The sequence below is a fragment of the Ottowia massiliensis genome (assembly GCF_900240305.1).
Classification (GTDB): domain Bacteria; phylum Pseudomonadota; class Gammaproteobacteria; order Burkholderiales; family Burkholderiaceae_C; genus Ottowia; species Ottowia massiliensis.
The window spans coordinates 1150690-1205569 of sequence record NZ_LT964854.1; the positions used below are offsets into that span (position 1 = coordinate 1150690).

The window sequence follows — 54880 nt, forward strand, 5'->3', positions numbered from 1 at the left end:
CGCCGGCCATGACGCGGCCTTGCCCGTCCAGAAATTTGGTGCCCGAATGCACCACCAAGTCAGCCCCCAGCGCCAGCGGGCGTTGCAGCACGGGCGTGGCAAAGCAGTTGTCCACCACCAGCAAGGCGCCGGCCTGATGGGCGATGGCCGCCAGCGCGGCGATGTCGCACACCTCGGTGAGCGGATTGGTCGGCGTTTCGGCAAACAGCAGGCGCGTGTCCGGGCGCACGGCGGCTTGCCAGGCGGCGGGGTCGGTTTGCGAGACAAAGCTCGTTTGCACGCCAAAGCGCGCGAAGTCCGTGCCGAACAGCCGCATGGTGGAGCCGAACATGGAGCGCGAGCAAATCACGTGATCGCCCTGTTTGAGCAGCGCCAGGCCCAGCAGCAAGATGGCCGACATGCCGCTGGCCGTGGCCAGCGCCCGTTGCGCGCCTTCCAGCGCGGCCAGGCGCTGCTCGAAGGCGGTGACGCTGGGGTTGCCCGTGCGGCTGTAGGTGTAGCCCTCGTCCGGGCTGGCGAAGTTGCGCGCCGATGTTTCGCTGTCCGGCTGCACAAAGCAGCTGGTGAGATACAGCGCCTCGGAGTGCTCGCCGTAGCCGCTGCGCGGGATGGTGGTGCGCACGGCCAGGGTGTCCGGGTGCAGGCCGGGGGGCAGAGGCAGGGTGTCGGTGGGTTGGGTCATGGCAGGCCTTCAGGGCGGATTAAAGAAAAGAGGAGCAAATTCAAGGCCCAAAAAATAGGCCTTGCGCTTATTCCACTAGGACATCATGCTATGAATCAAGGAGCGAAATAAGCCGCTTGCTCAGGCATCCGCGTCTTCCTGTTTGGCGGCCTGGGCGGCCTCGGCGGCGCGGCGCTCCTGCTGCATGCGCGCCAGCGTCTCTTCGGTGATGTCGCCCGTGACGTAGATGCCGTCAAAGCACGAAGCGTCAAAGCCCGGCAGCGCCGCATTGAGCTGGCCGATGGCCTGCTTCATCGCCTCCACGTCCTGGTAGATGAGCGCGTCGCAGCCGATGAGCTGGCAAATTTCTTCCGTGCTGCGGCCATGCGCCACCAGCTCCTCGCGCGTGGGCATGTCGATGCCATACACGTTGGGAAAGCGCACGGGCGGCGCGGCGCTGGCCAGGAAAACCTTGCTGGCCCCGGCGTCGCGCACCATCTGCACGATTTCGCGGCTGGTGGTGCCGCGAACGATGGAGTCATCGACCAGCAGCACGTTCTTGCCCGCGAACTCGCTGGCGATGGGGCTGAGCTTTTGCCGCACCGATTTTTTGCGCACGGCCTGCCCCGGCATGATGAACGTGCGGCCCACGTAGCGGTTTTTCACAAAGCCTTCCCGGCACGGCAGCCCCAGCAGCTGCGCCAGCCGCGCGGCGCTGGGGCGGCTGGTTTCGGGCACGGGAATGACCACGTCAATTTGCGTGGGCGGCACGGTGGAAACCACGCGCCTGGCCAGCGCCTCGCCCAGCGCAATGCGGGCCTGATAGACGGAGATGCCATTCATCACCGAATCGGGCCGGGCCAGATACACGTATTCAAAGATGCAGGGCGTGCAGCGCGGCTGCTGAGCGCACTGCATGGCGCTGCGCTCGCCGCTGGCGCCAATGAACACGGCCTCGCCCGGCTCCAGATCGCGCTCCAGCGTGCAGCCCAGCCCTTCCAGCACCACGGATTCGCTGGCCACCATCGTCAGCCCGTCGGCGCTGCGGCCCATGCACAAAGGGCGGATGCCGTGCGGATCGCGGAAGGCCAGCAGGCCATGCCCCGCAATCATGGCAATCACGGCATACGAGCCGCGCACGCGCTGGTGCACGCCGCGCACGGCGGCGAACACATCCTCTTGCGTGAGCGTGTGCCCGCGCGAAACGCGCTCCAGCTCATGCGCCAGCACGCCCAGCAGCACCTCGGAATCGCTGCTGGTGTTGGTGTGGCGGTGATCGGTGGAAAACAGCTCGGCCTTGAGCGCCGGCGCGTTGGTGAGATTGCCGTTGTGCACCAGCACGATGCCAAAAGGCGCGCTCGTGTAGAAAGGCTGCGCCTCTTCTTCGCTGTAGGCGTTGCCCGCCGTGGGGTAGCGCACCTGGCCCAGCCCCATGTTGCCGGGCAGCGCGCGCATGTTGCGGGTGCGGAACACATCGCGCACCATGCCGCGCGCCTTGTGCATGAAAAAGCGGCGCTCGTGCTGGGTGGCGATGCCCGCCGCGTCCTGACCCCGGTGTTGCAGCAGCAAAAGCGCGTCATAAAGAATCTGATTGACAGGGGCGCTATGGACTGCGCCAGCAATGCCGCACATGGTGGTTGGCTCCGGGTTGAGGTGGGAAAAAGCAGTTTTTCAGTAATGCACGCCCTGCCGCAGGGTAATGCTGCGGCGCTCGGCGGGCTGGGGTTCAGCGGCAGCGGGCTGCGCCTGGGCGGGCGGCGGCGCCACGGCGGGCGTGGACGCAGGCACGGGGGCGGGCGCAACCGCAGGAGCCGGGACGGAAACAGGGGCAGGGGTTGCATGGCGGCGGCCGTGCGCGCCATGCTCCGTGCCATGCGCGCGATGCGGTCTTGCGCCATGCCCGGCAGGCTCAGCTGGCGCGATAGGCGCGGCAGGGGCCACCGGCGCAGCTTGGGCGGGCGGCGGCGCCACGTCAGGCGGCGGCGCGGAGGCCGGATGGGCGGGAACAGAAGCTGGCGCGCCGCCGCCCAGCAGGGACGGGTCATGCAGCAGGGCGGCCCACGCATCGGCAGGCGGCAGCGAAGGCGGCTCCTTGGGCAGCAGAGGCACGAAACCGGAAGCCACCCGCAAGCTCCAGGAATGCGGCCACCACGGCTTGCGGGCCAGCGGGGTAGCGCCGCACAGCCACACCATGAGCACCACGATGAGCAGCGCGCGGCAGACGCCGAACACCGCGCCCAGGCCCCGGTCCACGGCGCGCAGGCCCACGGCCTCGGCGCCGCGCGACACCATCCAGGCCACGAAGCCTCCCGCGAAAACCGCCAGCACGTAAATCAGCGCGAAGCCTGCGGCCAGCCGCACGCCAGGCAGGGAGTTCTCCATGGGCAGCCAGGCCGCCACATCGGCTGCGAAGGCGCGGGCCAGAAAAAAGCCGCCCACCCAGCCGCACAGCGCAATGGCCTCGATCAGAAAACCGCGCATGAACCCCGCCAGCAGCGACACCAGCAGCACTGCCAGGGCCACCCAGTCCAGGGGAGTTGGAAAGATTTCGGCAGACATGTCGTTCACGCTCCTTGAAGGTGAGTGAAAAAACCAAAACAGGCGTCAGCGCCCTGGAGCCTGCGCCACAGCATGCGCGCCCTCACTGCGCCTGCACGGCGAAGGGCAGGCCCGCGCGTTTGAGCGCGGCGGCGGCCTTGTCGGCCTCTTCGCGGGAGCTGAAAGGGCCGGCCCGCACGCGGGTGCGCTGGCCAGAGGCCGTACTGACCGCCTGCGTGTAGGTGTGCACGCCCGCGCGCTCGGCTTTCTGGCGGGCGCTGGCCGCGCCTGCCGCATCGGCAAACGCGCCAATCTGGATGAAAAAGCGGCTGCCGCCAGCGGCGGGCTTGCTGGCGGGTTTGTCTGCGGCCTTGTCGGCAGCCTTGTCTGCCGGCTTGGCGCTGCGGCCTTCCAGCAGCGCGCGCGCGCGGTCGCCGTCGCTGGCTTCGGCCGCGCGCGAAGGCTTGCCGCCCTGGCCGTGCAGCAGGGCCAGGGCGCGCTGCGCGTCGCCGCTGCTTTCGCGCGCAGCGGCGCGAGGCTTGTCGGCAGCCTTGTCTGCCGGTTTTTCCGCAGGTTTCTCCGCCGGCTTGTCCGCAGGCTTGACGGGTTTGCGGTCAGCTGGCTTTTCCGCCGGCCTGGCCGGTTTCTCGGCGGGCTTGGCTGGTTTCTCGACGGTTTTTTCAGGTTTGGCGGGCTTGGCTGCGGGTTTTTCAGCCGGTTTTTCAGCCGGTTTTTCCGCTGGCTTGTCCGCCGCAGGCCGGGGCTGGGGCGGTTGTGGTTGATAGGGCGTGAGCGGCTGCGGGCGCGCAGACGCGGCGGGCGGTTCAGGCGCGGCTCCAGTGGCGGCAATGAGTTCTTCGCGCTCATTCAGGCTGTCTGCCGTGTCAATCTGGCTGCTGCGTGCGGAGGCGGCGGATGAAGGCGGCGGCAGTGGAGCGACCTGATCGCGGTCTGGAATGACCACGGGCGCTTGCACGGCCACGGGCCTGGGCTGCGAAGAAAACAGCATGGGCAGCCCGATGATGGCGGCAGCCACCAGCACCAGCGCGCCCAGCAGGCGCACGCGCGCCTGGCGGCGCAGCTCATCGACCGACAGGGCGGGCGCCGCCGGCTCTGACCGCTTGCGGCCCGCACGAGCAGGCGAGGGTTTGTCCTGGCCGGGGGGGCGAAAAGGAGGAAAGGCCATGAGCGGTAAGGCGGACGAAAGTGTGAAGGCGAAGGCGTGAAGGCGTGCTGGAGGCGGGCGGGGCCGGTCAGGCGGATAGGCGCGCCGCCCAAGGCAAGCCGTGCGGCGGCTCGTCAGTCTGGCGTGGCCCTGGGCGGCGGCACGGGCTGGCCCGGCTCCAGATGCGGCACGCCATGCCGCAGCACGCCGCCGACGGTGAAAAACGAGCCAAAGACGACGATTCTATCGGTCGCCTCAGTGGCCAGCGCTGCGGCGTTCAGGGCCTGGGCGGGGCTGGCAAAGCACTCGGCGGGCACGTTCTTGCGCCGGGTTTGCGCCTGCCACAAAGCCTGCAATTGGGCGGCGGGCAGGGCGCGGGGCGTGGGCAAATCGGTGAAATACCAGTGGTCGATGATCGGGTCAATGCGCGCAAGGATGCCCGGCAGGTCTTTGTCGCGCATGGCGCCGAACACGGCGCGGGTGGTGGGGTAAAAGCCCATCGCGTCCAGATTGGCCGCCAGCGTGGCCACGGCGTGGGGGTTGTGCGCCACATCCAGCACCAGGGCGGGCTTGCCCGGCACGATCTGGAAGCGCCCTGGCAGCGTGACGTGCGCCATGCCGTTGCGCACGGCCTGCGCCGTCACGGGCAGGCGGCTGCGCAGGGCCTCCAGCGCGGCCAGCGCGCCAGCGGCGTTCACCAGCTGGTTGGCGCCGCGCAGGGCCGGGTAGGCCAGGCCGCTGTAGCGCCGCCCGCGCCCGGCCCAGGCCCATTGCTGCTTGTCGCCGCTGACGTTGAAGTCGCGCCCTGACAGCCACAAATCCGCCCCGATGGCCGTGGCGCGCTCGATCACGCTTTGCGGCGGCACGGGGTCGCTGACGATGGCGGGGCGGCCCGCGCGCAAGATGCCCGCCTTCTCGCGGCCGATTTCCTCGCGCGTGGCGCCCAGAAATTCGGCGTGGTCGATGTCCACGCTGGTGATGATGGCGCAGTCGGCGTCGATGATGTTCACGGCATCCAGCCGCCCGCCCATGCCCACTTCCAGCACCACGGCATCCAGCCCGGCCCCTGCGAGCACATGCAAGATGGCCAGCGTGGTGAACTCAAAGTAGGTCAGCGCCACGCCGCCGCGCGCCTGCTCCACGGCGGCGCAGGCCGCCGCCAGCGTTTGGGCGTCGCAAGGCTGGCCGCGCACGCGGCAGCGCTCTTCAAAATCCACCAGATGCGGCGAGGTATAGACGCCCACGCGGTAGCCCGCATGCGTGAGCACGGCCTCCAGCATGGCGCAAGTGGAGCCTTTGCCGTTGGTGCCCGCCACGGTGAAAACAGGGCAGGCAAACGCCAGCCCCATGCGCGAGGCCACCTCGCGCACGCGCTCCAGCCCCAGCGCGATGTTTTCAGGATGCAGGCGCTCGGCATGCGCGAGCCATTCGGCCAGAGTCTTCGGGGTGCTCATGATGCAAGGAGATCGCTGTATTGACTATGCTTTTGATAGCTGCCTGCGCTGATTTCACTAGGACAAACGGCCGGTTTGATGCCTGAACCTGATGCCTGGCCCTTGATCGAAGCCCGCGCCTTGGCGCCCCGCTCACGCAGCCGACTTGGCGGCCTCGCGCGGCACGCGCAGCGGCGGCTGGTTTCCGGTGATGACGGCTTCCTCGATGACGACTTTGGCCACGTCTGGCGTATTGGGCAGGTCAAACATGGTGTCGATCAGCGCCTGCTCCATGATGGAGCGCAGGCCGCGCGCGCCCGTTTTGCGCGCCAGCGCCTTGCGGGCAATGGCGCGCAGCGCGGCGGGGGTGATTTCCAGCTCCACGCCTTCCATCGCGAACAGGCGCTCGTATTGCTTGACGAGGGCGTTTTTCGGCTCGGTGAGGATTTGAACGAGCGCGTCTTCCGTCAGCTCCGCCAGCGTGGTCACCACGGGCATGCGGCCCACCAGCTCGGGAATCATTCCGTATTTGATGAGGTCTTCCGGCTCCACGTCGGCGAACACCTGCGTGAGCGAGCGCTCCTGCTTGCTGCGCACGGTGGCGCCAAAGCCGATGCCGCCCGACTCCATGCGCGCCTCGATCACCTTTTCCAGCCCGGCGAACGCGCCGCCGCAGATGAACAGAATGTTGGTCGTGTCCACTTGCAGGTATTCCGAGTTGGGCACTTTGCGCCCGCCTTGCGGCGGCACGCTGGCCACGGTGCCTTCAATGAGCTTGAGCAGCGCCTGCTGCACGCCTTCACCCGAAACGTCGCGCGTGATGCTGGGGTTGTCGGCCTTGCGGGTGATCTTGTCGATTTCGTCGATATAGACAATGCCGCGCTGCGCGCGCTCCACGTTGTATTCGCAGTTTTGCAGCAGCTTGGCGATGATGTTTTCCACGTCTTCGCCCACGTAGCCGGCTTCGGTGAGCGTGGTGGCGTCGGCCATCGCGAAGGGCACATTGAGCTGGCGCGCCAGGGTTTGCGCCAGCAGCGTTTTGCCGGAGCCGGTCGGGCCGATGAGCAGGATGTTGCTTTTGGCCAGCTCCACATCGCCGCCCAGGCTGTCGTCCTTGTGGCGCAGGCGCTTGTAGTGGTTGTACACGGCCACGGCCAGCGTGCGCTTGGCCTTTTCCTGCCCGATCACGTAGTTGTCCAGGTGCGCCTTCAGCTCCGCCGGCGTGGGCAGGCTGTCGCTGGCGCAAGCCGCCGCGTCATTTTTCAGCTCTTCTTGCAGGATGCTGGAGCTTTGCTTGACGCACTCGTCACAGATGAAGGCGAAATGGCTGCCCACCTTGCCTTCAATGAGTCGGTGCACCTCATGCTGGCTTTTGCCGCAAAAGGAGCAGTGAAGGGGCTTGTCGCCCGAAAAGTTTTGCTTGTCGGCCATGAGAGCGAAGGGTGGGGGTTGCCCGCGAAAAATGCAACTGCGCATGATAGCAACGGGGTGCTTGCAGCAGGCGCGGGCGGAGCAAGTCTCCGGGCAGGGCCGATTGCCAGGAAACATCAAAAATAGGAGCGAATTAAATGGCCAAAATATCAGGATTGAGCACGTTTAACCAGGACATTACGCTATTGTTAGAGGAGCAATCTAGAAGAAAGTGGCGCGCACCTGAAAGAGCTTGTCTGCTTCCCGGATGGCGCGTTTGTGGGGCAGAAAGAGGATGACGTGGTCATCGGCTTCGATGACGGTGTCATGGTGGGGCATGAGCACTTGCGTGCCCAGGGTGGAAGGGCGCACGATGGCGCCAACGCGCGCGCCTTGCGGCAGTTCGATTTCGTCGATGCGGCGGCCCACAAGGCGTGAAGTCTTGGCGCTGCCCCGGGCCACGCCTTCCAGCGCTTCGGCGGCGCCCCGGCGCAGGCTGTGAACGGCAACCACTGCGCCGCGCCGCACGTGGGTGAGCAGCTCGCCGATGACGGCGTGCGCGGGCGAGATGGCAATGTCGATGGCGCTGCCTTCAAGCATGTCGGCATAGGCGCGGCGATTGACCAGGGCCATGACGCGCCGCGCGCCCATGCGCTTGGCGAGCATGGCCGAGAGGATGTTGTCTTCGTCGTCGCTGGTGACGGCCACGAACAAATCCATTTCGCCCACGTTTTCGTTGCGCAGCAGGTCTTCGTCGGCGGCGTCGCCCAGCAGCACGAGCGAATCGGGCAGCTCGCCAGCCAGGTATTTGCAGCGCAGACGGTCGTGCTCGATGACCTTGACGGCGCATTGCCCCGCCAGGCTGCGCGCCAGGCTCAGGCCCACGCGGCCGCCGCCCACAATCATCACGCGGCGCACGGGCTGGTTGGCGTTGCCGATGGCGCGCAACACTTGGTACGCCTGCTCGCGGGCGACCAGCACGAATACTTCATCTCCCGCACACACGCGCGAGGCCGAGTCGCAGGCTATTTCTTCGCCCAGGTGGTAGATGGCGACGATGCGGAAATTCATCTCCCCGTGTTCCTGGCTGAATTCGCCCACGGTACGCCCGGCCAGGTCACTGTGGCCTGACACGCGCACGGCCACCAGGCAGACGCGGCCTTGCGAGAATTGCAGCGCTTGCAGCGCTTCCGGGTATTCCACCAGCTGGCGGATGTAGCGCGTGACGGAGTCTTCAGGGCAGATGACGCGGTCTACCGCAAAGCCGTCTGGCCCCAGCAGCGCCTCACTGTCCTTGATTTCGGGGGAGCGCACGCGGGCGATGCGGGTGGGCACGTTGAACACGTCGTGCGCGATCTTGCAGGCCACCAGGTTGGTTTCGTCCTGCGGGGTGCAGGCAACGAACATGTCGGCATCTTGCGCGCCCGCATTGCGCAGCACCGAGGGCTGGATGCCATTGCCGATGACGCCGCGCAGCTCCAGGCGGTCTTCCAGGCGGCGCAGGCGCTCGGGGTCGGGGTCGATGACGGTGATGTCGTTTTGCTCGCTGGCCAGGTTTTCGGCCACGCTTTCGCCAACGCGGCCTGCGCCAAGGATGATGATTCGCATGGGTCTGCTTCAGAAATAAGGGCAGCCAATCCTCGCGGCCCCGGAACCTGTTCAAAGAAAAGCGGGCCGGGCGGCCCGCTTGCGCGTTGTCTGCTCAGGCTCAACCTGCTCTGCGGCCTGTGGCGCTCACAAGGCTTGCAACAAGTTGGCCAGATCGACGGCGGATTTGACGCGCATCTTGTCAAACACGCGGGCGCGATGCACTTCCACCGTGCGCACGCTGATGCCCAGCTCGTCTGCCGTGGCCTTGTTGGCCAGGCCCCGGGCAATGCAGTACATCACTTCCTGCTCGCGGTCGGTCAGCTCGTTGATGCGGGCGACAACGTCATGGCGGTCATGCAGCACTTCCATGCGCTCGGCGGAGACTTGCAGGGCCTGTTCGATGCGGTCCACCAGCGCGTTGTCGGAGAAGGGTTTTTCGCAGAAGTCGAAAGCGCCGCGCTTGATGGAGGCCACGGCCATGGGCACATCGGCATGGCCCGTGAGGAAGATGACGGGCCACACCCAGGCGATGCCGCGCGCCAGCAGTTTTTCAAACAGCTCCAGACCGCTCATGCCGCCTTCCAGGCGCACGTCCAGCACGATGCAGGCCGGATGCGGCGGCACGGGGGGCGGCTCATCGCCGTCAAGCTCCGGGGCCGGGCCGAGCATGGCCTCAAAGGCTTCGGCGCTGGAAAAAGCCTCAGGCACCAGGCGGCGCGAGCGCAACAGCCAGGCAAGGGCTTCGCGCACGCTGGCATCGTCGTCGATCAGGAAAACAAGGGCGTCTTTGGAGTTGGACATTTCAATACTTCTAAAAAATCCTGCGGCGAATCAGCCGCGAAAAAACATCAAACAACGATGCGGAGCTATCTAGCATGACACGCTTTTCGGGTTTTTCATAGCATTTTTCGTGCCATATTCATGTAATAGGCGCGCTTGTCTCTTTCTTTGCATTCATTAATGGCGCGCGGCGGCCGCGCCCAGTGCGCGCCGGTATTGCACGGCTTCGGCCACGTGGGCGGCGGCCACGGTGGCGCTGCCGGCCAGGTCGGCAATGGTGCGGGCCACTTTCAAGGCGCGGTGCGTGGCGCGGGCGCTCCAGCCCAGGCGCTCGGCGGCGGTTTGCGCAAAGCGGGCGGCTTCGGGCTGCAAATGCAGATATTCATCCAGCGCCTGCCCGGCCAGATATTGATTGGGCGTGCCTTGCCGCGCCAGCGCGCGCTGCCAGGCGGCGGTGCAGCGCGCACGTATGGCGGCGCTGCTTTCGCCAGGCGGGGCGGCCAGCAGCTCGGCGGCGGGCAGGGCGGGCACTTCCACGTGCAGGTCGATGCGGTCCAGCAGCGGGCCGGAGAGCTTGCCCTGGTAGCGGGCGATTTGGTCTGGCGTGCAGCGGCAGGCGTGGCGCGCATCGCCTAGGTGGCCGCAAGGGCAGAGGTTCATGGCGGCAATGAGCTGAAAGCGCGCCGGAAATTCGGCCCGCTGCGCGGCGCGCGAGATGGTGATGTGGCCCGATTCCAGCGGCTCGCGCAAGGCTTCCAGCGCGGCGCGGGGGAATTCGGGCAGCTCATCCAGAAACAGCACGCCGTTGTGCGCCAGCGAAATTTCGCCCGGCTTGGGCGGCGAGCCGCCGCCAACCAGCGCCACGGCGCTGGCCGAGTGGTGCGGCGCGCAAGTAGGGCGCAAACCCCATTGGGCCAGCGAAAAGCGCCCGGCCAGGCTGGCGATGGCGGCGCTTTGCAGCGCGTCTGGCGCGCTCATGGGCGGCAGCAGGCCCGCAAAGCGCTGCGCGAGCATGGATTTGCCCGTGCCCGGCGGCCCGGACATGAGCAGGCTGTGGCCGCCAGCGGCGGCGATTTCCAGCGCGCGCTTGGCGGCGGCCTGGCCTTTCACATCGGCCAGATCGGGGTATTGGGGCGCAGCGGCGGGCGTGGCGCCGGCCAGCTTGGCCCAGCCGCTGGCCGCGTCTGAAGCGGGCGGCGGCGCGCCGTCAGGCAGAAACTGCGCCACCACGTCCAGCAAATGGCGGGCGCGGTACACGTCAATGCCTGGCGCCAGCGCCGCTTCTTCCGCGCTGCCGGGCGGCAGCACGAGACGAACGCGGGCGGCGTCTTCCGTCTGCGCCGCGTGCAGGGCCGCCGCCGTGGCCAGCGCGCCGCGCACGGGGCGCAGCTCGCCTGAAAGCGACAGCTCGCCCGCAAATTCCCAGCCCGCGAGCTTGCGCCCGTCAATCTGGCCGCTGGCCGCCAGAATGCCCAGCGCAATGGGCAGATCAAAGCGGCCCGAATCCTTGGGCAAATCAGCCGGGGCCAGATTGACGGTGATGCGCTGGTTGTGCGGAAATTGCAGGCCGCTGTTGAGCAAGGCGCTGCGCACACGCTCGCGCGCTTCTTTCACCTCCACATCGGCCAGGCCCACCAGCGTGAAGGCGGGCAGGCCATTGGCCAGGTGCGCTTCCACCGCCACGGCGGGCGCGGCCAGCCCCATCAGGGCGCGGCCCTGCACCAGACTCAATCCCATGCTCGGCTCCCTTCCATTTTTCGCTGGCCTGTTTGACTATGAAAATAATAGCTGCCCGGGCTTGTTTCACGGGCGCAAGCGGCTCAAAAGGCCCCCGGAAACTCAACATTGAAAGGCGCGGGACACCTGTGCTGAACGCATGGGACTGGCCATTTCACGAGCGGGCGTTTTCAGCGTCCGCTTGAGAGTTTCATCACGGCCACGCCGCTGATGATCAGCGCCGCGCCGAGCCAGCGGCCAAAGGTGGCTGCGTCGTTGAAAAAGAGAACGCCCACGAGAAATGTGCCTGCCGCGCCAATGCCCGTCCACACCGCATAGGCGGTGCCCATCGGAATTTCCTTCTGGGCGAGAAAAAGCAGGAAACCGCTGCCTGCCATGAAGAGAACGGCGGCGGCGATGCCCGCGAGGCGGCAGCCGTCTTGCTGCGCGTATTTGAGGCCCAGCGGCCAGCCGATTTCCAGCAGCCCGGCAGTGATGAGAAAAAGCCAGCTCATGTCGTGGTTTCTGTAATGAAAAGAGGGCGCGCTGCATCTGCCCGATAAGGATTCACAAGGGTTCGCCAGGCGGCGCACGCCGCCATGATGCATGAAAAAAAGGAGCAAATTTAAGCGGCAAGAATACCGTCTTGCGCAGATTCCACTAGGACCCTTTGCTCTGATTCAAGGAGCAAAAGAATGCTGCGCATCCGCCCTTCACATTCGGCCCCGCGCAGCCAGCCGCGAGCGGGCGCTCACAGCATGACCCAGTCCGCCACATAGGCGCTGGGCCGCTGGAAGTTGTCGTTGAGCAGCCTGCCGGGGGCCAAGTCCAGGCTGTAGCCCAGTTCGGGCAGCGGGCTGCGGAACCAGCGCTGGTACATCTCCTGCATGGCGCCGCTGCGGTACAGGCGCTTCATTTCGTCATCCACCAGGCTGCCCAGCTCCCGGTCGGCCTTGCTGAATGCCAGGGACAGCGGCTCAATGGACAAGGCAGGCCCCACCAATTCCAGATGCCGGGACGACTGGCGCGCGCGCACCAGCAGCTGAACGTCGTCTGTCAGGATGCCGTCGATCCTGCCTTGCTCCAGCGCGGTCACGCCGTCATTGGTGCTGTCAAACAGCTGCGTTTTCCAGCTGTCGGTGTGCTGGCGCTGGTGTTTTTGCATCACCAGCTCGCCCGTGGTGCCTTTGACCAGCCCCAGCGTCTTGTTCTTCATGTCCTGCAAGGAGAGGATGCCCTCGCCTTCGCGCACCAGCAGGCGCGCGCCCGCATAAAAGTAGGTCAGCCCCAAGGCCACCAGCTCGCGCCGGGCGGGCGTGTTGGTGGTCACGCCGCATTCAAGGTCAATGCGCTTGTCAAGAATGGAGCGCACGCGATCCGCCGAGGTCACGGGAACGTAGCGCACTTCCAGGCGAGGCAGCTTCAAATGCTCCTGCACGGCGGCGGCCAGGCGCTGGCAGGTTTCAATGGCGTAGCCCACCACTTGTCCACTTTTGGTTTTCCATGAGAACGGTATGGCGTTTTCGCGGTAACCCAGGGTCATGCGCCCCGTGTTTCTGATGGCATCCAGGGTTTCACCCCCCCATGCGCTGCCTGCGCCCAGCAAAGCCAAGGAAAACACGCAGACAGCGCGGCGGACAGAGTTGTTCAACAGCATTTCATCAACCTCATTCGCAGCCTTGTCGCAGGAATGCGACGGACCCAGCGCAACAAAGCGTGGAATATTACCGGAATATGGCTTTCCACGCTTTTTCACCGCCACGGCGCTTGCGCAAAGAGGGGGTTTCTGGCTGGCTGCTGGCTGATTGGAGCCGCCCCAAGCTGAAAATACGTGAATACTGCTTGCCAATAGGATATTGGCGGTTTATTCGCGATATACCCGGGTCAAAATGAACGGATTAACGATCACGCCTTGACCCAAGCGCTCATATGCTGTGAAAAACCGATGTGCGGATAGTAATTAGCGGCGTCCGGCGCGGCCAGCAAAATGATTTTGCACGCGGGATGCAGCGCCGATTTCACCTTGTCAATCAAGGCGATGCCGACACCTTGTTTCTGGTGCGATTCACGCACGGCCAGATCAGACAGATAGCAGCAGTAGGCGAAATCCGTCACGCAGCGGGCCACGCCGATCAGCGAGGCTGCATCCCAGGCCGTCACCACCAGATTGGCATGCGCAAGCATGGCGGCGATGCGAGCGGAATCATCCAGAGGCCGCCGCGCGCCCAGGCTGGTATTTTTCAGCAATTCCACGAATTGGCTGCCGCTGATGGGTTCATTGATTTTGAAAGTAATCATGCCGTGCTCAGTGAATATATCCAGGCCACGCATGGCAGCCTTTGCCGCAATTTGGGAAATGGATTTTGAAACACACTAAAAAAATCCGGCGGATTTTCCGCCAGACTGGCGTTTTGCCTTGAGATGAAGCGAAAGACGCCGACGCACAGCAGGCCGGCTTGCGGCGGCCTTGAGGAACCGCTGGAACACGCAGGGAGCAGGCAGAGTTATTCAGCTCCTTTATTCATAGCGCGATGTCCTAGTGGAAACTGCGCGAAGCGGCATTTTTGGCCCTTGAATTCGCTCCTGTTTTTGATGCCTGTAGGCGGGCTGAGCAGGCTCCTACATCACCGTCCAGTCGGTCACGTAAGCCGTGGGGCGGCGCAGGTTGTCTTGCAGCAGGGCGCCCATTTTCAGGTTCAGGTTGTAGCCCAGGCCGGGCAGGGGAGAGAGAAACCAGCGCTTGTAGATGGCGTCCATTTCTCCGTCGCGGTAGAGCTGCTGCATGATTTGCAGCACCACCCGTTCCAGCTCCGGATCGCTCTTGCTGAACATGGGGGCCAGCGGTTCAATGGAGTAACGCTGCGCCGGAACGGAAAATTTGCCGCCGGATTGCGCGGCGATGGTGAGCAAAGTGACATCGTCGTCGAGCAGGGCGTCGATCTCGCCTTGCTCCAGCGCGGTTGTGGCTTCGCGCATGGATTTGAAGGTTTTGAGCGTCCAGCCGCCGCTGCGGTTTTTGTGGATGTCGATGATTTGGTTGCCGGTGGCTCCTTCGAGCACGCCCAGATTCTTGCCCCTGAGGCCGCTCAGGCCCGTGATGCCGCTGCCTTCACGAACCATCAGCGCCGAGCCGGCATAGAAATAGGCCAGGCCAAAAGCCACTTGTTCGCGCCGCGCCTTGTTGTTGGTGGTGCCGGCGCATTCCATGTCGATTTCGCCATTGACGACGGCGGGAATGCGCGTGGATTCAAGCACGGGCACAGCCTGCACTTGCAGCTTGGGCAGTTTCAGATGGGCGGCAATGCCTGCGGCAATGCGCTGGCAAATGTCAGGCGCGTAGCCTGTTGCAGCGCCGGGGCTGGTTTCCCATGAAAAGGGCACGCCATTCGGGCGGTAGCCCATCTTGAACACGCCGGTGGTCTGGATGCGGTTCAGCACCGGCCCCGCATGCGCAGGCGACGCCAGGGCCGCGCAGGCAGCCAAGCCCGCCAGCAGGCGCAGGGCCAGGCGGGAGAAAGAAGCAGAAGCGATTGTCATGATTTGCAAGGGTTTTCACCGAGGGAATGCAATTATGGATTGCATTCTGCTTGCGCGGGTGAAAGCGCTTGCAGCAAAGTTCGTTTCAGTATTTCCTGTGCAGATACACAGAGAGGCTGTCTGCTGATTCTCCTTGGGGGAGAAGGCGGGCTTACATCACCGTCCAGTCCGCCACGTAGCTCGTGGGGCGGCGCAGGTTGTCTTGCAGCAAGGCGCCCATTTTCAGGTTCAGGTTGTAGCCCAGACCAGGCAGGGGGGAGAGAAACCAGCGCTTGTAGATGGCGTCCATTTCTCCATCGCGATAAAGCTGCTGCATGGCTTGCAGCACCACTTTTTCCAGCTCCGGATCAGACTTGCTGAACATGGGCGCCAGCGGTTCGATGGAGTAGCGCTGCGCCAGCACGGAAAGCTTGCCGCCGGATTGCGCCGCTGCGGTGAGCAGGGTGACGTCGTCGTACATCAGTGCGTCAATCTCGCCGCGCCCCAGCGCCGCCGTGGCCTCGTTCATGGATTTGAAGGTTTTGAGCGTCCAGCCGCCATTGTCGTTTTTGAGTTCAGCAATCTGGCTGCTGGTGGAGCCTTCAAGCGTGCCCAGCTTTTTGCCTCTGCAATTGCCAAGGCCCGTGATGTCGCTGCCTTCACGAACCATCAGCGCCGAGCCGGCATAGAAATAAGGCAAGCCGAAAGCCACTTGTTCGCGCCGCGCCTTGCTGTTGGTGGTGCCAGCGCATTCAATGTCGATTTCCCCATTGATGACGGCTGAAATGCGGGTGGATTCAAGCACGGGCACAGCCTGCACTTGCAGCTTGGGCAGTTTCAGATGGCTGGCGATGCTGGCGGCGATGCGCTGGCAAATATCAGGCGCATATCCGGTCGCTGCGCTTGGCCCTGTTTCCCACGAGAAAGGCGCGCCGTCGGCCCGGTATCCCATTTTCAATACGCCCGTGGACTGAATGCGATCCAGCACGGAACCGGCCTGCGCCACGGACGGCGCGGCGCAGACAAACAAAGTGGCCGCGCAGGCAGCCAGCAGGCAGCGCGCGAAAGAAAGAGTCGTTGCGTGTTTCATGCGGCATGAGCGGGTTGAAGTAAAAACATTTTAAATGACGAATTGTTTCAGATATATTCATGAAAGTGTGGCGCAAATGCCCCAATCGGCTCTGCTTCATATAATTTCAGCCTAGGCCCGCATTCATTGCCGGGCTTTTTTTGTTTATGAAATCAAGCACTGTTTTTCCCCGCCGATTTGACGTGATTGTGGTGGGCGGCGGCCACGCTGGCGCTGAAGCGGCCCTGGCGGCGGCCCGCATGGGCTGCGCCACGCTGCTGCTGACGCACAGCATTGAAACCCTGGGGCAAATGAGCTGCAACCCCAGCATTGGCGGCATTGGCAAGGGCCATCTGGTGCGGGAGGTGGATGCGCTGGGCGGCGCGATGGCGCTGGCGGCGGATGAAGCGGGCATTCAGTTCCGCACGCTCAACGGCAGCAAAGGGCCTGCCGTGCGCGCCACGCGCGCGCAAGCCGATCGCGTGCTGTACCGCGCGGCCATGCGCGGGCGGCTGGAAAACCAGCCCAATCTCTGGCTGTTCCAGCAGGCAGTGGATGATGTGCAAGTGCAAGGCGGGCGCGCCGTGGGCGTGGTCACGCAAATGGGCCTGGCCTTCGAGGCGCGGGCCGTGGTGCTGACGGCGGGCACGTTTTTGAATGGACGCATCCACATTGGGCTGGACAACTACGCGGGCGGCCGCGCGGGCGATGCGCCTTCCATTTCGCTGGCGGCGCGGCTGAGGGAACTCCAGCTGCCGCAAGGGCGCCTGAAAACAGGCACGCCGCCGCGCCTGGATGGGCGCACGATTGATTTTTCCGCCTGCACGGAGCAGCCTGGCGACGCAGACCCCGTGCCTGTTTTCAGCTTCATGGGCCACGCCAGCATGCACCCCCGGCAAGTGCCATGCTGGATAACCAATACCAACGAGCGCACGCACGACATCATTCGCAGCGGCTTTGACCGCAGCCCCATGTTCACGGGGCAGATCGAGGGCGTGGGGCCGCGCTACTGCCCCAGCGTGGAAGACAAGATCAACCGTTTCGCGGGCAAAGACAGCCACCAGATTTTTCTGGAGCCGGAGGGCTTGAGCACGAACGAGTTTTACCCCAATGGCATTTCCACCAGCCTGCCTTTCGATATCCAATACGCGCTGGTGCGCAGCATTCGCGGGCTGGAAAATGCGCACATTCTGCGGCCCGGCTACGCCATCGAATATGACTATTTCGATCCGCGCGCGCTGAAAAGCAGCTTTGAAACCAGGCAAATCGAAGGCCTGTTCTTTGCCGGCCAGATCAACGGCACCACAGGCTACGAGGAGGCGGCGGCGCAAGGGCTGTTTGCAGGTCTGAACGCCGCCTTGCAAGTCAAGGGCGAGCCGCCGTGGCTGCCGCGCCGCGACGAAGCCTATCTGGGCGTGCTGGTGGACGACCTGATCACCAAGGGCGTGACCGAGCCATACCGCATGTTCACCAGCCGTGCCGAATACCGCCTGCAATTGCGCGAAGACAACGCCGACATGCGGCTGACGGAAACGGGCCGCCGTCTGGGCCTGGTGGATGACGCGCGTTGGGATGCGTTCTGCCGCAAGCGCGATGCTGTTTCACGTGAAACACAGCGACTGAAATCCACTTGGGTGAATCCGCGCACGCTGCCTGCCAGCGAGGCGGAGCGCGTGCTGGGCAAGGCCATTGAGCACGAACATCATCTTTTTGATCTGCTGCGCCGCCCGGGCGTGAGCCATGCCGCGCTGATGACGCTGCCGAACGCAGCCGCCGGGCGTGACGATGCCAACCTGACGCCAGCCGCCATCGAGCAAGTGGAAATCGCCGCCAAATACGCAGGCTACATCGACCGCCAGAAAGATGAAGTAGCCCGCGCGGCGCATTTTGAAAATCTGCGCCTGCCGCCGCAACTGGATTACATGCAGGTGACAGCGCTGTCGATCGAGGCGCGCCAAAAGCTCAATGCGCACAAGCCAGAAACGCTGGGACAGGCCAGCCGCATTTCCGGCATCACGCCCGCCAGCATTTCGCTGCTGCTGATTCATCTGAAAAAAAGCGGTTTCAAAGGGCTGGTTCCATGAAAGCGGCCCTGCTGCAAGGCGCACAAGCGCTGGGGCTGGCGCTGGATGATGGGCAGATCGAATCTTTACTGGCCTATCTAGCTCTGCTGGCCAAATGGAACCGCGTTTACAACCTCACGACGGTTCGCAGCGCGCCAGACATGCTCACGCACCACCTGCTGGACAGTCTGGCCGTGCTGCACCCCTTGCAGGCGCAAACGCAGGGCAGGGCGCTGAAGCTGCTGGACGCAGGCTCTGGCGGCGGCCTGCCGGGCGTGTCGCTGGCCATTTGCCGCCCTGAACTGGACGTGACATGCGTGGATGCCGTGGCCAAAAAAGCCGCATTCATTCAGCAGGCAGCGGCCACTTTGAAACTGCCCAATCTGCGCGGCCTGCATGCGCGCGTGGAAAGTTTGAACGGCCCGTTTGACCTCATCACATCGCGCGCCTTCGCTTCCCTGGCTGATTTCACGGCCTGGACCGCGAAGGCGCTGGCTCCGCATGGCGTCTGGATGGCCATGAAAGGCAAGCTGCCCGATGAAGAAATCGCCGCCTTGCCGCCTGATGTGGAAGTGTTTCACGTGGAACATCTGACCGTTCCGAGGCTGAATGCCGAGCGCTGCATCATCTGGTTGCGCAAAAGGGCAGGGCAGTAGGGCTGCTGCTTTTCGGATGAGCATGGGTTTGCCTGAAAATAGGCGGCCCAAAAAGCACCGCCAGCGTCTTCATTCTTCACGCGCCGTTTTCATCATGTCCCGCATCTTCTGTATCGCCAACCAAAAAGGCGGCGTTGGCAAAACCACCACGACCGTCAATCTCGCCGCAGGGCTGGCCCGCATCGGGCAGCGCGTGCTGCTGGTGGATATGGACCCGCAAGGCAATGCCACGATGGGATCGGGCGTGGACAAGCACAGCCTGCCGCATAGCGTGTATGACGTGCTCATCGGCAGCGTCACCGTGGCCGAAGCGGTGCGCCGCCCGGCCGATCTGGCCGAGGCGGGCTGCGGCTATGCCGTGCTGGGCGCCAATCGCGAGCTGGCGGGCGCTGAGGTGGAGCTGGTTCAGCTTGAACAGCGTGAAAAGCGCCTGAAAAACGCCCTGGCGGCGGTGCGCGAGGATTACGACTTCATCCTCATCGACTGCCCGCCTGCCTTGAGTTTGCTCACGCTCAACGGCCTGTGCGCGGCCCAGGGCGTGATCGTGCCCATGCAGTGCGAATATTTCGCGCTGGAGGGGCTGGCTGATCTCACCAACACCATCAAGCTCGTGCACGCCAATCTCAATCGCGATTTGCGCCTGATTGGCTTGCTGCGGGTCATGTTCGATCCGCGCATCACCTTGCAGCAGCAAGTGAGCGACCAGCTCAAGCGCCACTATGGCGACCGGGTGTTTGACACCGTCATTCCCCGCAATGTGCGCCTGGCCGAAGCGCCCAGCTACGGTCTGCCGGGCGTCGTTTTCGATTCCCACGCCAAAGGCAGCCAGGCCTTCATCGCCTTCGCCCATGAGATGGTTCAGCGCGGCCTTCAGGCCTGAGCATCCAAACCGCCGCAAGTCCCCGTGAAATCAGCGCAGGCAGCTATTATTTTTGTAGTTATTTCATGAGCGCCATGCCTGAATCCCGGTGAATAGACTCACGCCATGCCCAAAACCGCCCCCAACGCCAGCGCCACGGCTTGCACACTGAAGCTGCCCGCCGCGCTGCATCAGCAAATTGAAGCGGCCGCACAGGCCGCAGGCCAGGAAACCGCCGAGTGGATGCTGGCCGCCCTGCAAGCGGCTGCCGAGCAGCACCAGCTTGGCCACCAATTCATGCACGATGCGCAAGCCGCGCAACGCCACCTGAGCGAAAGCGGCCAAGGCTACCCTTGGGAAGAAGTGCGCGCGTACTTCGCCCGGCTGGCGCAGCACCGCGCCGGCCATGCCAGCCTGCCGCCCGCGCCCGTGGCCCGCCCCATTGACTGAACCTGCGCCGCAAGCCATGCCTCTTTCTGCCGCCCTCACAGCCGCCGTCAGGCTCATCCTCGCGCCCCACGCCTTGCAAGACCTCATGCGCATCGAGCAAACCCTGTGGTGCGAGCGCGGCCCGCAAGCCGCCCCCGTCTTCACCTTTTTGCTGGATGGCCTTCAATCGCTGTCTGCCCAGCCTGGCGTGGGCCGCCCGGTGGGCGACGGCCTGCGCGAGCTGGCCATCCGGCGGGGCCGTGACCACTACCTGGCCCGCTACCACTACGACGCCCCCCGCCAGCGCGTACTCGTGCTGTGCTTGCGCGGCAAGGCCGAACTCATTTGCCACTGCGGCGAAGCCCATTGACCCTTGCCGCTGGTTCAACACCCGATTCAAGCTTTTTCCAACTCATCATGGCAACCAAAAAAACCAAAGGACTGGGCCGTGGCCTGGACGCCCTGCTCATTCCCGAACCCGCCGCCGCCGATCCCGCTGGCGTGCCCATGCTCTTGCCGCTGGAAGAAATCAGCCCCGGCCAGTACCAGCCGCGCACCCGCATGGACGAAGGCGCGCTGTACGAACTGGCCGAAAGCATCCGCGCGCAAGGCATCATGCAGCCCATCCTTGTGCGCCAGCTGGCGCAGCCCAGGGCCGTGATGCTGCCAGCGGCAGACGGCGCAAGCGAAGAAACCGCAACAGCGCACTACGAAATCATCGCGGGCGAGCGGCGCTACCGCGCAGCCCGTCTGGCCGGGCTGACGCAAGTGCCCGTGCTCGTGCGCGAAGTGGCCGACGAAGCCGCCGCCGCCATGGCCCTCATTGAAAACATCCAGCGCGAAAACCTCAACCCGCTGGAAGAAGCGCAAGGCATCAAGCGCCTGGTGGACGAATTTGGCCTCACGCACGAGCAAGCCGCGCAAGCCGTGGGCAAAAGCCGCAGCGCCGCCAGCAACCTGCTGCGCCTGCTCAACCTGGCCGAGCCAGTGCAAACCATGCTCATGGCCGGCGACATCGACATGGGCCACGCGCGCGCCCTGCTGGCCTTGTCTGGCGCGGCGCAAATCACGGCCGCCAACCAGGTGGTGGCCCGCAAGATGAACGTGCGCGAGGCCGAGCGCCTCGTGCGCCAGCTCTCGCAGCCCCAGCCAGCCAGCGCCGCTCAAGAGGCCGCTCAGGCCGCCCCCGAAAAATCCGGCGACGTGCGCCGCGTGGAAGAAGAACTCTCCGACCTGCTGCTGGCGCAGGTGCAGGTGCGCGTGAAAAAAACCCGCCGCCAGGGCGCGCCCATCTCTGGCGAACTGGCCGTGCAGTTCGCTTCACTGGACGAACTCAATGGCCTGATCGAGCGGCTGCGGCAAAGCGCCTGAGCGTCCATGAGAACAGGTTCTGATGCGGGCGGGAAATGGGTGCCCAGGAAAATTTGCTCCTTTATCAATAGCATAAGGTCCTAGTGAAAAGAGCGCAAAACCGATTTTTGACCCCTTTGAATTTGCTCTTGCTTTTGATACCCTTCAGCGCCTGCACGGCATGAAAAAACGGCTCCGCCGCGAGGCTGGAGCCGTTTGCTTTTGGCGTTTGCGCCTGGATGGGCGGCGCTTCAGGCGGCGGGCAGGTAGCCGTCCACCGAGAGGTAGCGCTCGCCCGTGTCGTAATTGAAGCCCAGCACGCGGCTGCCAGCGGGCAGTTCGGGCAGCTTTTGCGCAATGGCGGCCAGCGTGGCGCCGGTGCTGATGCCCACCAGAATGCCTTCTTCGCGCGCGCAGCGGCGGCCGTATTCCAGCGCGGTCTCGTTGGGCACAGCAATCACGCCGTCCAGCGCCGCCGTGTCCAGGTTGCGGGGGATGAAGCCCGCGCCTATGCCTTGCAGCGGGTGCGGGCCGGGCGCCTTGCCGCTGATGACGGCGGAAGCGGCCGGCTCCACGGCAAACACTTTTAACTGCGGCCACTGGGCCTTGAGCACGTGCGCCGCCGCCGAAATGTGGCCGCCGGTGCCCACGCCGGTGATCACGGCATCCAGCCCCTCGGGAAAGTCTTGCAGGATTTCCTGCGCCGTGGTGCGCTCGTGCGCGGCGGTGTTGGTCAGGTTGTCAAACTGTTGCGGAATCCAGGCGCTGGCGCCGGAGGCGGTGATTTGCGCGGCCAGCTCTTCGGCGCGGGCGATGGCGCCTTTCATGCCTTTTTCCCGGGGCGTGAGATCGAATGTGGCGCCATAGGCCAGCATCAGGCGGCGGCGCTCCACGCTCATGCTCTCGGGCATGACCAGAATGATTTTGTAGCCCTTGACGGCGGCCACCATCGCCAGCCCCACGCCGGTGTTGCCGCTGGTGGGTTCGATGATGGTGCCGCCGGGCTTGAGGGCGCCGCTTTTCTCGGCTTCTTCCACCATGGCCAGCGCAATGCGGTCTTTGATGGAGCCGCCGGGGTTGGCGCGCTCCAGCTTGAGCCACACCTGCGCGGGCGGGGCGAAAAGGCGGTTGATGCGCACGTGCGGCGTGCGGCCTATGGTTTGCAGGATGTTGTCGGCTTTCATGGTGCGGGCGCTCCTTGCGCGGGTGGTGAAAGCGCGCATTCTGAACGGGCGCTGATGCCGCCGCGTGATATGGGTATGCCTGCGCTGGATAAGAGCTGGCCCCGGGCGCGGCTGGCCCCAGACTGGAATAGCTGGCAGCACGGACGCGCGGCGCGCCAAGAGCCTGTTCAGAGCCGGGCCGCGAGGGATGCCCGGGCGGGCCGTTGCAAGGCGCAGACGGGCCTTCGCCACTTGCCGCTTCTTTTGCCGCCTTGCTTCACCTTTTCTCCCCCTTTTCCCGCCCGGCAAAGTCCGGCCCCGCGCCCCAGGCGGCTGAACCGGGCAGCCGCATCCGCCTGATGCTATCAAAAAAAGGAGCAAATTCAAGAGGTAAAAATGGGCGTCAGCGCAATTTCCACTAGGACATCACGCTATTGATTCAAGAGCGAAAACGGCTTGCCTGCGTCAGTCTTCACGCCAGCGCAGCAGGCGCAGCCCCAGGGTGACGACGAGCAGGCTGGCGCCGACATCGGCAAACACGGCCATCCACATGCTGGCGTGGCCCGTGACGGCCAGGGCCAAAAAGGCCAGCTTGATGCCCAGCGCCACGGCGATGTTGGCCCACAGCACGCGGTGGGTGTGGCGCGAAAGGCGGATGAGCGTGGCCACGCGGTTCAGGCCGCCGCTCATCAGCGCCACGTCGGCCGCTTCCAGCGCCACATCCGCGCCGGCGCCGCCGACGGCGATGCCAATGTCGGCGGCGGCCAGCGCGGGGGCGTCGTTGATGCCGTCGCCCACCATCGCCACGCGGCCTTGCGCTTGCAGGGCGCGCAGCTGCGCCAGCTTGCCGTCGGGCAGCAGTTCGGCGTGCGCCTGACTGATGCCTGCGGCTTGCGCCACGGCGCCGACGGCTTGCGCGTGGTCGCCAGAGAGCATGACGGTTTGCACGCCCAGCTGGTGCAGCGCCTGCACGGCGGCGGCGGCTTCGGGCTTGATGGCGTCGGCCACGGCATACAGCGCCAGCGGGGTGAGGGTTTCGCCGCTTTCGCTTCCGATTCCGCTGCCTTCGCCTTCAGCGCGCGCCAGCAGGCTGACGCTGCGGCCCGCCGCCTGGTGCGCTTGCAGCGCGGCCTGCCATTCAGGGGCGGATTCGGGGGCGGATTCAGAAGCGCGGGCCAGGCCCGCCGCGCGCGGGCTGATCAGGCACAGGCGCTGGCCTTGCACGGTGGCGCGCACGCCCAGGCCGGGCACGTCTTGCGCGTCGGGCAAGTCCACGCTGGCGGCAAAGCCTTGCGCGGCCAGGCCGCTGGCGATGGCGCGGGCCACGGGGTGGTCGCTGTGCGCGGCCAATGCGTGCGCCCGGGCGTGCAAGGCGGCTTCATCCGCTTCGTCTGACAGCGGCTGGAGCGCGGCCAGCGCGGGCTGGCCCAGGGTGAGCGTGCCGGTTTTGTCAAAAGCCACGGTGCGCAGCTGGCACGCCTGCTCAAGATACACGCCGCCCTTGATGAGCACGCCCAGCTGCGCGGCCCGCGCCAGCGCGCTGACCACGGTGGCGGGCGTGGCAATCACCAGCGCGCAAGGGCAGGCAATGACCAGCAGCACCAGCGCCTTGTAAATGGACTCGTGCCAGGGCCAGCCCGCCGCCAGCGGCCCCAGCAGCGCCACGGCCAGCGCCAGCGCGAACACCGCCGGCGTGTAAATGGCGGCAAAGCGGTCGATGAAGGCCTGCATGGGCGCGCGCTCGCTTTGCGCCTGCTCCACGGCGTGGATGATGCGGGCCAGCTGCGTGTCTTGCGCCGCCGCTGTCACGCGCACCAGCAGCGTGCCGCTCAAATTCAGCGTGCCGGCGTACACCGTGTCGCCCACGCACTTGTCCACCGGCAGGCTTTCGCCCGTGACGGGGGCCTGATTGACGGCGCTTTGGCCCTGAATCACCGTGCCGTCCAGCGCCAGGCGCGCGCCCGGCTTGGCGCGGATCACGCTGCCGGGGGGCACTTGCGCGGCAGGCAGCTTGCGCCAGGTTTCGCCGCCTTGGCCGCCTTCCACGCGCACTTCCGCCTGCGCGGGGGCCATGTCCAGCAGGCGGGCGATGGCGCCGCGCGCGCGATCCACGGCGCGCGCTTCCAGATGCTCGGCCAGGGCGTAAAGCGCCATCACCATCGCCGCCTCGGGCCACTGGCCAATGGCGAAAGCGCCCGTGACGGCCACGGCCATCAGCGCGCTGATGGAAAGCCGCGCGCGCCTGAGCGCCGCCAGCCCCTTGGCATATGTGCAAAGGCCCGCCAGCAGCACCGCCAGCGCCGCCAGCGCCATGCCCGCTGCGGCCCAGGCTTCAGGCGCGAAGGCGTGCCACAGCTCCGCGCCCAGCGCCAGCGCCAGCGCCGCCAGCGTGCGCCCCAGCGCAGGCGGCAGCAGCAGCGCCTGCCAGGCCGCTTGCAGGCGGGCGTGCAAGTCCGAGTGTGCGTGCGAATGTGAATGCGCGTGGCCGTGCCCGCAACAGCCGCCGCAGTGCCCGGCCGCTTGCGGGGCATTCGAGGCATCTGGCGGCTGCGGCGCAAAGCCCGCGTTGCGCAGCGCCGCTTCCACGTGCGCCAGCGCCTCTTGTTCGGCGTGCACCGTCAGCGTGCGCGCGCCCAGCCGGAACGCCAGCCGCCGCACGCCCGCCACACGGGCCAGCGCATGGCGGATTTCGCTTTCTTCAGCGGCGCAATCCATGTTGGGAATGCGCCAGGTCACTTCGGTCAGGACGGAGCTTGCGGAGTTCATGCCGCCGATTGAAAACCCTGGAGCCGCTCCAGGGTCAAGCGCCCGGGCCGCTGCCTATGATGCGGCCGCCCCTCAGAATCTGTCCAGAGTCTGGCCGTGAGGGGCAAAAGCGCAAAACCGGGATGGGCTGCAAGGCATTTGCAATGCCGCGCAAACCGCCTTCGGGCCGCGCCCGATTCCACAATTTCCGTCACACCTTCCGCATCACGGACAGACTTTGAACAGGTTCCCAAGAGTTTGGCCATGAAGATCAGCGAGCTTGCCCGCGCCACCGCCACGCCGGTGGACACCATCCGCTACTACGAGCGCCAGGGCCTGCTGCCCGCGCCTGCCCGCAGCGGCAACAACTGGCGCCACTACGGCAGCGCCCACGCCGAGCGGCTGGCCTTCATACGCCAGGGGCGGGGCCTGGGCATGTCGCTGCAAGAAATCAAAACCCTGCTGCGCTGCCTGGACGCGCCTTGCGGCGACTGCGGCGAAGTCAACCGCATGGTGGACGAGCACATCCGCCACATCAGCCAGCGCATCCGCGAGCTGCGCCAGCTGGAGCGCCAGCTCAAGGCGCTGCGCGCGCGCTGCCCCGCCGCGCAAGAGGCGGCCCGCTGCGGCATCTTGCGCGGCATGGCCGAGCAGGCCGCGCAAGACGGCCCGCCGCCCGCGCCCGTGCAAGGCGTGCATGGGCAGTAAGCAGGTTCAGTGAACGCGCCAGCGCGCGATGAAATGAAGAAAAGCGTGAAGTCCGCCGATAAGCCGGATTCTGTGCGGCATGGCGCGCCATGCCGTGACCGCCATCAATCTGGGCCGGGGGTCGCCCGCCCGGCTCGATGCCACCTACCCGCACACTCAGCGGGCCGCCTCACTGTGTGCCTATTTGGTGTTGCTGCGCGCAGAGATTGCCCGTTTCACCCGCACTCAAGCGGCTCGTCTCTGTTGCTCTGATCCTCGCCTCGCGGCGGGGAGCCGTTAGCTCCTGCGCTGCCCTGTGCAGTCCGGACGTTCCTCCAGCGCGGCCTTGCGGCCTGTTGCGCCAGCGGCGGTCTGGCGGGCTTCACGGGCGGCGATTATCGCCGCCCAAGCCCGGGCCTGGGCGGCAAAGGGCAGCGCGCTGGCAATGCAAGAAAACGCTCGAACGAAGGGTATGTTTCGCTCCTTGATTCATAGCAATATGTCCTAGTGCATATTGCGCGAAGCGGTGTTTCTTGCCCTTTTTTTTGCTCCTGTTTTTTTATCAAATCAGGCCTTCTAGCGTCAGCTCCACGCGCAAGCCCTTGAGCGCCTCGCTTTTGCCCAGCTTCAGCTCTCCGCCGTAGGCTTGGGCGATTTGGCTGGCGATGGACAGGCCCAGGCCCGTGCCTTCCACGCTTTCATCAAAGCGCAGGCCGCGCTGGCCGGCCGCTTCGAGCTGGGCGGCACTCATGCCGGGGCCGTCGTCTTCTATGGACAGGCGCAGGGCGCTGCCAGTTCGGCGCACTTGCAGGCGCACTTGGGAGGCAGCCCATTTGCCCGCGTTGTCCAGCAAGTTGCCTGTGGCTTCTTCCAGGTCGGTGCGGTCGCCTCTCCAGCGCCAGGCGGCAGCGGGCGGCGGCGCGTCCATGTGCCAGTCCAGCTCTTGCGCGGCGTGCAGTCTGCGCATGGCTTGCACGATGGGCGTCAGGCACTCAAGCACGGCTGTGCTGGCGTGGGTGGCGCTGGCGTGGGCGGCGTCGCTCATGGTGCGGCTTTGGTAGCGGTCTATCAGCCGCGTCATGGCGGTGATGTGCTGCAAGGCTTCGGTCGAGTCCACCTGGCTTTGGCGGCTGGCGCTGGCCGCCAGCAGGGCCAGGGGTTTTTTCAGGGCGTGGTTCAGGTCGGCCGCGTGGGCGCGGGCGCGGCTGACGACGCGTTCGTTGTGCGCCAGCAGGGCGCCAAGTTCGCGCTGCAGGGGGGCCAGGTCGGAGCCGGCGGGCACGTCCTGAATGCGGGGCATTTGCGGATGGCGCGGGCCGTGGGGCTGGCGTTCGGCCGCTACGGCACGGGTGAGCCGCCGCAGCGGCGCCAGGCCCACGCGCACTTGCGCCAGCAGCATGACGGTGAGAAAAACAATGAGGCTGATGACGCTGACCAGCAGGATGCGGTCTATGCGCTCCAGGTTGTCTTGCAGGGTGCTGGCGGGGGCGAAGACGGTCAGGGTCGCTGGCTCGTTCAGGCCGCTGAGGGTGATGCTGCGGCTTTGCGCCAGCAGCGGCTCGGCGCGCGGGCCGCGTGCCTGCATCAGCCCCAGCGCAGTGGGGCCTGCGGCTTTGCCAAGCAGCTGCGCCTCGGCATCCCATAGCGAACGCGAATGGCCCAGCGTGCTGGCGTCGGATGTGCGCCTGACCTGCCAGTACCAGCCGGAATAGATGGTGCTGAATTCGTCTCCTGCGCCTGATTCGGTGACTTCGTCTTTCACGCCGGGCACGTGCAGCAGGCGCGCGGCTACGCGCTCCTGGCGCTCTTGCAGCGCCTGCGCAAAGCTTTGGTAGAGCGCTCCGTGCATTTGCGTGCGCAGCCAGATGCTGCCGCCCACCAGCGCCAGCGCGGCTGGCGCCAGCGCCAGCACGGCAATGCGGCGCGCCAGTGTCCAGCGCCGCACGGAAGGCGCAGGCGGCGGGGCTGTTTCAGAAAGATCTTCAGGCGCGGACATGGGTGCGGATTATTCAAAACCTGTTCATGGCTCGAAGGCGCAGACGGGTCATTGCCTTGGCGCTGCGCTTTCAGCTCTGCCCAGTTCACACATTCGCATCAAAAAGAAGAGCAAATTAAAGCAACCTAAAACGGCATTGTTCGCTTATTTCATGAGAACTTCATGCTATTGATAAAGGAGCTGAATATTTTGTCTCATTCAGCTCTGTTCCTCCGTTTGCTGGCAAGGCTGTGAACAAGACAGGAATAAATGTCACCTTGTCCACAGGGCGATGTGCGGCAGCGTTTCTTATCCCCGCTATGCCGCAAAGCGGGCGGCTGTTCTCCATACCTTCACCAATCATGCAATCCATTGAAAAACAAAGAAAAAGAGATGTTCTCCACAGAGAGGTGGCAGGCTTACTACGACGACTAATTCAAAAAATCGAAAAACATCCAGAGACAAGGAACATCTTTTTCCGGACCGTGCCTGGGCCAGACGCGGGCGTTTTCCGGCTGAAAGAATGAAAATTTCGTGAACTTTCCGCTATCGGCAAAGACAAAGGCTGCCCCGCACAGGCCCGGGCCTTGAACAACCTTCAACGAAACAAACCACCACGATGTCTTCTGCTCATACCAAAACCCTGCCAGACCAGGCCCGTTACACCCGGACGGCCATTGCCCTGCATTGGCTATTGGCGCTGCTTCTCATCGGCCTGGCAGGCTCGGGGGTCTATATGGCAAACCTGCCGTTTTCACCAGCCAAGCTCAAGCTCATCAACTGGCATAAATGGGTGGGCATCTGTGTGCTGGCGCTTTCAGCTTTGCGCCTGCTGTGGCGGCTGACGCACCGCCCGCCCGCGCTGCCGCCTGCCGTGCTGGAGGCTATGCCTGGCTGGCAGCGCGTGGCGCACCACGGGGTTCACGCGCTGATGTATCTGCTCTTTTTCGCCGTGCCGCTCGCGGGCTGGGCTTACAGCTCGGCGGCGGGCTTTCCCATTGTGTTGTTTGGCGTGCTGCCGCTGCCTGATTGGCTGGGCGCTGACAAGGCGCTGGCGGCTGGCATCAAGCCGCTGCACGCGCTTTTGGCCATGGCCCTGATGGCGCTGGTGGCGCTGCACGTGGCAGGCGCGCTCAAGCACCAGCTGATAGACCGCGATGGCCTGTTGAGCCGCATGAAATAACGCTGAATTTGTCCGAAGGAGTCAGATATATGTTCAGAAAAACCGTGGCCGCCAGCGCGCTGGCGCTGGTCTTCGCAACTCCCGCCCTGGCCGCTCAGGCGTTGCTGCCCGCCCAAAGCGAAATGGCCTTTGTGAGCACGCAAATGGGTGTGCCGGTGCAAGGGCATTTCACCCGTTTCAGCGGTGATGTGGCGTTTGACCCGGCCCGCCCCGCCGCCGCCAGCATCACCTTGTTCATCGACATGGGCAGCGCCACACTGGGCGTGAAGGAAACCGATGCCGAGCTGGCCAAGGCTGACTGGTTTGACGTGGCAAAGTTTCCGCAGGCCACTTTCACTTCCAGCGCCGTAAAGGCGCTGGGCGGCGGCCGTTTTGAAGTGGCGGGGCAGCTCTCCATCAAAGGCAAGAGCCTGCCTGTGACAGTGCCGGTCACGCTTGTCCAGCAAGGCGCGGTGACGGTGGCCAGCGGCGAGATCACCATCAAGCGGCTGGCCTTTGGCATTGGCGGCGGCGAATGGGGCGACGCTTCTTTGGTGGCTGACGATGTGAAAGTCAGCTTCAGACTGGCGCTTTCGGGCGTGGACAAAATCTGATGGTCCTTGCTCAAAATACCCGCTCTGGCCGCCTTGGCAGCTTTCAATTGTTTTTTATCAACCCCTAGAAAAGGAGCTTTCCCATGCGCCATGCATTTACCGTCCTCGCCGCTTGCGCCGCTTTCGCAGCCGCCGCGCCAGCCCAGGCCGCCGATTACGTGATTGACGCCACGCATACCAAAGTGTTTTTTGAAATCAACCACTTCGGCGCTTCGATCAACCGCGCCCGCTTTGACAAGAAGGAGGGCACGGTGCAGTTCGATCCCGCCGCCAAGACGGGCAAGGTGAATATCAAGATTGACGCCGCCAGCATCAGCAGCGGTGTGCCGCCGTTTGACAAGCACCTCAAGAGCGCCGATTTGTTTGACGTGGAGAAATACCCGTCAATCACCTTCGCGGCCGACCAATTCACGTTTGACGGTGACAAGGTGAAGGAAGTGAAAGGCCAGCTCACGCTCAAGGGCAAGACGCACCCCGTCACGCTGGCGGCGCGGCAGTTCACCTGCTACCCGAACCAGATGGTCAAGCGCGAAGTGTGCGGCGGTGACTTCGAAACCACGATTGACCGCACCCTGTTTGATCTGGGCTACGGCCCCGAACAAATGGCGGGCAAGCAAGTGCACGTCGTTGTGTCTGTAGAGGCTGTGCGCCAGTAAGAGCCTGCTTCCAATTTGTCAGTGGGCGCGAACCGCAGGCGGGCTTTGCGATCCGGCGAGAATTTGCAAGACCCGCGAATGCCCGAGGCCGCGCCCAAGTCCGCACTTTCCGCGCCCACGGACATGAACTGAAGGCGCGAGGGACTGGGAAGGCAGGCTGATTTTGCTATTGCATTGATAGCTGCCCGCGCTTATTTCATCAGGACTTGCGGGCAATTTGGCTCCCATAAAAACGCTTTCTCATCCAGCCCGGCCGCCCCAGCGGCTCCAGCCGCCCAACCGGCTTTCACGCACCATGCCCCAATTTCCCTTGTGGCCCCTGGCCTTGCCCCTGCTGGCCGCCGCCCAGACAGGCGCGGCTGCGACGCCAGCCGCCCCTGCCACGCCCCTTGCCTCGCCATTGGCCGAAGATACGCAAGCCAAAATTCAGCAGGCCGCCGCCTGGCAAGCCTGCACCCTGCTGGCCGATGACGAACGCCTGGCCTGCTTTGACCAGTGGGCCGCCAGCCAGCAAAAGCTCATGCAAGCCATGAGTCAGCGCGTGGCGGGCGTGACCCAGACGAGCGAGGCGGATGCCGCGCTGCCCGCTGCCAGCGCCACGGCCTCCGTGTTGCGCGCCGATGTCACGCAGGCCCTGGCCAGCGCCCAGCCCGCTCCTGCAGCCCGTGACGATGCGCCTGAAGGCGTTACCGCTTCCACCGGCATCGTTGGCGTGGGGCTGGAGCAAGGCTGCCGCGACCGGCAGTTTTCTGCGCTCTCGCGCTTCTGGGAACTCGAGTCGGGCAGCGCCTGCCCCACTTTCAGCCTGCGCGGCTATGGCCCCACGGGCCTTTTGGCAGCCGTGGGCAACCGCATGAACCAGCAGCCAGCCTCGCCCAATGCGGCCAATGTGGTTCCCACTCCCACCAGCTGGCGCAAAGAGGAAACACTGTTGCTGGTGTCCGTGCGCACGAAGATTGCGGGCGGCCTTTTCACCCCGGCTCATTCGCCCCGGCGCGACTCGCTGTGGTTTGGCTATACCCAGCAGTCTTACTGGCAACTGTTCAGCCCGGAGCATTCGCGCCCTTTCCGCTCTACCGATTACGCGCCCGAAGCCATCTACATCTACCCCACCACAGCCAGCCTGCCCCTGGGCTGGCGCTGGCGTTACACCGGCGCAGGCCTGGTGCATCAGTCCAACGGCCAGTCAGACCCCCAGTCGCGCAGCTGGAACCGCGCCTATCTGATGGCTGGCTTTGAACATCCAAGAGGCTTGACCGTGCAGGCCAAGCTCTGGAGCCGCTTCAAGGAAACGGCGCTCAACGACAACAACCCCGACATCACCCGCTACCTGGGTCACAGCGAAATCGCCGCAGCCTGGCAAGTCAATTCCCGCAACCTGCTGCGCGCCACCTTCACCGGCCCCGTTGGCACAGGCCGTGGCAGCACGCGCTTGGAATGGCTGCGCGCCTTGGGCAACGGCGCAGGCAACAGCTTCAGCGGCCTGCATCTGCACCTGCGCCTGTTCCACGGCTATGGCGACAGCCTGCTGGACTACAACTACAAGCGCACGGTTTTCAGCGTAGGGCTGAGCCTGCTGGAGTTCTAGGAACCCGTCCTCAAGGTCATTCCAGAAGTCTGACCGTGCGACGAATGCAGGCAATCTTCGCGAATGCTTCAGCCGAGGCCACGCTGACCCCCGGCTCAACTTTTCGATAGCGCTTGGAAAGCCACTCAGGCCGCCGCTTCCGTGGTGCTGAAGCGCACTTCGCCCGTTAGCAGCTTGTACAAGGTGTGGAGGTGCATTTTTTTCAAGCTTTGCCCCCGCCTTGGCGCGGCTACGGGGTGATGAAGCATCTCTCTCTTGCTAGTGCGCCACCAGCTGACGACTCCAGCCGCGCTACCGGGCCGGTGTTGCTTGCCCGTATGAATTGAAAAACAGGAGCGAATTAAAGGGGTATGAAATACCATTCTGCGCTTTGTGCACTAGGACATTTAGCTATGGTTTTAAGAGCAGATTAAGTCTTTCTTTCGTACTAGTGTGAGTGACTCTTTTATCCGCAGAGTCGGCCCAGGAATGCTCGGACCGGAGTTTGGGTTTTGCTTTGGAGCGCTCAGGCACCACATTGAAGCGCTGCTCATTCCCTGCGGCATTCCGCCCGGCCGCGCGACGGGTGGCGGTCTTTACAAAACTTCAGCGCTCATGCGCACTGCCCGAAACATGCGCAACCCACACTTGCTCTCCATGCCGGACAACGGCGCCCTTCCCCTGTTGGAGCTTTTAAAAGGAAACCGCCATGTTTCATCACCGCAAACCTTTTCTGATGGCCGCTTTGATGGCCGTTGCAGCCGCTTCGGCGCAGGCGCAAATGCCCGCTTCCGGCGAAGCCTCCGCCCAGGCTGATGGCGCGGCCCGCCAGAAAACCGCCAGCCACGACGGCAAGGCTGGCCGGTGCCATGCCCGCATGGCCGAGCGCCACGCCAAGCGCATGGCCGCGCTGAAAGAGCGCCTGAAGATTTCTCCCGCACAAGAAGACGCGTGGAACCAATTCGCCAGCGCCATGCAGCCGCCCGCCCCGCCCGCCCAGCGCCCTGACCGTGCCGAGTTTGAGCGTCTTACGACGCCTGAACGGCTCGACCGCATGCAAGCCATGCAGGCCGAGGATCAGACTCGCATGGCCGCCCGCAACCAGGCCATCAAGAATTTCTACGCGCAACTCACGCCTGAACAGCAAAAAGCCTTTGACCAGCACGCCATGCATGGCCGCCCCGAGGGGCGCCCGCACGGCCGGCCGCATGGCAAATCACGCGATGAACGCGACGGCTGCCAAGGCGGCAAGGGCGGTCCAAAAGCCGGATTCAGGGGCGGCGACGCCCCTTGCGCCATGCCGCCTGATGGCCCCAATGGCCGCCCGCCGCGCGGCTGACGCTGGCGGCTCCTGCCGGCCGCTTGCTTTCATGCTTTGACTCCTCTTGCTCCTCCTGCCGCCCGGTGGCTTGCCACGGGCGGTTTTTTTATGCGCTGCTTTCATGCCCGGCGCAGGCCGGGCGTGGGGCTATGCCGTAAGCTCCGCAGCCTTTTTCATTCCTTGCCCGCCCATCCATGTTCGGTTTCAGTGAAGAGCAGATTGCCTGGTTCGGCCTCACCTTTGGCGTGGGCGCGTTCATTCTTTACATGCTGTTTGTCATTGGACAGCTGGCATGGGAATCCAAGGCGGGCAAGTTCGGCACTTTCGTGCTCTTTCTCGCGCTGGCGCTGGGCATGCTGGGCTTTATTGCCAAGGTGGTGATCCAGTGGATTCTGGAAAAGGGCGCGCCAGCTTGAGCGCCGCGCCCCCGGCGGCGCAGGCGTCTTGCAAAAAGCCTTTTCTTGAGGTTTTCAGGACCTGTTCAAGGCCTGGCCGTAGACGTAAAGAAAATTTACGGCAAACGATTGTCATGTATCCAAGTAAGTGACATGACCGATGAACAGTGTGAGATTGTGCAAAAGCACTTTCCGGTAGGTAAGCGTGCAGGCAGATCCCGGGTGCGTAGCGCCCAAGACACCCTTTTGGGTTCATTCAGCAAAGTGTTTGGTCAGCACATGTCACTGTGAGTCGGTCATACCGCTTGGGTAAATGGGGGGATTTTGCTATTCACTTGGGGTTTAAGGACAGGCTCTTATGACAGGAAGCGTTTAAGTCGCAGCACCAGAAACTGGTGAGCAAGCGGCAAGGGCGCGCAAGGACTTGACGTGGGTGTCTGCCGTGCAATCAAAGCTGTCGTAAGCAATGCCCCAGGCTTGCTCCAGCAGTTCAGCGCAGATGCAGGACGCGCCCCGCCACTGTAGCGGGGCGGCCAGTAAGCCATGCAAGGTGGCTCACGCGCAAACTGGCAGTTTGCGCGGGGGAAAAGCCCCAAGGCATTCTGTCTCTGCGCCGGAAGGCGCGGAGGTCAGGCTGGCTGATGCCTCAGTCCGGTAGCGCAGCAGATCAGTTTGCGCCCGGCCCAGCCAAATTGCCGGGGCGGGTGTCGGGCAGATCAATTTTGACTTCAAGTACATCCAGATTGCCCTGGTGGTGAATCTGGATGTCGCTGTCGTTGATTTGCACGTATTTCTTGACGACGGCGATCAGCTCGGCGCGCAGCGCAGGCAAATAGTCAGGGGCATGGGCGCTGCGCTCGCCGCGTTCGTGAGCCAGGATGATTTGCAGCCGCTCTTTCGCCACCGAGGCGGTTTTTTTCTTCTCGCCAAAGAACAGATCGAGCAGGGACATGGCTTATTTGCCTCCGAACAGGCGCTTGAAGAAGCCAGGCTTTTCCGCTTCAGTAAAGCGCAGCGGGCGCTCTTCGCCCAGAAAGCGCTCTACTACGTCTTTGTAGGCTTCGGCCACATCCGTGCCTTCCAGATAAACGGCAGGCAGGCCTTGATTGGAGGCTTGCAGGATGGCCTCGCTTTCAGGGATGACGCCGATGAGCGGAATGCGCAGAATTTCCTGGATGTCGTCCAGGCTGAGCATCTGTCCGTCGGCTACGCGATTCGGGTTGTAGCGGGTTATGAGCAGGTGCTCCTTGATGGCCTCTTTGCCGTCAATGGCGCGCTGGGTTTTGCTGCCCAGCATGCCCAGAATGCGGTCGGAGTCGCGCACGCTGGAGACTTCGGGGTTGGTGACCACGATGGCTTCATCAGCGTAGTGCATGGCCATGAGCGCGCCGGTTTCTATGCCGGCGGGCGAGTCGCAAACCACGTAGTCAAAGCCCATTTCTGCCAGTTCGTCGAGCACTTTTTTCACGCCTTCCTGCGTGAGGGCCTCCTTGTCGCGTGTCTGGCTGGCGGCCAGCACATGCAGGTTTTCGCACTGCTTGTCCTTGATAAGCGCCTGCGTGAGCGTGGCATCGCCCTGGATGACGTTGATGAAGTCGTACACCACGCGCCGCTCGCAGCCCATGATGAGATCCAAGTTGCGCAGGCCCACGTCAAAGTCGATGACAGCGGTTTTGAAACCCTTCAAGGCCAGGCCCGACGAAAACGCGGCGCTGGTGGTGGTCTTGCCCACGCCGCCCTTGCCGGAAGTCACGACAACAATCTTGCTCATCTTCAGAGGTCTTTCTTTGCGGAAAACTGTTTTTGCTGGAAAAGGTGAATTTCGTTTACATGGCGACAGCCACGAGCTTGTGTCCGGCATCGCTGCTGCTGAGATGGATTTGCGCAGGGCGACCCCGCACGCCTTGCGGCAGGCCCGCTTCGGCGGTCTGGTATACGCCCGCAATGGCCACCAGCTCCGGCTCCATGGCCATGGCAAAGATGCGCGCCTTGGCGTCGCCATGAGCGCCAGCGATGGCGCGGCCGCGCAAAGGGGCGTAGACGTGGATATGGCCGTCAGCAATGACTTCCGCGCCAGGATTGACCACAGCGTTCACGATCAGATCGCGCCCTCTGGCATACACCTGCACGCCCGCGCGCACGGGGCGATCCACCATCATGGCCGTGCTGGGAACGAAGGCCGCCTCGGCCGTTCTGGCTGGCGCAGGGCGCGGGGCGGGGCGCGCGGCTTGATGTGACACGCGCGCATCAGGCGCGCAGGCCAGCCCGGCTGCGCGGGCGGCTTCCATCATTGCGGGCGTGCCGCCGCATACGGCCACGGGAGCCATCTTGTACTGGCGCAGCAGCTTGAGCAGCTCGGCAAAATCCAGCTCCGCGCCGGGCTGGCTGGCAACCAGCGGCGAGAGGTCGATCAGCAGCGGGTCGTGGTCAAAAAAATCGGGAGTGGAACCATAGTGGCGGCGCAAATCCGCCGCCAGCGCATCCAGCCCGGCTGACTTGAGCAGCAGCCCCACCAGCGGCAAGCTGGCGCTCTTGACTTCAAAGCTGGCAGGCGCTTTGGCAGGGGAGACGGAAGGCATGGATGAAGACTGCGCAGGGGGAAAAATCGCCGCATCTTACCAGTGGGGTTATGTTTTTCGATGCCTGCTTGAGTGACGGATGTAAGCAGTGATACCAGTGATGCAGACACAGGCAATGCCGCCCAAATTCCGTTGCAAATTCTCGTTTCCTGTCAGCCGGCAGGGGTCTAGGGGCATGGATTACATTCGCCCGGTTTTCCCGCCCAGCCCACGCCATGCCCTCTGATTCACAACACTTTTTCTCCTCCAGCGCTAGCCAGCGAACCTCGGTCACGGTTTTGTTGTGGCGCGCGCTGGCGCTGTTGGGCATCGTTCTGGCCATCATCGGCGTCATGCTGCCCGTCATGCCCACCGCGCCTTTCGTGCTGCTGGCCGCCTGGGCGGCAGGCAAGGGCTGGCCCCGGCTGGAGGCATGGATGCTCGCGCATCCGCTGTTTGGTGTTTACATCGTGCGCTGGCGCGCCCGCCGCGCCATCCCACGCTCCGCCAAGTGGTTCGCCACCCTGGCCATGCTGTGCAGCGGCGTCATGCTCCAGTTCACCGGCCTGCCGCTGGCCGCACGCCTGGGCGTGCCCGCCGTGATGCTGGCCGTGGCGCTGTGGATCTGGCAACGGCCTGATCAGTAAAAAAGAGGTCCCCTGCCTCCAGAAAGACTCGTCCCATGCAATTGCTCTTCATCGCCGATCCGCTGCACACCTTCAAAACGTACAAGGACAGCACCTTCGCCATGATGCGCGAAGCCGCCGCACGAGGCCACGGCATCGCCTTTTGCGAGCCGCGCCATCTGCAATGGCAGCGCGGCGCAAGCGTCACGGCCCGCGTGCAAACGCTGCGCCTGACGGGCGATGAAGCCGGCGTCTGGCACGACATCACGGGCGAAAGCGTGCAGCCGCTGACGGCGTTTGACGCCGTTTTGATGCGCAAAGACCCGCCGTTTGACGCCGAATACATCTACGCCACGCACTTGCTGGAGCAGGCCGAGCGCGAGGGCGCGTGCGTCATCAACCGCCCGCGCGCCTTGCGCGACCACCCCGAAAAGCTCGCCATCATGGAGTGGCCGCAATACATCGCGCCCACGCTTGTCACGCGATCGGCCGAAGCCATCCGCGCCTTTCACGCCGAACACGGCGACATCATCCTCAAACCGCTGGACGGTATGGGCGGCATGGGCATCTTCCGCGTGGCGGCTGACGGCCTGAACCTCGGCTCCATCATCGAAACCCTCAATCACGGCGGCGCCGTCACCGTCATGGCGCAAAAGTACCTGCCCGCCATCAAGGCCGGCGACAAGCGCGTGCTCATCATTGACGGCCAGCCCGTGCCCTGGTGCCTGGCCCGCATTCCGCAAGGCAGCGAAGTGCGCGGCAACCTGGCCGCCGGAGGCCGGGGCGAAGCGCAGCCGCTCAATGACACCGACCGCGCCACTGCCCAGGCCATCGGCCAGCGCCTGGCTCCGCGAGGTCTGCTGCTCATCGGGCTGGACATCATCGGCAGCAACGTCACCGAAATCAACGTCACCAGCCCCACCTGCTTTCAGGAAATTCACCAGCAAGCCGGCATCAACGTGGCCGCCATCTTCATGGATGCCGTTGAAAAAAACGCCAGGCACAACAGCTGAGCCAAGCCACAAAACGCTCCTGAAAAAATAGCTATACGTCCTAGTGCAAAGAGCGCAGAACGGCATTTTTGACCCCATGAATTTGCTCCTGTTTCTGATGCTTCTGGACATACCGAGTTGGTCTGGAAGCCTGCCACCCATCCGGGGGCACAAAAAGCGCGGCCACAAGCAGGCTGAGGCGCCTTGCCGGGCTGCAAGGGAGGAGCAAGGCCCATCTGCGGTTTGCGTCTTGCGGCTCATCCCGGTTCCTTGGCTTTCGCCCCTCCCGGCCAGCTTGCAAACAGGCTCTGACAAATGCGGACGGCGTAATCTCGGCCATCTCTTTGGCTTGACCGGAAAACGCATATGCCTTCCCACACCCAGGACGCCACCCGCACCAACGACATCCGCATGCGCGCCGTGCGCCCGCTGCTCACGCCCGCGCTGCTGCAAGAGTGGCTGCCCGCGCCGGACGCCGCGCTGGCCTTGGTGGAGCAAAGCCGCGCCGGCATCGCCCGCGTGCTGCACGGCGAAGACGACCGGCTCATCGCCGTCGTCGGCCCCTGCTCCATACACGACCACGCGCAGGCGCTGGAATACGCGCAGCGGCTCAAGGCCGAAGCGGACGCGCTGGCAGGCGAGCTGCTCATGGTGATGCGCGTGTATTTCGAAAAACCCCGCACCACCGTGGGCTGGAAGGGCTACATCAACGACCCGCGCATGGACGGCAGCTACGCCATCAACGACGGCCTGCAAATGGCCCGCCGCCTGCTGCTGGACGTGCTGGCGCTGGGCCTGCCCGTGGGCACGGAGTTTCTTGATCTGCTCTCGCCGCAGTTCATTTCCGATCTCGTCAGCTGGGGAGCGATAGGCGCGCGCACCACCGAAAGCCAGAGCCATCGCCAGCTGGCCAGCGGCCTGTCATGCCCCGTGGGCTTCAAAAACGGCACCGACGGCGGCGTGAAAGTGGCCGCCGACGCCATCGTGGCCGCGCAAGCGCCCCACGCTTTCATCGGCATGACCCAGATGGGCCAGGCCGCCATTTTTGAAACGCGCGGCAACCCGGACTGCCACGTCATCTTGCGCGGCGGCAAAGCGCCCAACTACAGCGCCGACGACGTGCAGGCTGCCTGCCAGCTTCTGGCCCAGGCCGGGCTGCGCGAGCAAGTGATGATTGACTGCTCCCACGCCAACAGCGCCAAGCAGCACCGCCGCCAAATCGACGTGGCCGCCGACGTGGCCGCGCAAATCGCCGCTGGCGAGCGCCGCATCACCGGCGTGATGATCGAAAGCCACCTGAACGAAGGCCGCCAGGACATCACGCCCGGCCAGCCCCTGCAACACGGCGTTTCCGTGACTGACGCCTGTTTGAGCTGGCAGCAGACGGCGCCCGTGCTGCGCCAGCTGGCCGAAGCCGTGAAGGCGCGGCGAAAGCGCGGCGCCTGATGGGCGGCTTCATCACGCCTCACGCGGCAGCCCATTTGCCGCGCCTTTTCGTGTGCCATTACTAATGGCAGAAACTGCATTATCTGGCCGGCCTGGCCCGTTTGCAGTTTGAAAACCGGCGCCAATTTTCTGACCTGCGTCATGAAACACGAGAATGGCGCCTGCCAGAACAACATAATCCATATTTTTTCATCGCCCGGCTGCCGCGCCAGGTTTAGAATCCGCCTTCATTATGGCCATTTGTGCAGTCACGGCGTCCGTGGAAAAATGCGGGCCATTAATGCATTCCGTGTGTCGGTAATTGGCGCGCAGGTGTGCGCTGGCAGTCGTTGATAGTTTGGAGACGTCATGTCCACGCTGTTTATTGTTCAGTTTGTCATTGTTTTGTTGTGCATTCTGGTGGGTGCGCAGGCTGGCGGCATCGGCCTGGGCGTCTTCGGGGGGCTGGGCCTGGCCGTGCTGACCTTCGGCTTCCAGCTCCAGCCCACCAGCCCGCCCATCGACGTGATGCTGATGATCATGGCCGTGGTCTGCGCCGCCGCCGCCATGCAGGCCGCAGGCGGGCTGGACCTGATGATCCGGCTGGCCACGCGCATCTTGCGCAAAAACCCCAAGCACATCACCTTCATTGCGCCAGCGGTCACGTACGTATTCACCATTTTTGCGGGCACAGGACACGTGGCCTACTCTGTGCTGCCCGTCATTGCCGAAGTGGCCCGCCGCAACGGCGTGCGGCCCGAGCGCCCGCTGTCCATGGCCGTCATCGCCTCGCAGTTTTCCATTGTGGCCAGCCCGATTGCAGCCGCCGTGGTATCTGCGCTGGTCATTCTGGAGCCTTACCACATCACCATGCTGGATGTGCTCATGGTCACCATACCCTCCACCATTCTCGGCATTGGCTTGGCTTGCATTTTCGTCAACAAAATGGGCAAGGAACTCAAGGACGACGAGCATTACCAGAAACGGCTAAGCGATCCGGATTATCTGGAGATGATTGAATCGCAGCAGGAACAAAATGCCTCGGAAACGGCCGCTGGCAACCGCAACGCCAAAATATCCGTGGGCATTTTTCTGATTGCCGCCGTGCTGGTGGTCATTATGGGTTCGGTGGAAAGCCTGCGCCCGTTTTTCCCTGACGCCAGCGGCAAGCTGAAACCGCTGGGCATGGCGCACACCATTGAAATTGTCATGCTCACGGCAGGCGCGCTCATCTTGCTGATTTGCAGGCCCGACGGCACGGCCATCACGCGCGGTTCGGTATTCCACGCCGGCATGCGCGCCGTGATTGCCATTTTCGGCATTGCCTGGCTGGGCGACACGCTGATGCACGCCCACATGGGCGAAGTCAAAGAGCTGGTTTCAGGGCTGGTGAAAAGCGCGCCGTGGACCTTCGCTTTCGCGCTTTTCATTCTTTCCGTGCTGGTCAATAGCCAGGGCGCCACAGTCGCCACGCTGTTTCCCGTGGGCGTGGGCCTGGGCGTGCCGCCGGAAATCATGGTGGGCACCTTTGTGGCCGTCAATGGCTACTTCTTCATTCCGAACTACGGCCCCATCATCGCGTCCATCGACTTCGACACCACGGGCACCACGCGCATTGGCCGCTACATCTTCAACCACAGCTTCATGCTGCCAGGGCTGCTCAGCCTAGCGTTCAGCCTGGCGTTCAGCCTGTTGCTGGCCAAAATGCTGCTGTAGCAGCCGCGCTTCCGTCTGCAAAGCACCGCCCCTTCTGGCGGTGCTTTTTTATGCCAGCCTGCGAGATGGAAGCGGCAAGGCCGCCATCAGGCTTCGGCGGCAAATTTCCTCTGAACAGCTTCTCAGCCCTTGCTTCCAAACCCGCAAGTCAACGCGAATGGCGCATGCCTGATTCAAGGGAGCAGAAATGCCGTTCCGCGCAGTGTTCACTAGGACATTGCGCTATGAATAAAAGAGCTAAATCAGGGCAGGCAACACGCTCTGCTCACCTGGCAAAGCCACGGGCACATACGACAAAAAGCGCCTGGCTCCGTCAGCCGCGCGGCCAGCCCCTTTCAGACGGCATGGACCGGGCAAGCCGCCCGCGCGCCAGCGTTTCCGTTGAGTACTTGTCGATAGACATTCTCATTGCCGGTAGCATGCGGTCCGTCATTTCCCTGACGCCTACGCATTGCCGCCATGCTGTTTCGCCCCGAAGTCATCCGCAATCACCGCAGCGCCCGGCTGGGCGGCATCGCTATCAGCCAGCCGCTGGGCGCGTGGCTGCTCACGCTGGCGGCGACGGGTATGGCGGCGGTCATCGTCGCCTTTCTCCTGCTGGGCAGCTACACGCGCCGCGCCAGCGTGGCGGGCCAGCTGGTGCCCTTGCAAGGCGTGGTCACGCTGCCTGCCCCTGTCACCGGCATCGTCGAGCGGCTGGACGCGGCCGAAGGTGACGCCGCCAGCGCCGAGCAGACGCTCGCCATCATCCAGGCCCCGCGCGCCATGCCTGAAAGCGGCAACGGCGGCGCGGCGCTGGAGCAGCAAATCCGCCAGCAGAAAGCCAGCCTGCAAGCCGCGCAAGACGCTCAGCAACAGCAACTGCGCCAGCAAGCCAGCGGCCTGAACGAACAACTGCAAGCCGCCCGGCGCGAATTGCTGCAAATCGAAGCCGAAGCCGCCACCCGCCAGCGCCAAACCCGCCTGGCCCGCGAAAAACTGGCCCGCTACCAAAGCCTGGAAAAAGCCGGAGCCGCCAGCGTCGTCAGCGTGCAAGAGCAGCAATCCGCCGTTTTCGAGCACGAAGCGCAAACGCAAACCCTGCTGCGGCAAGCCGCCAGCACCCGCCGCCTGCTTGCCCAGCCAGCGCGCAGCCGCCCGCGCCAACCACGCGCGTGACATGGCGCAACTGGAGCAAAGCGAAGTGCAGGTGCGCATGGACAACCGCCTGGCCGTCACTGCGCCCGTGGCGGGCGTCATCGCCGCCCAGCTCGTGCGCCAAGGCCAGGCCGTGCAAGCGGGCCAGCCTCTGCTCAGCCTGCTGCCCGGCCAGGGCACGCTGCAAGCCCACCTGCTTGCCCCCAGCCGCGCCGTCGGCTTCATCGAACCGGGCGACAAAGTCATGCTGCGCTACCAGGCCTATCCGTACCAGAAATTCGGCCATCACACCGGGCGCGTGGCCAGCATCAGCCGCAGCGCCCTCACCCGCAGCGAATTGCAGGCCCTTTCATCCGTTTATCAGAACCTGTTCAGAGTTTGGCCGTGAGGGGCGAAAGTGCGAATCGGGATGGGCTGCAAGGCGCAAACCGCAGACGGGCCTTGCGGCCCGGCGAGGATTTGCAACGCGGCAGCCCGCCCGAGTTCGCGCTTTCACGCCCACGGACAGACTTTGAACAGGTTCTCGGGGCGACGAGCCGGTTTACCGCATCACCGTGGATCTGCCCCGGCAGTACATCACCGCCTACGGCCGCCACGAAAACCTCAAGCCCGGCATGCTGCTGGACGCCGACATCATGGGCGAAAAGCGCCGCCTCATCGAATGGCTGGTGGAGCCGCTTTATTCAGTGGCGGGGAAAGTGGGGAATGCGGAATGACAAATGCCCTCGTTCATAAAACAGGCACCGCCATTCAATGGGCAAGGGATTATGGGCAGGCGCATCCGAAAATACAGGACATTTTCTGGATCATCTCGACGGTTATCTTGACCATTGTTCCGAACGAACTCGTTAAATTCATATGGAAATTTACGGGGAAAAATATTGCCGAATTCGCGGTAACGGCAATCACCATCCCCATCCTATTCGTGCTGCAAAAAGAGCAATGCAGGAAATTCATGGGCCGCAGAATACCCATGCTGGCGCTGGCAGGTATTTTGCCTGCTGCGCTGTGGCTTTGCTTCAATAGAGAAGGTCGCATCAATGTGAATGGCGACACAAGCGCGGTGAATTTGTTGATGTATTACTGTTTACATTTGATGAACATCTCGCTGATTATTCCATTGTACGAAGAAAAAATCGTGAGAGGATTGCTTCTGAGGGGTATTGAGAAATTCACTGGAAGCCTGGGAGCCATCATCATCACGTCGTTTCTGTTTGGCTTAGCTCATCGCGGCAATGAGTGGCTGACGTTTGTTTATGGCGCCGTGCTGGCGTGGGCGGCGACATGCATGCGCATGGGTGCGTTCGAGCGCTCCATCATTCATGGAGCATACAACTTCACAATAGGATTTTATGTGCTGTTTTACATGGCTGATATTTGAGCAGGATCCAAGAATCACCGTGCGTTCCGGCAGTCCCGAGGTGCCGGGTTTATTCCATTTCAATCAAAATGGAGCGCAAAATACGCGAATTGAATCAAAATGAATTGAATACCGTTTCTGGCGGCGAATGGAATTGTGGGGTGACAATTGAGTTGCCTCCGTCTGTTTCTGTTGGTTGCACTGGCTCTGGAACAGACTGGCGGGAAGCATGGAATAGTGCTAGGGATTGGTGGTGTGATCGTCACAGCGGAAGCGGCGCCCAACTACAGAAGAATTAATCAGCAACATCCCTGGTTAATAGGAGATTGAAGGCTCCGCCATTTGTGGCGGAAGCCTTCTTCAGTTCACAGACCGACATGAATTCATTTGTTTTCTTGATATTTATGTCCAAGGATCAGAAGCAGCATCCTGAGCAAACGTCAAAACGCAGAAGCCGCCCATCCATTTCTTGAGATATTCATGATGCTTTTGGCATGACGCATTTCATTGTAAAACCATTTAAATTTGTTGTCCAATGGGCGCATGAGTATGGACAAGCGCATCCGAAAATACAGGGTATTTTCTGGATTGTGATGTCAGTGGTCTTCATGATCGTGCCCAACCTGATCGGCCGTTCGCTCACGGAAACCATGGGTAGGAATGTGGCCAGCTGCATTTCGCTGCTCATTGTCATTCCCTTTGTTTTCGCACTGCAAAAGGAAGACGCCAGAAAAATCACATCGAGAAGCCTGCTGTTCATGGCGCTGGGCGGCGTTTCGGCGGCCACCGTGTTTTCTCTTTTCATGGGCGACATAAAAATAAATGGCGATCCGGCATCCATCCCCTGGTTATATTATGTTGTAGCCGTGTTGTACAATTCAGTGCTTGCTCCTTTATATGAGGAAAAGCTGTGCCGGAGCTTGCAGTTGCGGGGCATTCAGGTCATTGCAGGCAGTTTGGCGGCCATCCTCTTGACATCCGCTATTTTTGGGCTTGCCCACAAGGGAAATGAAATGGCAATGTCAGTTTATGCGGTGATATTGGCCTGCATGGCCCTGTATTTCAGAATAGGCGCAATCGAGCGGGCAGTGGCGCATGGCGCATATAACTTTGCTCTTGACCTGCATGTTTCCTTTCTTCTCCTGCCTGCGTGAGACATTAATGTATGTTCAAAGAATTGCCGGGTGTTCCGGCAGTCCCGTGGCGCCGGGTTTGTGCCATTTCAATCGAAAGGAGCACAAAATGCACGAATTGACTCAAAGTGAAATCATCCAGGTAACTGGTGGCCGCAATGATTTATGGAGGGATATGCCAGATCAATCTCGGGATCCTTCCGACAAACTCTCCGATCCTAATTTCTGGAGGACTTGGTTCAGGGAATTGCCAGATCTATATCGGGAAGCAATCAATTCTGCAACTGAAATGTTCTGCATCGCCACTGGCGACTGCTGATATATCCATGCGTCACGCCTGGAATAGGCGTGACGCACTGAGATCAATGACAGACGTCTGCTGAATGGACAAAGACAAGAAGATGAAAATTTGGCTGCGCATGACGCAGTCCATGAGACGAGCGGCAGAAGAAAGGCCAAAGAAAGCGGCTGTTTTGCTTGTCATAGCGGCTCTGCTTGTCATGGTATTGATGGCAGTATTGGCGGTGTTTCTTGACGAACGCATGGGAGATAACGCAGCATTGCTTATCGCAAGCCTTGTCATTGGCCCTGCTTTTTTCGTGATTCATCATGAAAGAGCCAGGAGAATCACGGTGCGAAACATGCTGCTGATGGCGCTTGCAGGCACGGTCATAGGAGCTGTCGTGGTCATGTGGGCGGGCAGGCCGCCCAGAATGGAAGCCTGTGGCGATTTTTTCATGTTCAATTGCCATGCCATGTGGATCAATACGATCATCATCATTCCTTTGCTGGAGGAAAAGGTCGTCCGGGGTTACTACTAGACGCTTGTAGGACGCTGTTTGGAAATTTGCCCGCCATCATGGCGACCGCCCTGATGTTCGCCGCAGCTCATTGGCGCATATTCGCTTGGACGCTTGTTTTCTCAGCCCTCTTGGCATGGCTTGCCATTTACAGAAAGATGGGGGTGATTGAAAGAGCGATGGCGCATGGTTCCTACAACTTGATATTGACCGTGGCAGCGCTGCCGTTCACTGATTTATGGAAATATTGAAAATGCTGCGAAGATTGATGCAGGCTTTCAGAACATGGCGGATCGCCATGCCACCCAGCTAATCTTCTCTCACCTGCATGAGGCATGAATGCATATTCAGAGAATTGCCGGGTGTTCTGGCAGTCTCGAGGCGCCGGGTTTGTGCCATTTCAATCGAAAGGAGCACAAAATGCGCGAATTGACTCAGAGTGAGCTTGCAATTGTGGCAGGAGGTGAAGCAACCTGTGGCATCGGCATTCCCGGCGGGGCCTATTGCGAAGTGCCATGGAGTGACATCAGGGAATGGTGGTGCGAGAACGTCGGGTGGTTTTGCGATGCTCAAACACCAGAAGCAGCAAGGTGACAATGCCTTCTGGTTGCCAAGGCAACGAAGGTTCCGGCTGAAAATTGCTGGGACCTTCTTTAATTGAATTGCTATATTGCCAATATTATTTTATTTGCGATATTAAAGGTTGATTTAATATTTCAGCTCGACGTTGTGTGATAGTGATGGAACCGCTCCGGCCCAAAAGAAGACAGGCTTTGCTGAAAGTGCTTTCAGCCTTATTTTTCAGTATCGTTCCTTCCATCGTAATAAGCTGGAGCGAAACTGGCGTCATGCGGCAAGTTGTCAGTATGCTGACACTGCTGGCCGTCACTGCAATGATGTTTATCTTGGAGAAGGAAAAGCTGGAATTTCCTCAAGCAGGCAGGGCGCTAAAACTGTTCGCTGCAGGCGCTTTGGCCAGTTTTGTTTATGTTGCCGCCTCAGGGGGCATTGTGGGATCGGTGGATGAAAACGTCCCGGGCTGGTTTATAGGTCTTGTATTTGTCGATACGGTCGCGCTCATTCCTTTTTATGAGGAAAAACTGGTCAGAGGTTTGCTGCTGCGCGGCCTGGCGGGATTGACGGGAAATATCCCTGCCATTGCCATAACGGCGGTGCTTTTTGCCCTTGTGCACAAGGGAAACGAGGCCAGCGCCTTTGCTGGCGGGCTGGCGCTGGCCTGGCTTGCCATATATAAAAACTGCGGCGTCGTTGATCGTTCGATTATTCATGGGGCATGGAACATGGTTTCTGTCGTATGGATAATTATTTCAGCCGCCTCAAGCTCACCCGGACAGGCAATATGAATGAATATCGCCAAAAGCATTGACTGGAGCACCATCATGGCGTTGATCCTTGTCGTGCGGATGGGAAATAAAGGAAGAGCACCTTGAAAAAAATTGCCTCATGAGCAACGCGCGAATAATCTGTCTCTATATTCTGCATTTGATGGTTGCCGTGCTGATTGGCGTGGGCTTGCAAGATGCTGCGGGCCGTCATGTCGCCCAGGCAATTGGCAATCTGGCTGGACTTTTGTTTTTCCTGGCGGTTTACAGGCATGTCAGCGGCGGGAAACTGTTCGCCTGGTGCCCTGAAAAAAGAATTTTTACCGGAAGAGACATGGCAATGCTTGCAGCGGGAAGCATTATGGCGGGCATTGCCATCAAGAGTGGCATGGGGCTGATTGATGATGCCTTTTATTTTGTTGCAGGCGGGATGGATATGGGCGCATTCCAGGAGATGATCAACGAAGACGCCGTCAGGCTTCAAAAGATATGGGGCTGGCCGCTGGTTCTGATGCTGGCAACGGGTGCAGTGCGGGAGGAGTTGATTTACAGAAAATACTTACAGGGGCATTTCACAAAATATGGCCTGCTTGCAGGAGCAGGGGTCTCCGCCGTCATTTTTGCCGCCATTCATTTCAGGCCGGATTATATTTTTGCGGCCTTGCTGTTCTCGCTGCTCTATGTGGTGACGGGGCATTTGTGGGCGGCCATGCTGGCGCATTTTTAGGCAAATATGTTTTTTGGCGTTTGGGTGTGGCTGGCTGGCGCGCCGCAGGCGAAAGCTGTTTGGGCGCTGGGCGTGCTGTCGTTCGCCCTGTGCGTGATGTTTGCGATTGATTCAGTCAGGCGCGTCCGCGCTCAGGGCGGTTTCGGGGCGGGCGCATGAAGCCGCTGATTCAGTCTGAGGCCGCCGAATGCGGCCTGGCCTGCCTGGCAATGGTGGCGGGGCATTACGGCCTGCATATGGATTTGCCGCAGATGCGGCGGCGCGTTCCGCTTTCGCTCAAAGGGCTGCGGCTGAACCAGCTGATTGAGCATGCGCAGCAGCTGGGGCTGAACGCGCGGGCGCTGCGGCTGGAGATGCAAGACCTGGGGCGGCTGAAGCTGCCGTGCATCCTGCACTGGGATCTGAATCACTTCGTGGTGCTGGCGCGCGTGGGGCGCAAGAAGGCGGTGCTGCTGGATCCGGCCTCGGGGCGGCGGGAGATGGATTTGCAGGAGGTTTCGCGCCACTTCACGGGCGTGGCGCTGGAGCTTGCGCCTGCGCCGCAGTTCAGGCCGCAGCGGGCGGCGCCTGCGGTTTCGCTGCGGCAGCTGACGGGGCCGGTGCGCGGGCTATGGGGAGCGCTGGCGCAAGTGCTGCTGCTTTCGGCGGCCTTGCAGGTGTTTGTGGTGCTGGCGCCTTTTGAGAACCTGTTCGCTGTCTAGACGCGAGGGGCAAAAGGGCGGATCGGGATGGGCTGCAAGGCGCAAACCGCAGACGGGCCTTTGTGGCCCGGCGAGGATTTGCAACGCCGCAGACCGCCCGAGTCCGCCCTTTTGCAACCGTGACTGGACGGCGAACAGGTTCTTGTATGCAATGGGTGGTGGACCATGTGCTGGTGTCTGCCGACCGTGATTTGCTGGCGGTGCTGGGGCTGGGCTTCGGGCTGGCGCTGCTGGTGCAGCTGGGCATTGGCTTTTTGCGGGGGTGGACGGTGGTTCATCTTTCGTCCAGCCTGGGGCTGCAATGGGCGGGGCGGGTATTCGCCCATTTGCTGCGGCTGCCAATGGCGTTTTTTGAAAAGCGCCATGTGGGCGATGTGACTTCGCGCATGGGTGCGGTGCAGGCCATTCAGAAAACCCTGAGCACGAGCTTTGTCGAAGCGCTGATTGACGGCCTGATGGCTGCCGTGACGCTGGCGCTGATGCTGGTGTACAGCTGGAAGCTGGCGCTGGTGACGCTGCTGGCGGTGGCGCTGTACGCGGGGTTGCGGCTGGCGGCTTTCGCGCCCTTGCGCGATGGCACGGAGCAGCAGTTGCTGGCCGCCGCACGCCAGCAGACGCATTTGTTGGAAACGCTGCGCGGCATGCAGAGCGTGAAGGTGGCCAACCAGGAGCCGCTGCGCCGCGCCGACTATGAAAACCTGATGGTGGCCACGGTGAATCAGGATGTGCGGCTGGCGCGCATGAATTTGGGCTTTGGCAGCGCGAGCCAATTGGTTTTTGGCGTGGAGCGCATCGCCGTCATCTGGCTGGGCGCACTGCTGGCGCTGGACAGCGTGTCCAGAACCTGTCCGGAGCCTGCCCGTGGGTGCAAAAGGGCGGATTCGGGCGGTCTGCGGCGTTGCAAATCCTCGCCGGGCATTTAGCCCGTCTGCGGTTTGCGCCTTGCAGCCCATCCCGCCCCGCTCTTTTGCCCCACACGGCCAGACTCCGGACAGGTTCTTCGTGGGCATGCTGATAGCCTACCTTTCGTACAAAGACCAGTTCGCCACGCGCGCCGGGGCGTTGATTGACAAGGGCATCGAGTTCAGGATGCTGCGGTTGCATGCACAGCGGCTGGCGGACATCATGCTGGCCGAGCCAGAGGACGGGCCGCTGCATGAGGAGGTTCCAGCAGGGGCTTGGGCGGATGCGCCAGCGCCCGCGAGTCTGCCGCCGCTGACGGCGCTGGCAGGAGCGGGCATAGAGGTGGAGAACCTGTCGTTCCGCCATGCGCAAGGGGAGCCGTGGCTGCTGAAGGATTGCAGCTTTCGCATTGAGCCGGGCGAATCGGTGGCCATCGTTGGCCCTTCAGGCTGCGGCAAGAGCACGCTGCTCAAGCTGATGCTGGGTTTGCTGGCGCCTGCGGCGGGCAGCATTCGCATCGGCGGGCACTTGATGCAGCCCGCGAGCGCGGCGCGCGTGCGCGGCCTGACGGGCTGCGTGATGCAGGACGACCGCCTGTTTGCCGGCAGCATTGGCGAAAACATCCGTTTTTTCGACCCCGGCTTTCAGCCCGATCGCATTGAGCAAGCCGCCCGGCTGGCCGCCATTCATGACGAAATCATGGCGATGCCCATGAACTACCACAGTCTGAGAACCTGTTCACGGCCTGTCCGTGGGGGCGAAAAGCGCGGACTCGGGCGGTCTGCGGCGTTGCAAATCCTCGCCGGGCCACAAGGCTCGTCTGTGGTTTGCGCCTTGCAGCCCATCCCGATCCGCCCTTTTGCCCCTCACGGCCAAACCATGAACAGGTTCTGGCGGGCGACATGGGCAGCGCTCTCTCCGGCGGGCAGCGCCAGCGTCTGATGCTGGCGCGGGCGCTTTACCGCCAGCCGCAGTTTTTGTTTCTGGATGAGGCGACCAGCCATCTGGATGTGGCCTGCGAGCGCCAGGTGAGCGAGGCCGTGAGCCGCCTGCCCGTCACGCGCGTGATCGTGGCCCACCGCCCCGAAACCATTGCCAGCGCCAGCCGCGTGCTGGTGATGCAGGGCGGGCGCTTGCAGGAGGCAACGCGGCCGCCGTGAGAGCCTGTTCAGAGCGTGGCGTTTGCGCCGCCGCCAGCGGATTTTCAGAGCCAAATCGGCCTGAAGTCCCCGTGAAACGGGCGCGGGCAGCTATTTTTCTGATAGCAAAAAGCCCTCGCTCCTACAATCGCGCCCCATCATGCAAGACCGTTACGACCCCTCTCAGATTGAAAAGGCTGCCCAGGCGCACTGGCAGGCCAGCCAGGCCTGGCGCGTGCGCGAAGACAGCCGCCGCCCCAAGTACTACGCCTGCTCCATGCTGCCTTACCCCAGCGGCAAGCTGCACATGGGGCATGTGCGCAACTACACCATCAACGACATGATCACGCGCAGCCTGCGCATGAAGGGCTTTAACGTGCTCATGCCCATGGGCTGGGACGCCTTTGGCCTGCCTGCCGAAAACGCCGCCATCAAGCATGGCGTGCCGCCCGCGAAGTGGACTTACGACAACATCGCCTACATGAAGGGCCAGATGCAGGCGATGGGCCTGGCCATTGACTGGAGCCGCGAGTTCGCCACGTGCGACGCCAGCTACTACAAGTGGAACCAGTGGCTGTTTCTGAAGATGCTGGAAAAGGGCATCGCCTACCGCAAGACGCAGGTGGTGAACTGGGATCCGGTGGATCAGACCGTGCTGGCCAATGAGCAAGTGATTGACGGGCGCGGCTGGCGCACCGGCGCGCTGGTGGAAAAGCGCGAAATTCCGGGCTACTACCTGAAGATCACCGATTACGCGCAAGAGCTGCTGGACCATGTGCAGGTGGACAACCCCAAGGCCACGCTCACCGGCTGGCCCGAGCGCGTGCGGCTGATGCAGGAAAACTGGATTGGCAAGAGCGAGGGCCTGCGCTTTGGCTTTCCCTTCAACTGGAACGACGCTGCCGCCTGGCGCGACGGCCAGCCGCCCGCGCTGCCAGCGGGCGAGCAGCCGCCGCGCGGGCCGCTGTATGTGTTCACCACCCGCGCCGACACCCTCATGGGCGTGACCTTTGTGGCGGTTGCGGCCGAGCACCCGCTGGCGGCGCTCATCGCGCGCTTTCGCCCGGAAGTGGCCGCCTTCATCGAAAAGTGCCAGCAGGGCGGCACCACCGAGGCCGAGCTGGCGCTCAAGGAAAAAGAGGGCGTGCGCACGGGCTTTCACGTCAGCCACCCGCTCACGGGCGAATGGGTGGAAGTGTGGGTGGGCAACTACGTGCTCATGAGCTATGGCGACGGCGCAGTGATGGGCGTGCCCGCGCATGACGAGCGCGACTTTGCCTTTGCACAAAAGTACGGCATCGACATCAAAAAAGTCATCCTCTCCGCCGTGGAGATGAACTACATGCGGGCGCTGGAAGACGAAGCCCAGCCGCTGGACGAACTCACCCGCGAAACCTATGAGGCCGCCTTGCTGCGCCACGCCGAAGCCCAGGAGTGGCTGCCGGACTACGCCGACAAGCAAGGCGTGTGCATCAACAGCGGCCCGCTGGACGGCCTGCCCTACCAGCAGGCCGTGGACAAGGCGGCCGCGCTGCTGGCCGAAAAGGGCCTGGGCGAAAAACGCACCACCTGGCGCCTGCGCGACTGGGGCATCAGCCGCCAGCGCTACTGGGGCACGCCCATTCCCATCATCCACTGCGAAAGCTGCGGCCCGCAGCCCGTGCCCGAAAAAGACCTGCCCGTGCTGCTGCCGCAAGACCTGGTGCCCGACGGCAGCGGCAACCCGCTGGCCAAAAGCGCAGCCTTCCAGGCGGGCGTGCGCTGCCCCCAATGCGCCGGCCCGGGCCGGCGCGAGACGGACACGATGGACACCTTTGTGGACTCATCGTGGTACTTCATGCGCTACTGCGACGCGCACGATGACGAAAAAATGGTGGGCAGCGGCGCGGCGCACTGGATGCCGATGGACCAGTACATCGGCGGCATCGAGCACGCCATCTTGCACCTGCTCTACGCGCGCTTTTGGACCAAAGCCATGCGCGATCTGGGGCTGATCCGCATCGACGAGCCTTTCACCCGCCTGCTCACGCAAGGCATGGTGCTCAACCACATCTACAGCCGCCGCACCGCCAAGGGCGGCAAGGAATACTTCTGGCCCGCTGACGTGGAGCCGGTGCTGGACGCCAGCGGCAAGCAAGTGGCCGCCAAACTGGTCAAGCCCGTGGCCAGCGCCGACGGCGAGCTGCCCGCCGGCACGCCCATCGACTACGAAGGCGTGGGCACCATGTCCAAATCCAAAAACAACGGCGTCGATCCGCAAACGCTCATCGAGCAATACGGGGCCGATACCGCGCGCCTTTACACCATGTTCACCGCGCCACCCGAGGCCACGCTGGAGTGGAACGACACCGCCGTGGAAGGCAGCCACCGCTTTTTGCGCCGCCTGTGGGCCTGCGGCCTGCGCCTGTCGGCCCTGCCGCAACTGGCGCAAGCGGGCAAGCCAAGCGCCCCCGCCGCTTTGGGCAAGGCCGCCCGGGCGCTGCGGCACGAAATCCACACCGTGCTCGGCCAGGTGGACTACGACTACCAGCGCCTGCAATTCAACACCGTGGTCTCCGGCGCAATGAAGATGCTCAACGCCATCGAAGCCTTCAAGGGCGACGGCGATGGCGCGGCCAGCGAAGGCGACACCTTCGCCCTGGGCGAAGCCTTCGGCATCCTGCTGCGCGTGCTCTACCCGGCCACCCCGCACATCACCCACGCCCTGTGGCGCGAGCTGGGCTACGAGGCGCTCATGGGCGATCTGATCGACGCGCCCTGGCCCCGCCCCGACGCCCAGGCGCTGGAGCGCGACGAAATCGAGCTGATGCTGCAAGTGGGCGGCAAGCTGCGCGGCCGCTTCACCGTGCCCGCCAGCGCCAGCAAGGCCGAGATTGAACAGGCCGCGCTGGCCAGCGAAGCCTTCGTCAAATTCGCTGGCGCGAACGCCACGCCCAAAAAGCTCATCGTCGTGCCGGGGCGGCTGGTCAATGTGGTGCTGTGAGCGGCACGGCCGTGCGGCTGTGAAGGGGGGCGCTCGCGCCCCTCTTCTTGTGCTTGATTTGCTTCTTTATTCATAGCAAGACGTCCTAGTGGAATCTGCGCGAAGCGGTATTTCAGACCCATCAAATTTGCTCCTCTTTTATGCCGCCTGTGCCCCTTCTTTCTGAACCATGACGAAAGCGCCCGCCATGCCTTGCCGCCGCCTTTTGCTCACCGCCAGCCTGGCCGCCCTTGCTGCCGGCACCGCGCCCTGGCTGACGGCCTGCGGCTTTCACCTGCGCCGCCCGCCTGAATTTGCCTTCCGCTCCATTTACGTGGACATGCCCGCCAGCTCCACCCTGGGCGCGGAACTCAAGCGCCAGCTTGCCAGCGCGGGCCTGCAAGTCATCACCGACGCCGCTGAAAAAAACCGGGCGCAAGTCATCCTGCAAGCCCTGCAAGACAGCCGCGAGCGCAGCGTGGTCGGCCTGAACGCGGCGGGGCAAGTGCGTGAATACCAACTGCGCGTGCGCTTTGGCTTTCGCCTCGTCACCCCGGCAGGCCACGTGGCGCTGCCTGACGCCGAAATCCTGCGCGAAATCGACCAGAGCTACAGCGAAAGCGCCGCCTTGTCCAAGGAAGCCGAAGCCGAAATGCTCTACCAAAGCATGCAAAGCGACGTGGTGCAGCAGGCGCTGGAGCGCATTGCCGCCATTCAACTGCCCGCCAGCGGCCAGCAAGCCGGGCAATAAACAGGCGCCTTCATGGGCAGCCCCAAAGCAGTCAGGCGGCCAAGCGCCCAACTGCACGCCGCGCGCAGCCAAGAAGCGCTTGAACAAGCGGCTGGATGGACGCGCGAATATTGATACGCCAGCCCCGGAAACGACGCTGCCCGCCCCTGCAAGGCGCAGGCGCGGGCAGAAAAAAGGGCTGTTGAAGCGGCGGGAAAAGCAGGTTTTCAGCGCGCGCTGCGAGCGGGCGGCGTGGCGCTGCCGGGCGCACGGTTGAGGTGGCGGAAGCTGATGCGGCCCTTGCTCAAGTCATACGGCGAAAGCTCCAGCGTGACGCGGTCGCCCGCCAGGATGCGGATGTGGTTCTTCTTCATCTTGCCTGCCGAGTAGGCAACGAGCTGGTGGCCGTTGTCGAGGGTGACGCGGTAGCGCGAGTCAGGCAGCACTTCATTGACGACGCCTTGCATCTCGATCAGTTCTTCTTTTGCCATGAGGGTGAATTTCTCCTTCGGCGGCGCCCGACGGCCAGGCGGTCCGGGGCCGAATATGTGTGGTAAAGCAACCGGCCATTTTAGTGGAAGCCCCTGCTGCCGGAAGGCGGCAGCGCGCGGCGCGGGCCAGCTTGCACCCTGACACAAGCCCAACAGGCCAGAGGTGGTGTGTAACGGCGATGGCGGACACACTGCAACTCCCCTTCAACTCGATGAAAGGTTCTTCCATGACCAAACGTTCCATCTACGCTTCTTCTGCCGTTGTGCTGCTGACCACGGCAATGAGCTGGGGCATGGCCCATGCCGCCGGCACGGGCATCAAGCCCGTGGATCAGCAGGCCAATGCGCCTACGCCTTCAGCCGTTGCAGGACCACAGGCGCATGAGGCCGCCAAAACCACGGCGCAGCCTTCAGCCGCCCAATCTGCCACCCACTCCGCCACTCAGCCCGCCGCCACGGCAGCCGAACAGGCGCAAATGCCTGCGGTGACAGGACAGGACGGCCGGCAGGCAATCAAGGACGCCGCTTCGAACGCCGCCAAGGGCGCGGCTTCAGGCGCCCTTGGGCCGAAATAAACGCCCGTTTCTGCTCCTTTGCTCAGGCCGGGGCGCGCCATC

Annotated in this window: 55 protein-coding genes, 1 other RNA gene and 1 pseudogene (1 of these 57 cut by a window edge); 34 read left to right on the forward strand and 23 right to left on the reverse strand. The window is 63.2% G+C overall.

Going from position 1 to position 54880, the window contains the following annotated elements; translation table 11 throughout:
- From C1720_RS05245 to C1720_RS05310, 14 genes are all read right to left on the reverse strand, one after another.
- On the reverse strand, positions 1 to 682 hold the 5' portion of the coding sequence (locus C1720_RS05245) for an O-succinylhomoserine sulfhydrylase (RefSeq protein ID WP_102283468.1). The gene continues 536 nt to the left of window position 1, outside the view; only the first 682 of its 1218 coding nucleotides appear in the window; the start codon lies at positions 680 to 682; its stop codon lies off the left edge, out of view.
- A gap of 120 nt (positions 683 to 802) precedes the next feature.
- Positions 803 to 2293 (reverse strand): amidophosphoribosyltransferase, encoded by a 1491-nt coding sequence (gene purF / locus C1720_RS05250; protein WP_050715258.1) that lies wholly within the window; start codon positions 2291 to 2293, stop codon positions 803 to 805.
- A gap of 39 nt (positions 2294 to 2332) precedes the next feature.
- On the reverse strand, positions 2333 to 3220 hold the full coding sequence (locus C1720_RS05255; RefSeq protein ID WP_102283469.1) for a CvpA family protein: 888 nt from the start codon (positions 3218 to 3220) through the stop codon (positions 2333 to 2335).
- 82 nt (positions 3221 to 3302) lie between these two features.
- A complete protein-coding gene (locus tag C1720_RS05260) occupies positions 3303 to 4385 on the reverse strand; it encodes an SPOR domain-containing protein (RefSeq protein WP_102283470.1) in 1083 nt (360 codons plus the stop codon).
- 113 nt (positions 4386 to 4498) lie between these two features.
- The gene (gene folC, locus C1720_RS05265) at positions 4499 to 5818 is read right to left on the reverse strand and encodes a bifunctional tetrahydrofolate synthase/dihydrofolate synthase (protein WP_439650737.1); all 1320 of its coding nucleotides are present in this window, start codon (positions 5816 to 5818) and stop codon (positions 4499 to 4501) included.
- Between the two features lie 132 nt (positions 5819 to 5950).
- A complete protein-coding gene (gene clpX, locus C1720_RS05270; protein ID WP_102283472.1) occupies positions 5951 to 7228 on the reverse strand; it encodes an ATP-dependent Clp protease ATP-binding subunit ClpX in 1278 nt (425 codons plus the stop codon).
- 201 nt (positions 7229 to 7429) lie between these two features.
- Positions 7430 to 8815: a Trk system potassium transporter TrkA gene (trkA, locus tag C1720_RS05275; protein WP_050715253.1), complete on the reverse strand. Its 1386-nt coding sequence runs from the start codon at positions 8813 to 8815 to the stop codon at positions 7430 to 7432.
- Positions 8816 to 8941: 126 nt separating this feature from the next.
- Complete coding sequence (locus C1720_RS05280; RefSeq protein ID WP_050715252.1) at positions 8942 to 9598, reverse strand: response regulator transcription factor; 657 nt, start codon at positions 9596 to 9598, stop codon at positions 8942 to 8944.
- 156 nt (positions 9599 to 9754) lie between these two features.
- Positions 9755 to 11314: a YifB family Mg chelatase-like AAA ATPase gene (locus tag C1720_RS05285; protein ID WP_102283473.1), complete on the reverse strand. Its 1560-nt coding sequence runs from the start codon at positions 11312 to 11314 to the stop codon at positions 9755 to 9757.
- A gap of 170 nt (positions 11315 to 11484) precedes the next feature.
- On the reverse strand, positions 11485 to 11808 hold the full coding sequence (locus C1720_RS05290; protein ID WP_050715250.1) for a DMT family transporter: 324 nt from the start codon (positions 11806 to 11808) through the stop codon (positions 11485 to 11487).
- Between the two features lie 236 nt (positions 11809 to 12044).
- A complete protein-coding gene (locus C1720_RS05295; RefSeq protein ID WP_158241639.1) occupies positions 12045 to 12836 on the reverse strand; it encodes an amino acid ABC transporter substrate-binding protein in 792 nt (263 codons plus the stop codon).
- Positions 12837 to 13198: 362 nt separating this feature from the next.
- Positions 13199 to 13624 carry a GNAT family N-acetyltransferase gene (locus tag C1720_RS05300; protein ID WP_233199813.1) on the reverse strand — a complete coding sequence of 142 codons (426 nt, stop codon included), beginning with the start codon at positions 13622 to 13624 and terminating at the stop codon, positions 13199 to 13201.
- A gap of 288 nt (positions 13625 to 13912) precedes the next feature.
- Positions 13913 to 14830 carry an amino acid ABC transporter substrate-binding protein gene (locus C1720_RS05305; RefSeq protein ID WP_146006872.1) on the reverse strand — a complete coding sequence of 306 codons (918 nt, stop codon included), beginning with the start codon at positions 14828 to 14830 and terminating at the stop codon, positions 13913 to 13915.
- A gap of 151 nt (positions 14831 to 14981) precedes the next feature.
- Positions 14982 to 15899, reverse strand: a complete 918-nt coding sequence (locus C1720_RS05310) for an amino acid ABC transporter substrate-binding protein (protein ID WP_102283476.1) — start codon at positions 15897 to 15899, stop codon at positions 14982 to 14984.
- A 146-nt stretch (positions 15900 to 16045) separates the two neighbouring features.
- On the opposite strand from C1720_RS05310, the gene mnmG reads away from it, so the two are divergent.
- The 6 genes from mnmG (at position 16046) to C1720_RS05340 (ending at position 21256) form a co-directional block, all read left to right on the forward strand.
- A complete protein-coding gene (gene mnmG / locus C1720_RS05315) occupies positions 16046 to 17962 on the forward strand; it encodes a tRNA uridine-5-carboxymethylaminomethyl(34) synthesis enzyme MnmG (RefSeq protein WP_050715245.1) in 1917 nt (638 codons plus the stop codon).
- Positions 17959 to 18597, forward strand: a complete 639-nt coding sequence (gene rsmG / locus C1720_RS05320) for a 16S rRNA (guanine(527)-N(7))-methyltransferase RsmG (RefSeq protein WP_102283477.1) — start codon at positions 17959 to 17961, stop codon at positions 18595 to 18597. Before mnmG ends, rsmG begins: the two co-directional genes overlap by 4 nt.
- Before the next feature lie 94 nt (positions 18598 to 18691).
- Positions 18692 to 19477, forward strand: coding sequence for a ParA family protein (locus C1720_RS05325; RefSeq protein ID WP_102284520.1), 786 nt, complete (start codon positions 18692 to 18694; stop codon positions 19475 to 19477).
- Between the two features lie 105 nt (positions 19478 to 19582).
- The gene (locus tag C1720_RS12830) at positions 19583 to 19906 is read left to right on the forward strand and encodes a hypothetical protein (protein ID WP_146006873.1); all 324 of its coding nucleotides are present in this window, start codon (positions 19583 to 19585) and stop codon (positions 19904 to 19906) included.
- Positions 19907 to 19922: 16 nt separating this feature from the next.
- Entirely contained in the window at positions 19923 to 20255 is a 333-nt protein-coding gene (locus C1720_RS05335) for a type II toxin-antitoxin system RelE/ParE family toxin (RefSeq protein ID WP_158241640.1), read from the forward strand.
- A gap of 47 nt (positions 20256 to 20302) precedes the next feature.
- Complete coding sequence (locus C1720_RS05340; protein WP_102283480.1) at positions 20303 to 21256, forward strand: ParB/RepB/Spo0J family partition protein; 954 nt, start codon at positions 20303 to 20305, stop codon at positions 21254 to 21256.
- A 230-nt stretch (positions 21257 to 21486) separates the two neighbouring features.
- Here the strand turns inward: C1720_RS05340 and cysK are convergent, their stop codons facing one another.
- The gene (gene cysK, locus C1720_RS05345; RefSeq protein WP_102283481.1) at positions 21487 to 22419 is read right to left on the reverse strand and encodes a cysteine synthase A; all 933 of its coding nucleotides are present in this window, start codon (positions 22417 to 22419) and stop codon (positions 21487 to 21489) included.
- Between the two features lie 444 nt (positions 22420 to 22863).
- Positions 22864 to 25164 carry a heavy metal translocating P-type ATPase gene (locus C1720_RS05350; RefSeq protein WP_233199815.1) on the reverse strand — a complete coding sequence of 767 codons (2301 nt, stop codon included), beginning with the start codon at positions 25162 to 25164 and terminating at the stop codon, positions 22864 to 22866.
- 243 nt (positions 25165 to 25407) lie between these two features.
- On the opposite strand from C1720_RS05350, the gene cadR reads away from it, so the two are divergent.
- The gene (gene cadR, locus C1720_RS05355; protein ID WP_050715238.1) at positions 25408 to 25851 is read left to right on the forward strand and encodes a Cd(II)/Pb(II)-responsive transcriptional regulator; all 444 of its coding nucleotides are present in this window, start codon (positions 25408 to 25410) and stop codon (positions 25849 to 25851) included.
- 43 nt (positions 25852 to 25894) lie between these two features.
- Here the strand turns inward: cadR and rnpB are convergent.
- Both rnpB and C1720_RS05365 read right to left on the reverse strand, forming a co-directional pair.
- Positions 25895 to 26214: RNase P RNA component class A (gene rnpB / locus C1720_RS05360), an RNA gene on the reverse strand.
- Positions 26215 to 26392: 178 nt separating this feature from the next.
- Complete coding sequence (locus tag C1720_RS05365; protein ID WP_102283482.1) at positions 26393 to 27826, reverse strand: sensor histidine kinase; 1434 nt, start codon at positions 27824 to 27826, stop codon at positions 26393 to 26395.
- A 598-nt stretch (positions 27827 to 28424) separates the two neighbouring features.
- Between C1720_RS05365 and C1720_RS05370 the strand changes: the two genes are divergently transcribed.
- The 6 genes from C1720_RS05370 (at position 28425) to C1720_RS05395 (ending at position 33541) form a co-directional block, all read left to right on the forward strand.
- Positions 28425 to 28988 (forward strand): cytochrome b, encoded by a 564-nt coding sequence (locus C1720_RS05370; RefSeq protein ID WP_199170958.1) that lies wholly within the window; start codon positions 28425 to 28427, stop codon positions 28986 to 28988.
- 29 nt (positions 28989 to 29017) lie between these two features.
- Positions 29018 to 29581 carry a YceI family protein gene (locus C1720_RS05375; RefSeq protein ID WP_050715236.1) on the forward strand — a complete coding sequence of 188 codons (564 nt, stop codon included), beginning with the start codon at positions 29018 to 29020 and terminating at the stop codon, positions 29579 to 29581.
- Between the two features lie 83 nt (positions 29582 to 29664).
- Entirely contained in the window at positions 29665 to 30237 is a 573-nt protein-coding gene (locus C1720_RS05380; protein ID WP_102283483.1) for a YceI family protein, read from the forward strand.
- A gap of 295 nt (positions 30238 to 30532) precedes the next feature.
- On the forward strand, positions 30533 to 31825 hold the full coding sequence (locus C1720_RS05385) for a phospholipase A (protein ID WP_102283484.1): 1293 nt from the start codon (positions 30533 to 30535) through the stop codon (positions 31823 to 31825).
- Positions 31826 to 32513: 688 nt separating this feature from the next.
- Entirely contained in the window at positions 32514 to 33143 is a 630-nt protein-coding gene (locus C1720_RS05390; RefSeq protein WP_102283485.1) for a Spy/CpxP family protein refolding chaperone, read from the forward strand.
- A gap of 176 nt (positions 33144 to 33319) precedes the next feature.
- Complete coding sequence (locus C1720_RS05395) at positions 33320 to 33541, forward strand: DUF2788 domain-containing protein (RefSeq protein ID WP_050715231.1); 222 nt, start codon at positions 33320 to 33322, stop codon at positions 33539 to 33541.
- Between the two features lie 646 nt (positions 33542 to 34187).
- Here the strand turns inward: C1720_RS05395 and minE are convergent.
- The 3 genes from minE to minC are packed head-to-tail and all read right to left on the reverse strand — an operon-like array spanning position 34188 to position 36099.
- Entirely contained in the window at positions 34188 to 34472 is a 285-nt protein-coding gene (gene minE, locus C1720_RS05400; RefSeq protein WP_050715230.1) for a cell division topological specificity factor MinE, read from the reverse strand.
- A gap of 3 nt (positions 34473 to 34475) precedes the next feature.
- Positions 34476 to 35291, reverse strand: coding sequence for a septum site-determining protein MinD (gene minD, locus C1720_RS05405; protein ID WP_050715229.1), 816 nt, complete (start codon positions 35289 to 35291; stop codon positions 34476 to 34478).
- A gap of 55 nt (positions 35292 to 35346) precedes the next feature.
- A complete protein-coding gene (gene minC / locus C1720_RS05410) occupies positions 35347 to 36099 on the reverse strand; it encodes a septum site-determining protein MinC (RefSeq protein WP_050715228.1) in 753 nt (250 codons plus the stop codon).
- 215 nt (positions 36100 to 36314) lie between these two features.
- Here minC and C1720_RS05415 point away from each other — a divergent pair, with 215 nt between their 5' ends.
- From C1720_RS05415 to C1720_RS05425, 3 genes are all read left to right on the forward strand, one after another.
- Complete coding sequence (locus C1720_RS05415) at positions 36315 to 36725, forward strand: YbaN family protein (RefSeq protein WP_102283486.1); 411 nt, start codon at positions 36315 to 36317, stop codon at positions 36723 to 36725.
- Positions 36726 to 36760: 35 nt separating this feature from the next.
- Positions 36761 to 37717 (forward strand): glutathione synthase, encoded by a 957-nt coding sequence (gene gshB, locus C1720_RS05420; RefSeq protein ID WP_102283487.1) that lies wholly within the window; start codon positions 36761 to 36763, stop codon positions 37715 to 37717.
- A gap of 345 nt (positions 37718 to 38062) precedes the next feature.
- Positions 38063 to 39142, forward strand: a complete 1080-nt coding sequence (locus C1720_RS05425; RefSeq protein WP_102283488.1) for a 3-deoxy-7-phosphoheptulonate synthase — start codon at positions 38063 to 38065, stop codon at positions 39140 to 39142.
- Positions 39143 to 39154: 12 nt separating this feature from the next.
- On the opposite strand, the gene C1720_RS14205 is transcribed toward C1720_RS05425, so the two are convergent.
- On the reverse strand, positions 39155 to 39325 hold the full coding sequence (locus C1720_RS14205; RefSeq protein WP_233199817.1) for a hypothetical protein: 171 nt from the start codon (positions 39323 to 39325) through the stop codon (positions 39155 to 39157).
- Positions 39326 to 39490: 165 nt separating this feature from the next.
- Between C1720_RS14205 and C1720_RS05430 the strand changes: the two genes are divergently transcribed.
- From C1720_RS05430 to C1720_RS05500, 17 genes and pseudogenes are all read left to right on the forward strand, one after another.
- The gene (locus tag C1720_RS05430) at positions 39491 to 40837 is read left to right on the forward strand and encodes an anaerobic C4-dicarboxylate transporter family protein (protein ID WP_050715224.1); all 1347 of its coding nucleotides are present in this window, start codon (positions 39491 to 39493) and stop codon (positions 40835 to 40837) included.
- 459 nt (positions 40838 to 41296) lie between these two features.
- Positions 41297 to 41995: an HlyD family secretion protein gene (locus C1720_RS05435; protein ID WP_102283489.1), complete on the forward strand. Its 699-nt coding sequence runs from the start codon at positions 41297 to 41299 to the stop codon at positions 41993 to 41995.
- Positions 41952 to 42362, forward strand: a complete 411-nt coding sequence (locus C1720_RS05440) for an HlyD family secretion protein (RefSeq protein WP_102283490.1) — start codon at positions 41952 to 41954, stop codon at positions 42360 to 42362. Before C1720_RS05435 ends, C1720_RS05440 begins: the two co-directional genes overlap by 44 nt.
- Before the next feature lie 166 nt (positions 42363 to 42528).
- Positions 42529 to 42690 carry a hypothetical protein gene (locus C1720_RS13640; protein ID WP_156304055.1) on the forward strand — a complete coding sequence of 54 codons (162 nt, stop codon included), beginning with the start codon at positions 42529 to 42531 and terminating at the stop codon, positions 42688 to 42690.
- Positions 42687 to 43355, forward strand: coding sequence for a CPBP family intramembrane glutamic endopeptidase (locus tag C1720_RS05445; protein ID WP_158241641.1), 669 nt, complete (start codon positions 42687 to 42689; stop codon positions 43353 to 43355). Before C1720_RS13640 ends, C1720_RS05445 begins: the two co-directional genes overlap by 4 nt.
- Positions 43356 to 43828: 473 nt before the next feature.
- Positions 43829 to 44488 (forward strand): CPBP family intramembrane glutamic endopeptidase, encoded by a 660-nt coding sequence (locus C1720_RS05450; protein WP_102283492.1) that lies wholly within the window; start codon positions 43829 to 43831, stop codon positions 44486 to 44488.
- 88 nt (positions 44489 to 44576) lie between these two features.
- A complete protein-coding gene (locus C1720_RS12835) occupies positions 44577 to 44786 on the forward strand; it encodes a hypothetical protein (protein ID WP_146006875.1) in 210 nt (69 codons plus the stop codon).
- Positions 44787 to 44850: 64 nt separating this feature from the next.
- Positions 44851 to 45288: a hypothetical protein gene (locus C1720_RS13645; RefSeq protein WP_158241642.1), complete on the forward strand. Its 438-nt coding sequence runs from the start codon at positions 44851 to 44853 to the stop codon at positions 45286 to 45288.
- A gap of 38 nt (positions 45289 to 45326) precedes the next feature.
- The gene (locus C1720_RS13650; RefSeq protein WP_102283494.1) at positions 45327 to 45518 is read left to right on the forward strand and encodes a hypothetical protein; all 192 of its coding nucleotides are present in this window, start codon (positions 45327 to 45329) and stop codon (positions 45516 to 45518) included.
- A gap of 531 nt (positions 45519 to 46049) precedes the next feature.
- The gene (locus C1720_RS05465; protein ID WP_233200016.1) at positions 46050 to 46631 is read left to right on the forward strand and encodes a CPBP family glutamic-type intramembrane protease; all 582 of its coding nucleotides are present in this window, start codon (positions 46050 to 46052) and stop codon (positions 46629 to 46631) included.
- Between the two features lie 100 nt (positions 46632 to 46731).
- Positions 46732 to 47337 carry a CPBP family intramembrane glutamic endopeptidase gene (locus tag C1720_RS05470; RefSeq protein ID WP_102283496.1) on the forward strand — a complete coding sequence of 202 codons (606 nt, stop codon included), beginning with the start codon at positions 46732 to 46734 and terminating at the stop codon, positions 47335 to 47337.
- A 155-nt stretch (positions 47338 to 47492) separates the two neighbouring features.
- Positions 47493 to 48038 (forward strand): cysteine peptidase family C39 domain-containing protein, encoded by a 546-nt coding sequence (locus tag C1720_RS05475; protein WP_102283497.1) that lies wholly within the window; start codon positions 47493 to 47495, stop codon positions 48036 to 48038.
- Positions 48039 to 48184: 146 nt separating this feature from the next.
- A complete protein-coding gene (locus C1720_RS05480) occupies positions 48185 to 48961 on the forward strand; it encodes an ABC transporter transmembrane domain-containing protein (protein ID WP_082203155.1) in 777 nt (258 codons plus the stop codon).
- Between the two features lie 202 nt (positions 48962 to 49163).
- Positions 49164 to 49883, forward strand: coding sequence for an ATP-binding cassette domain-containing protein (locus C1720_RS05485; protein WP_233200018.1), 720 nt, complete (start codon positions 49164 to 49166; stop codon positions 49881 to 49883).
- Positions 49829 to 50101 (forward strand): annotated as a pseudogene (locus tag C1720_RS05490) (ATP-binding cassette domain-containing protein); the annotation flags it as partial. The gene C1720_RS05485 and the pseudogene C1720_RS05490, both read left to right, overlap by 55 nt.
- Positions 50102 to 50240: 139 nt before the next feature.
- The gene (gene leuS, locus C1720_RS05495) at positions 50241 to 53063 is read left to right on the forward strand and encodes a leucine--tRNA ligase (protein ID WP_102283499.1); all 2823 of its coding nucleotides are present in this window, start codon (positions 50241 to 50243) and stop codon (positions 53061 to 53063) included.
- A gap of 169 nt (positions 53064 to 53232) precedes the next feature.
- Positions 53233 to 53793, forward strand: a complete 561-nt coding sequence (locus tag C1720_RS05500) for an LPS-assembly lipoprotein LptE (RefSeq protein WP_233199819.1) — start codon at positions 53233 to 53235, stop codon at positions 53791 to 53793.
- A gap of 206 nt (positions 53794 to 53999) precedes the next feature.
- Here the strand turns inward: C1720_RS05500 and infA are convergent, their stop codons facing one another.
- Positions 54000 to 54263, reverse strand: a complete 264-nt coding sequence (infA, locus tag C1720_RS05505; protein ID WP_050715216.1) for a translation initiation factor IF-1 — start codon at positions 54261 to 54263, stop codon at positions 54000 to 54002.
- A gap of 227 nt (positions 54264 to 54490) precedes the next feature.
- On the opposite strand from infA, the gene C1720_RS05510 reads away from it, so the two are divergent.
- Positions 54491 to 54838 (forward strand): hypothetical protein, encoded by a 348-nt coding sequence (locus C1720_RS05510; RefSeq protein ID WP_146006879.1) that lies wholly within the window; start codon positions 54491 to 54493, stop codon positions 54836 to 54838.
- The last annotated feature ends 42 nt before the right edge of the window (positions 54839 to 54880 follow it).

What these genes read in the sequence shown, in the direction of transcription:
- C1720_RS05385 (WP_102283484.1), top strand. Translation starts at nt 30,533, where the DNA reads ATGCCCCAATTTCCCTTGTGGCCCCTGGCCTTGCCCCTGCTGGCCGCC.
- C1720_RS05280 (WP_050715252.1), bottom strand. Translation starts at nt 9,598, where the DNA reads ATGTCCAACTCCAAAGACGCCCTTGTTTTCCTGATCGACGACGATGCC.
- C1720_RS05445 (WP_158241641.1), top strand. Translation starts at nt 42,687, where the DNA reads ATGACAAATGCCCTCGTTCATAAAACAGGCACCGCCATTCAATGGGCA.
- trkA (WP_050715253.1), bottom strand. Translation starts at nt 8,815, where the DNA reads ATGCGAATCATCATCCTTGGCGCAGGCCGCGTTGGCGAAAGCGTGGCC.
- C1720_RS05470 (WP_102283496.1), top strand. Translation starts at nt 46,732, where the DNA reads ATGAGCAACGCGCGAATAATCTGTCTCTATATTCTGCATTTGATGGTT.
- C1720_RS05285 (WP_102283473.1), bottom strand. Translation starts at nt 11,314, where the DNA reads ATGGGATTGAGTCTGGTGCAGGGCCGCGCCCTGATGGGGCTGGCCGCG.
- folC (WP_439650737.1), bottom strand. Translation starts at nt 5,818, where the DNA reads ATGAGCACCCCGAAGACTCTGGCCGAATGGCTCGCGCATGCCGAGCGC.
- minC (WP_050715228.1), bottom strand. Translation starts at nt 36,099, where the DNA reads ATGCCTTCCGTCTCCCCTGCCAAAGCGCCTGCCAGCTTTGAAGTCAAG.
- leuS (WP_102283499.1), top strand. Translation starts at nt 50,241, where the DNA reads ATGCAAGACCGTTACGACCCCTCTCAGATTGAAAAGGCTGCCCAGGCG.
- C1720_RS13645 (WP_158241642.1), top strand. Translation starts at nt 44,851, where the DNA reads ATGGACAAAGACAAGAAGATGAAAATTTGGCTGCGCATGACGCAGTCC.
- C1720_RS12835 (WP_146006875.1), top strand. Translation starts at nt 44,577, where the DNA reads ATGCACGAATTGACTCAAAGTGAAATCATCCAGGTAACTGGTGGCCGC.
- C1720_RS05340 (WP_102283480.1), top strand. Translation starts at nt 20,303, where the DNA reads ATGGCAACCAAAAAAACCAAAGGACTGGGCCGTGGCCTGGACGCCCTG.
- C1720_RS05310 (WP_102283476.1), bottom strand. Translation starts at nt 15,899, where the DNA reads ATGAAACACGCAACGACTCTTTCTTTCGCGCGCTGCCTGCTGGCTGCC.
- C1720_RS05510 (WP_146006879.1), top strand. Translation starts at nt 54,491, where the DNA reads ATGACCAAACGTTCCATCTACGCTTCTTCTGCCGTTGTGCTGCTGACC.
- C1720_RS05325 (WP_102284520.1), top strand. Translation starts at nt 18,692, where the DNA reads ATGTCCCGCATCTTCTGTATCGCCAACCAAAAAGGCGGCGTTGGCAAA.
- C1720_RS05305 (WP_146006872.1), bottom strand. Translation starts at nt 14,830, where the DNA reads ATGACAATCGCTTCTGCTTCTTTCTCCCGCCTGGCCCTGCGCCTGCTG.
- C1720_RS05380 (WP_102283483.1), top strand. Translation starts at nt 29,665, where the DNA reads ATGCGCCATGCATTTACCGTCCTCGCCGCTTGCGCCGCTTTCGCAGCC.
- C1720_RS14205 (WP_233199817.1), bottom strand. Translation starts at nt 39,325, where the DNA reads ATGGATTATGTTGTTCTGGCAGGCGCCATTCTCGTGTTTCATGACGCA.
- C1720_RS12830 (WP_146006873.1), top strand. Translation starts at nt 19,583, where the DNA reads ATGCCCAAAACCGCCCCCAACGCCAGCGCCACGGCTTGCACACTGAAG.
- C1720_RS05370 (WP_199170958.1), top strand. Translation starts at nt 28,425, where the DNA reads ATGTCTTCTGCTCATACCAAAACCCTGCCAGACCAGGCCCGTTACACC.
- C1720_RS05255 (WP_102283469.1), bottom strand. Translation starts at nt 3,220, where the DNA reads ATGTCTGCCGAAATCTTTCCAACTCCCCTGGACTGGGTGGCCCTGGCA.
- infA (WP_050715216.1), bottom strand. Translation starts at nt 54,263, where the DNA reads ATGGCAAAAGAAGAACTGATCGAGATGCAAGGCGTCGTCAATGAAGTG.
- C1720_RS05295 (WP_158241639.1), bottom strand. Translation starts at nt 12,836, where the DNA reads ATGACCCTGGGTTACCGCGAAAACGCCATACCGTTCTCATGGAAAACC.
- minE (WP_050715230.1), bottom strand. Translation starts at nt 34,472, where the DNA reads ATGTCCCTGCTCGATCTGTTCTTTGGCGAGAAGAAAAAAACCGCCTCG.
- C1720_RS05390 (WP_102283485.1), top strand. Translation starts at nt 32,514, where the DNA reads ATGTTTCATCACCGCAAACCTTTTCTGATGGCCGCTTTGATGGCCGTT.
- gshB (WP_102283487.1), top strand. Translation starts at nt 36,761, where the DNA reads ATGCAATTGCTCTTCATCGCCGATCCGCTGCACACCTTCAAAACGTAC.
- C1720_RS05415 (WP_102283486.1), top strand. Translation starts at nt 36,315, where the DNA reads ATGCCCTCTGATTCACAACACTTTTTCTCCTCCAGCGCTAGCCAGCGA.
- clpX (WP_102283472.1), bottom strand. Translation starts at nt 7,228, where the DNA reads ATGGCCGACAAGCAAAACTTTTCGGGCGACAAGCCCCTTCACTGCTCC.
- C1720_RS05485 (WP_233200018.1), top strand. Translation starts at nt 49,164, where the DNA reads ATGCTGGCCGAGCCAGAGGACGGGCCGCTGCATGAGGAGGTTCCAGCA.
- C1720_RS05260 (WP_102283470.1), bottom strand. Translation starts at nt 4,385, where the DNA reads ATGGCCTTTCCTCCTTTTCGCCCCCCCGGCCAGGACAAACCCTCGCCT.
- C1720_RS05350 (WP_233199815.1), bottom strand. Translation starts at nt 25,164, where the DNA reads ATGAACTCCGCAAGCTCCGTCCTGACCGAAGTGACCTGGCGCATTCCC.
- C1720_RS13650 (WP_102283494.1), top strand. Translation starts at nt 45,327, where the DNA reads ATGGCGACCGCCCTGATGTTCGCCGCAGCTCATTGGCGCATATTCGCT.
- C1720_RS05430 (WP_050715224.1), top strand. Translation starts at nt 39,491, where the DNA reads ATGTCCACGCTGTTTATTGTTCAGTTTGTCATTGTTTTGTTGTGCATT.
- mnmG (WP_050715245.1), top strand. Translation starts at nt 16,046, where the DNA reads ATGAAATCAAGCACTGTTTTTCCCCGCCGATTTGACGTGATTGTGGTG.
- C1720_RS05395 (WP_050715231.1), top strand. Translation starts at nt 33,320, where the DNA reads ATGTTCGGTTTCAGTGAAGAGCAGATTGCCTGGTTCGGCCTCACCTTT.
- C1720_RS05375 (WP_050715236.1), top strand. Translation starts at nt 29,018, where the DNA reads ATGTTCAGAAAAACCGTGGCCGCCAGCGCGCTGGCGCTGGTCTTCGCA.
- purF (WP_050715258.1), bottom strand. Translation starts at nt 2,293, where the DNA reads ATGTGCGGCATTGCTGGCGCAGTCCATAGCGCCCCTGTCAATCAGATT.
- C1720_RS05290 (WP_050715250.1), bottom strand. Translation starts at nt 11,808, where the DNA reads ATGAGCTGGCTTTTTCTCATCACTGCCGGGCTGCTGGAAATCGGCTGG.
- C1720_RS05300 (WP_233199813.1), bottom strand. Translation starts at nt 13,624, where the DNA reads ATGCGTGGCCTGGATATATTCACTGAGCACGGCATGATTACTTTCAAA.
- C1720_RS05450 (WP_102283492.1), top strand. Translation starts at nt 43,829, where the DNA reads ATGACGCATTTCATTGTAAAACCATTTAAATTTGTTGTCCAATGGGCG.
- C1720_RS05365 (WP_102283482.1), bottom strand. Translation starts at nt 27,826, where the DNA reads ATGTCCGCGCCTGAAGATCTTTCTGAAACAGCCCCGCCGCCTGCGCCT.
- minD (WP_050715229.1), bottom strand. Translation starts at nt 35,291, where the DNA reads ATGAGCAAGATTGTTGTCGTGACTTCCGGCAAGGGCGGCGTGGGCAAG.
- cadR (WP_050715238.1), top strand. Translation starts at nt 25,408, where the DNA reads ATGAAGATCAGCGAGCTTGCCCGCGCCACCGCCACGCCGGTGGACACC.
- C1720_RS05425 (WP_102283488.1), top strand. Translation starts at nt 38,063, where the DNA reads ATGCCTTCCCACACCCAGGACGCCACCCGCACCAACGACATCCGCATG.
- rsmG (WP_102283477.1), top strand. Translation starts at nt 17,959, where the DNA reads ATGAAAGCGGCCCTGCTGCAAGGCGCACAAGCGCTGGGGCTGGCGCTG.
- C1720_RS05335 (WP_158241640.1), top strand. Translation starts at nt 19,923, where the DNA reads ATGCCTCTTTCTGCCGCCCTCACAGCCGCCGTCAGGCTCATCCTCGCG.
- C1720_RS05480 (WP_082203155.1), top strand. Translation starts at nt 48,185, where the DNA reads ATGCAATGGGTGGTGGACCATGTGCTGGTGTCTGCCGACCGTGATTTG.
- C1720_RS05475 (WP_102283497.1), top strand. Translation starts at nt 47,493, where the DNA reads ATGAAGCCGCTGATTCAGTCTGAGGCCGCCGAATGCGGCCTGGCCTGC.
- C1720_RS05435 (WP_102283489.1), top strand. Translation starts at nt 41,297, where the DNA reads ATGCTGTTTCGCCCCGAAGTCATCCGCAATCACCGCAGCGCCCGGCTG.
- cysK (WP_102283481.1), bottom strand. Translation starts at nt 22,419, where the DNA reads ATGAAAGCCGACAACATCCTGCAAACCATAGGCCGCACGCCGCACGTG.
- C1720_RS05500 (WP_233199819.1), top strand. Translation starts at nt 53,233, where the DNA reads ATGACGAAAGCGCCCGCCATGCCTTGCCGCCGCCTTTTGCTCACCGCC.